The organism is Streptomyces sp. NPDC043726 (genome assembly GCF_056436565.1).
This window is the reverse complement of the sequence record NZ_JBWKCI010000010.1, coordinates 1-57,534: the sequence shown is the minus strand read 5'-3', so window position 1 is coordinate 57,534 and position 57,534 is coordinate 1. Positions and strand designations below refer to the sequence as shown.

Here is a 57,534-nt window from a genome sequence, read left to right as displayed (position 1 = left end):
GGGCGAGCCGCTTCTCCACCCCGACCTCGCACCGCTCCAGACAGCCCTCGGCCATGTGGATGCCGCCCTTGTGGTGGGCGGTCATCAGCTGGAGGAAGAAGACCTCCGCCGCCTTGCCGTTCAGCGTCCCGAGCTTCTTCATCTCGGTGTTCGTCGCCATCCCGGGCATCAGCGCGCCGTCCTCGCCGGAGGCCATTCCGCCCATGTCCATCCAGGTCATCGGCGCGTCCGAGGACACCTTCGGCAGCTTCCACAGATCGAGCCAGCCCAGCAGCATCCCGCGCTGGTTGGCCTGCGTCTGCGCGATGTCGTACGCCAGGCGCCGCACCTCGGTGTCGTCGGTGCGGTCGCGCACGATGTACGACATCTCCACGGCCTGCTGGTGGTGCACCGCCATGTCCCGCGCGAACCCGGCGTCCGCGGAGTCGGCGGTGGGGGTCGCTTCGGACCCCCCGTCCTGGGCCACGGCGTACGTGATCGCGCCGGCCGCGACGAGGACCGCCGCCGCGCTACCGGCGATCCAGCCGACGTGCTTCATCACTCCGCCTTACCGCCCGTGCACGCGGCACCCGGCTCGGGCGTCTGCTCGCCCTGGACGTACTTCTCGAAGAACTTGTCGAGGTTCGGGTCGGTCGCGCTCGTCACCGTGCGCTGCGCGCCCCAGGCCGACAGCATGATCGGCGACTTCTGGTCCTCGTAGGGGCTCATCAGCGTGTACGGCGTCTTCTTCACCTTCGCCGCGAGCGCGTCGACGTCGGCCTTCTTGGCCTTGCTGGTGTACGTCACCCAGACCGCGCCGTGCTCCAGGGAGTGCACCGCGTTCTCGTTCGCGACGGCCTCGGTGTAGACGTCGCCGTTGCAGTTCTGCCAGACCGGGTTGTGGTCGCCGCCGACCGGGGGCTGGACCGGGTAGGTCACCTTCTTCTCGACGTGCGTCTGGGACAGCTTGCCGCCCTGCCAGGTGCTCACGCCGTCGGCACCGGCCACCAGGGAGCCCGTGGTCTTGGAGTCGGACGCGGTGTCGTCGTCGCCCTGCGTCTGCACGAGGACGACGGCGCCGACGACCAGGGCCGCGACGACCGTCACGCTGGCGCCGATCGTGAGGATCCGGTTGCGGCGCTCGCGAGCCTGCTCGGCGCGCCGCATCTCTTCTATGCGGGCCTTGCGCGCCGCGTTGCTCTTCTTGGCGGATCCCATGGCGGATGTCCTTCTGCGGAAAGGGACGGTCGGGTCCGCTGATCGTAATGGGGAAGCAGTGGCGTCTCGAAGGGAGGGCACAGGAATGGGCCGGATCGCAACGGAATCGACAGCCACTCGACAGCTGTTCCGCGAATAATTTGAAGCGCAGATGCGCATTATCTACGCTTCCGGTATGCGGCTGCTTCGCTCGACCGACCTCGCCCTGCGGATCCTCATGCGACTCGCCGTGTCCGAAGGCTCCACGCCGACCACCCGCGAGGTGGCCGAGGACATGGACGTCCCGTACACGCACGCGGCGAAGGTCGTCGCGGAACTCCAGCACCAGAGCCTGGTCGACGCCCGCCGCGGCCGGGGCGGCGGCCTGACCCTCACGGAGAAGGGCCGCACCGCGTCGGTGGGCGCGGTGGTCCGCTCCTTCGAGGGCGACGGCGACGTCGTCGACTGCGAGGGCCCGACCCCCTGCCCCCTGGTGTCCGCCTGCCGCCTGCGCGGCGCCCTGCGCCGGGCCCAGGAGGCCTTCTTCGCCTCCCTGGACCCACTGACCGTCACCGACATGGTGGCCTCACCGACGGGCCCACTCCTGCTGGAGATCGGACGGGCGCCGCAGGTGTGAGCAGGGCCTTGTGAGCAGGGCCTAACCCTCCCGCGCCAGCCACAGGTCCGGGCCGAAGACCTCGTAGTGGATGTCCGCGGCTCGTACGCCCTTTTCCAGCAGCTGCGCGCGTACCGCGCGCATGAAGGGGAGCGGGCCGCACAGGTACGCGTGCGTGTTCGGCGCTACGGCGATGTCGGTGAGGTCGGTCCGGCCGGTCCTGGCGTTCTCGGGGGCGTTCTGCTCGTACCAGAAGTGGACACTCGCCTCGCGGAGCTTGGCCGCCCAGGTCTCCTGGTCGGTGCGCAGGGCGTGGGTGGCGGGGGAGCGGTCGGCGTGGACGACCGTGACCGGGGTGGCGTGGCCGTCCTGGGCGAGCTGGGCCAGCATCGCGGTCATGGGGGTGACGCCGATGCCCGCGGAGGCGAGCAGCAGGGGGCGGTCGTCGGCCGGGTCCAGGACCAGGTCGCCGTAAGGGGCGGAGAGTTCCAGGACGCTGCCCTCCTGCACGCACGCGTGCAGGTGGTCGGAGACCTCGCCCGCCACGACCTCGCCCGTCACAGGGTCACCCGCCCCAGCGTCACCCGTCACCCGCTTCACGCTGATCTGCCGCAGCGTCGAGCCGGGCGCCCCGGACAGGCTGTACTGCCGTATCTGCCGGGCGCCGTCGGGGAGCTCGACGCGGACCGAGACGTACTGGCCCGCGCGGAAGTCCGCCACCGGGCCGCCGTCCGAGGGGCGGAGGCGGAGAGTGATCACGTCGGGGGTCTCCGGGACCCGCTCCACGACCTCCCAGCGCCGCCAGCCCGGCTCGCGGGACTCCTCGTACAGCCGCTTCTCCAGTGCGATCAGCGCGTTCGCCAGCAGCCAGTAGACCTCGTCCCAGGCCGCCGCGACCTCGGGGGTGACGGCCTCGCCGAGGACGCCGGCGATGGCGGCGAAGAGGTGCTCCTGGACGAGCGCGTACTGCTCCGGCGTGACACCGAGGGACGCGTGCTTGTGGGCGATACGGGCGAGCATCGCGTCCGGCCGCCGCTCCGGGTGCTCGACCAGGTGCGTGGCGAAGGCGGCGACGGCACCGGCCAGGGCCTGGCGCTGGGTGCCTGCGGCCTGGTTGCCGCGGTTGAAGAGGTCCCGCAGCAGGTCGGGGCGGGCGGCGAACAGCCCGGAGTAGAAGCGATCGGTGATCTCGTCCAGGGAGGCGGCCACGGCGGGGAGGGTCGCTCGGACGGTGGCTGCGGACGGTTCGGACAGCATCGGGGCTCCTTCGGGCGCTCGACCGGACGGCGCCGGCCGGACGGCACGGGCACCGCGCTGGGCGGCACGCTATTAAAACTTGCATCTGAGATGCAAATTAAAGCTCCCTGTCGGCGGTCGCCCACGCGCCACAGCCTCCATGGCCGGGCATTGTCGACGGCCGGGCATTACGGATGTCAGTCCGAGCAGGCAAGATGGGCGGCAGAGCCGTACACCCTCGGCACGCCGGGCGTTCAGGCCGAGGTCGGCTTGCCGATCAAGGTCGGCAACGCGCTCGAAACGGTCTTGTGGTGTGATGCTCAGGTGCCCGACCGCCCGCCCGCGGTGCGCGGAACAGGCGGCCTGACCAGCAAGGATGGGGAAGCGGAAGATGGACAAGCAGCAGGAGTTCGTGCTCCGTACGTTGGAGGAGCGCGACATCCGGTTCGTACGCCTGTGGTTCACGGACGTGCTGGGCTTCCTCAAGTCCGTCGCCGTGGCCCCGGCCGAGCTGGAGCAGGCCTTCGACGAGGGCATCGGCTTCGACGGCTCCGCCATCGAGGGCTTCGCCCGGGTCTACGAGTCCGACATGATCGCCAAGCCGGACCCCTCCACCTTCCAGGTCCTGCCCTGGCGCGCGGAGACCCCCGGCACGGCCCGCATGTTCTGCGACATCCTGATGCCGGACGGCTCCCCGTCCTTCGCCGATCCGCGCTACGTCCTCAAGCGCGCCCTGGCCCGCACCTCCGACCTCGGCTTCACCTTCTACACCCACCCCGAGATCGAGTTCTTCCTGCTCAAGGACCGCCCGCTGGACGGCTCCCGCCCCACCCCGGCCGACAACTCCGGCTACTTCGACCACACCCCGACCAACGTCGGCATGGACTTCCGCCGCCAGGCCATCACCATGCTGGAGTCGATGGGCATCTCGGTCGAGTTCTCCCACCACGAGGGCGCCCCGGGCCAGCAGGAGATCGACCTGCGCTACGCCGACGCGCTGTCCACGGCCGACAACATCATGACCTTCCGGCTGGTCATGAAGCAGGTGGCGCTGGAGCAGGGCGTGCAGGCCACGTTCATGCCGAAGCCGTTCTCGGAGCACCCGGGCAGCGGTATGCACACCCACCTCTCGCTCTTCGAGGGCGACCGCAACGCGTTCTACGAGTCGGGCTCGGAGTACCAGCTCTCCAAGGTCGGCCGCTCCTTCATCGCCGGCCTGCTCAAGCACGCCGCCGAGATCTCCGCGATCACCAACCAGTGGGTGAACTCCTACAAGCGCATCTGGGGCGGCTCCGAGCGCACGGCCGGCGCGGGCGGCGAGGCGCCGTCGTACATCTGCTGGGGCCACAACAACCGCTCGGCGCTGGTCCGCGTGCCCATGTACAAGCCGGGCAAGACCGGCTCGGCCCGCGTCGAGGTCCGCTCCATCGACTCCGGCGCCAACCCCTACCTGGCCTACGCGGTACTGCTGGCCGCCGGCCTCAAGGGCATCGAGGAGGGCTACGAACTCCCGCCGGGCGCCGAGGACGACGTCTGGGCCCTGTCGAACGCCGAGCGCCGCGCGATGGGCATCGAGCCCCTCCCGCAGAACCTCGGCGAGGCCCTGACCCTCATGGAGAACAGCGACCTGGTCGCCGAAACCCTCGGCGAGCACGTCTTCGACTTCTTCCTCCGCAACAAGCGGCAGGAGTGGGAGGAGTACCGCTCGGAGGTCACGGCCTTCGAGCTGCGGAAGAACCTGCCGGTGCTGTAGGCGCCGGGCGCCGGGGGCTGACGTTCAGGGACGGTCGGCCCCCAGCGCGCGCCGGCTACTGGGCCATCGCCGGAATGGTCGGCAGACGTCGGCGGACCGACACGGTGACGTCGAACTCACCGTCGCCGTTCGTCATGTCGTCGTCGTTGAGCCGCAACCACAGTTCGCAGTCGTCCGACTCGGGGGGCACCTGCACCCGGGTGCCCGAACCGATGGGGAACCAGCTGCCGTTGTCGTAGCCGCCGATCAGCATGGAGCCCCGTACGCCCTCGCCGCCGGGGAGCGGGTACCACGACTTGGGCGGGCCGCTGATGCCCTCCGGTCCCGTCGCGCCGATGAACATCCATCCCGCCCAGACCCGTCCGGTCGCCGTGAACGTGACCTCGTCCCCGCTGTTCACCCGGATCCCGGTGGCCACCGGCCCCCTGCCGTCGCCCTCACCGACCTTGTAGGTGCCCGCGGCCTCCCGTCCGCCGTACACGTTCGCGTCGACGATGCGGACGACGTCGGTCGTGCGGGAGACCTGCACGAGGTTGTGCGGCGGTGCCAAGTAGCGGACCGTGTACTGGATCGGCGCCACCGGCACATCCCTGTTCACGGCCAGCTGCCCCTGGATCCAGGGCACGAGGCCCGCGACCGGGTTGGTGATGACCTCCCCGACGACACCGCTCGATCCGCCCAGCACCGCCGCCGTCACCGAGCTGCGCGACAGGGTGTTCCTGTGCTCCCCGCTCAGGGAGGCCGTGCCGGAGACGGCCGACTCCCAGCTCGCATTGAGCGCGGCTTTGACCTCGAAGCTGGTGGCCTCGCTGTCCACCAGGAATGTCAGCATCCTGCCGTAGGTCACCGTGGCGATATGACACGGCGGGTTGTCGGGGCCGCAATAGGCCTTTACCTGGTCCAGGGTGACATCGTCCGCGAAGAACCGGGGCGGTGATCCGTCGGGGTCAAAAGTGACCTGGTAGTACGACTGAGAGAAATAGCCGAAGGTCGTGCTCCGGCTCGCGCGGGTATTCAGCTGGGCTTTGGCGTCGACTCCCCAACCCGAACCCTTGAGATTGAGACCGAACCGGAGCATCCCCTCTTCCAGGGTGTCTATCTTCTCCAGCTGGAAGGAAATGGCCGCCGCGCTGTCCTGCGGATCCAGCTCGTGGATCAGCTCGGCCAGCGCGTCCTGGTAGGCGCGCAACGACGGCTCGCTCAACCGACGGGACCGGGACTTCGGAGCGGGGCTGGTGAGGCTTGTCGCGACCGTGATCCAGCCGGGGTGGCGCCGCAGCGGAATGGGGGCCAGCGCGCCGGGGCCCACCGAAGCCCCGGTGACGAGTGCACCCGCCCACATGACGTCCGGAATGGGGTTGATCTCCACGAAGTTGGTGACTCGCCGTGACATGCGGATCCGCTGCTCCGACACCTCGACCGCCACACCGTCCACCTCGGTGACACCCGGGCGCTTCACCACCGGACCGGCCTCGTCGGTGTCGTCCCGGTAGGGCAGCGGCGCCAGGGAGCGGATGTAGGTGTCGATGGCCAGCACCTCCGCGCTCACGTCGTGGACGCTGGGCAGTCTTTCGCCGAGGCGCGAGGGGAAGAGCTGCAAGTCCCCGGGCCGCAGCTGGGCGGCGCGGTGGCGCGGGTACAGCGCGAGCGTGGCCGCGTCGGGGACGGGATGGAGTTGCCCGCGCCGGGCCAGGAAGGCCTTTCCGTCGGCGCCGATGAGCAGACTGCCGTTCGCAAGCGACGGAATGGGCGGACCGATTTCGACGGCGAGCAGTTCGTCCGCCAGTACGTGTTTTACGGCGTCCCAGCCCCGGGAGTCCAGCGCCAGTAATGTCGTGTAATCAGGGACCAGGCGACGCCTGTCGTTCTCGATGTAATACACATCGGGTCCGTCGCCGATAATGAGGTCGCCCTTTTCGATCGGCATGATTCCCCCCTCTTTCGAGTGTTCCCCGCACTCGTGAGGAGGCTCAGTTTGGCACTGGCCGGGATTGATCGGAAGGTGGGGCAGCACGCCCATTCCGGCCCAAAACAATTCAAGGGCCCCTCCGGTGGGCTCAGGGCATACCGCTCCCCACGAACTCACCGGCACGAAACGCTGATGCGTCTTCCGGGGCGACTCACAACAGCGCACCGCGCCGGTACACGGCGTCCCTCAGGCACCGCGGGTTTCAGGTCCGCCCGTTCACCCGGAGCGGGCGGACCTGGAACTCAGCCGGCCTGTTCCGACAGGTGTTGGTGGAGGGGCTTGTCGCCGCGGACGCGGTACTCCTGGATCGCCCAGCCGTTGCCGTCGGGGTCCTTGAAGTACATGAACGTGGCGCCGTCGTCGGGCGTGTACTGGACCGGCTCCGACACCTCCACGCCCCGGTCCACCAGCTCCGCCCGCGCCGCCTTGATGTCGGCCACGCACAGCTGCAGCCCCTGGTACGAACCGGGTTGCGGCTTGGCCTGGCCCCGCGACTCGTCCCAGAGGTTGTCGCCGAGGGCGATCGAGCAGCCGGAGCCCGGCGGCGTCAGCTGGACGATGCGCATCCCCGGCATGACCTCCTGGTCGATGTCGACGTGGAAGCCGACCTTGTCCCGGTAGAAGTCCCTGGCTCGGTCGATGTCGCTCACGGGCAGTGGAATCACTTCGAGCGTGAAGTCCATTGCTGGTCCTCCCTGGAGAATCGCCAACGGGTCTGGCTGAACGGTTCACCCTTACCGAAGCCGAAAACGGTCCGCGGCGCCACCGAGAACACGAAAGCGTGTCCCGCTCCGTGGTGGAAGCACCCGTCCCGGACCTCGAAGGCCCAGAAGTCGCCGTACTTCGCCTCCCAGGCCGCCGCCAGCTTGCGCAGCCGGGCCTCGTCCGTCACCCGGACCGCCTCGCCCTCGACGACCAGGTCGTAGCCCTCGTCCCAGGTGTTCGTGCCCGTGGTCAGCACGACCCGCGGGTTCCCGGCCAGGTTGCGGGCCTTGCGCTCCTCCGGGCCCGTGCAGAAGTGCAGCGCGCCTTCGGACCACACCGCGGGCAGCGGGGTCACATGGGGCCGCCCGTCCGGCCGTACCGTCGAGATCCAGAACAGTTCCGCCGCCGACAGCATCGCCAGCGCCTCCGCCCAGGGCCTCGCCTCGGCGGTCCCGTCGCTGTAGCGGGCGTCGAGAGTGGTCCGCGGCTCCATCGCGTGGTCGCTCATACAAGGGAAGACCCTGTCCACCCCCTGAACTCATCGGCGCTTGTCGCAATCACTCCGGTTACGCTCGATCGCGTACGACCTTGATCCGACAGGAGGCCGAGGATGACGGCGCCGGGGCGCAGAAGCAGTACCTTCACACGGCTGCTGCGGCACGGCTTCACCGATCCGAGCGCCGCCGAGCGGCTGCTGGAGAGCCCGGAGCTCACCGCCGTACGCGACGACCCGGTGCTGCTGGAGGCGCTCGGGGCGACGGCCGATCCCGATCTCGCCCTGCACGGTCTCGTACGCCTGCTCGAAGCGCAGTCCGGCCGTGAGCTGCTGGACACCGTGATAGCGGCCAAGCCCCTGCGGGACCGGCTGCTCGGGGTGCTCGGCGCGTCCGCCGCGCTCGCCGACCACCTCGCCCGGCACGCGAGCGACTGGCAGGCGCTGGTCACCTACGAGCCGCGGGATCTGCACCCCGGAGTCGCCGAGTTCGAGCGGGGCCTCGCCGAGGCCGCCGACCCGGTCTCGCTGCGCGTCGCCTACCGGCGCTGTCTGCTGTCCATCGCCGCCCGGGACGTGTGCGGCACCACCGATGTCGCCCAGTCCGCGGCCGAGTTGGCCGACCTCGCCACCGCGACCCTGCGCGCCGCGCTCGCCATCGCCCGCGCCGCCGCCCCCGAGGACGCCTCCGCGTGCCGCCTGTCGGTGATCGCGATGGGCAAGTGCGGTGGCCACGAGCTCAATTACGTCTCCGACGTCGACGTCATCTTCGTCGGCGAGCCCGCGGAGGGTGCCGACGAGACCAAGGCCCTCAGAGCGGCCACCAAGCTCGCCTCGCACATGATGCGGATCTGCTCCGAGACGACCGTCGAGGGCTCGATCTGGCCCGTGGACGCCAACCTGCGGCCCGAGGGCAGGAACGGCCCGCTGGTGCGCACTCTCTCCAGCCACCTCGCCTACTACCAACGCTGGGCGAAGACCTGGGAGTTCCAGGCCCTGCTCAAGGCCCGCCCGGTGGCCGGCGACATCGAGCTGGGGGAGGAGTACGTCGCCGCACTCCAGCCCCTCGTGTGGAAGGCCGCCGAGCGGGAGAACTTCGTCGCCGACGTGCAGAAGATGCGGCGCCGGGTGGTGGAGACCATCCCCGTCGCCGAACTCGACCGCCAGCTCAAGCTCGGCCCCGGCGGACTCAGGGACGTCGAATTCGCCGTACAGCTCCTGCAGTTGGTGCACGGGCGGTCCGACGCCTCCCTGCGCAGCGGCACCACCCTGGACGCGCTGCGGGCGCTCGCCGCCGGGGGCTACGTCGGCCGCACCGACGCCGCCCAACTGGACGCCGCCTACCGCTTCCTGCGCTCCATGGAGCACCGCATCCAGCTGTACCGGCTGCGCCGCACCCACCTCGTCCCCGAGGACGACGCCGACCTGCGCCGCATCGCCCGCTCGCTGGGCCTGCGCAGCGATCCGGTGGCCGACCTGAACCGCGAGTGGAAGCGGCACGCCTCCGTCGTACGACGGCTGCACGAGAAGCTGTTCTACCGGCCGCTGCTCGACGCGGTCGCCCAACTCGCCACCGGCGAGGCCCGGTTGAGCAGCGAGGCGGCCCGCGAACGTATGGTCGCGCTCGGCTACGCCGACCCGGCCGCCGCCCTGCGCCACCTGGAGGCGCTCGCCTCCGGCGTCACCCGCAAGGCCGCCATCCAGCGCACCCTGCTGCCGGTGCTGCTCGGCTGGTTCGCCGACTCCGCCGACCCCGACGCGGGCCTGCTCAACTTCCGCAAGGTTTCGGACGCCTTGGGCAAGACCCCCTGGTATCTACGGCTGTTGCGCGACGAGGGCGCTGCGGCGGAGAACCTCGCGCGGGTGCTGTCCGCCGGGCGGCTCGCCCCCGACCTGCTGATGCGCGCCCCCGAGGCGGTGGCCCTGCTCGGCGACGGTGACGGCGGCGGCCTGGAGCCCCGCTCCCGCGCCCACCTGGAACAGGAGATCCTCGCCGCGGTCGGCCGCGCGGACGGCGGCGCCCAGGCGGTCACGGCGGCCCGGGGCGTGCGCCGCCGCGAACTCTTCCGTACGGCCGCCGCCGACATCGTCGGTTCCTACGGCACCGAGGCCCAGCCTGCGGAGGCCGACCAGGGCGCGCTGGTGGACCGGGTCGGGGCCGCCGTCTCCGATCTGACCGCGGCGACGCTGGCCGGCACCCTGCGCGCGGTCGTCCGCGAGGGCTGGGGCGACACCCTGCCCACCCGGTTCGCGATCATCGGCATGGGCCGCTTCGGCGGTCACGAGCTGGGCTACGGCTCGGACGCGGACGTGCTGTTCGTGCACGAGCCGCGCGACGGCGTCGACGAGCACGAGGCGGCCAAGGCGGCGAACCGCGTCGTCGCCGAGACCCGACGGCTGCTCCAGATCCCGAGCGCCGACCCGCCCCTGCTCATCGACGCCGATCTGCGCCCCGAGGGCAAGTCCGGCCCGCTGGTGCGGACGCTGAAGTCGTACGAGGCCTACTACCGGCGCTGGTCACTGGTGTGGGAGTCGCAGGCGCTGCTGCGGGCCGAGACGGTCGCGGGCGACGAGGACCTCGGCCGCCGCTTCCTGGAACTGATCGACCCGCTGCGCTACCCGGCGTCCGGCCTCGCCGACGACGCGGTCCGCGAGATCCGCCGCTTGAAGGCCCGGATGGAATCCGAACGGCTCCCGCGCGGCGCCGACCCCAAGCTCCACACCAAGCTCGGCCCCGGCGGCCTCTCGGACGTCGAGTGGACGGTCCAGCTCCTCCAGCTGCGCCACGGCGCCGCCGAGCCGTCCCTGCGCACCACCCGCACCCGGGCGGCCCTGGCGGCGGCAGCGGCGGCCGACCTGATCTCCGCGCCGGACGCGGCCACCCTGGACGAGGCCTGGGTCCTGGCCACCCGGGTCCGCAACGCGGTCATGCTGGTCCGGGGCCGGGCGGGCGACACCTTCCCCTCCGACCCCCGAGAACTGGCCGCCGTCGGCCGCTACCTCGGCTACGGCCCCGGCCGCGTCGGCGACATGCTCGACGACTACCGCCGCACGGCAAGGCGTGCCCGGAGCGTGGTGGACGAGTTGTTCTACGGGGCGTGAACGCCGGATGTGGACGAGCTGTTCTACCGGGCGTGACCCCCGGATACGGTAGGACCATGATCGAAAACGGGGGCGGGGCCGATCCCGACGGGCTCGGCTGGGAGCTCATCGGCTGGGAGACCGACGACCTGGCCGCACACGAGACGCCGCTCACCCGGGAGGAGATCCTGCGCGTGCGCGACCTGTTCCCGCGCGGTGACGACGAGCTGCTCCTGGCCGGCGTGTACGAGGTGCCCGTCGAGCTGTACGCAGACCTGCTGGCGGCCGTGCCGCGCCTGGAGTTCCGTGCCGGGCTCGACTACCAGCTCGGCGGATTCCGGTTCAGCGCCTGAGCTTGCCGGCCCACGGCGAGGGCCGCCGCGTGCCCTTCGGCGGGGCCGCCTGCGGCAGGGCGTGCGGCAACGCGCCGTACCACATCCGTGCCACCGCGTAGCCGAAGGCGAGGCACAGCAGGCCGCCGACCGCGTCCAGCCAGAAGTGGTTGGCGGTGGCGACGATGACCACCAGGGTGGCCACCGGGTAGAGCAGGCCCAGGACCTTCGCCCAGGGCACCGAGGCCAGGGCGAAGATGGTCAGGCCGCACCACAGGGACCAGCCGATGTGCATCGACGGCATCGCGGCGTACTGGTTCGACATGTTCTTCAGGTCGCCCGAGGCCATCGAGCCCCAGGTCTGGTGGACCAGCACGGTGTCGATGAAGTTGCCGCCGGTCATCAACCGGGGCGGAGCGAGCGGATACAGGTAGTAACCGAGCAGGGCCACACCGGTGGTCGCGAACAGCACCATGCGGGTCGCCGCGTAGCGCCCGGGATGACTGCGGTAGAGCCACACGAGGACACCCAGCGTCACCACGAAGTGCAGCGTCGCGTAGTAGTAGTTCATGCCCACGATCAACCAAGACACCGAGTTCACGGCGTGGTTGACCGACTGCTCCACGGCGAAACCGAGGGTCTGCTCCGCCTTCCAGATCCAGTCGGCGTTGCGCAGCGCCTCGGACTTCTGCTCCGGCACGGCATTGCGGATCAGTGAGTACGTCCAGTAACTCACCGCGATCAGCAGGATCTCGAACCACAGCCGGGGCCGGCGCGGGGCGCGCATCCGGTGCAGCAGGCCCGGCCTCTCCGACGCCGTGACGGGGTGCGGAACGGCCGCCTGTGTGCGGTCTTCCAGCTCGGTCACGGTCGTCTCACCCATAGGCACAGAGTCTGCCAGAAGAGCCTTCCCCCACCGATCATCCCCTGGTCTCGTTCCGGTCGCACGTTCTACCACGAACGGAGGCCGCGCTGTCCTACGGGTGCACGGTACCGGGCCGTTCAGCCTCCGCCCTAAGGACGATTTCGGTCCCCAGGGGCAGAAGCGGTCGAACCGCGCACCACCAGTTCCGGCATGAACACGAACTCACTGTGCGGTGCCGGAGTCCCCCCGATCTCCTCCAGCAACGTCCGCACCGCGGCCTGGCCCATCGCCGGCACCGGCTTGCGGACGGTCGTCAGCGGCGGGTCGGTGAAGGCGATCAGCGGGGAGTCGTCGAAACCGACGACCGAGATGTCCGTGGGGACCTGGAGCCCCCGCTGCCGGGCCGCCCGTATGGCGCCGAGCGCCATCATGTCGCTGGCGCAGACCACCGCGGTGCAGCTCCGGTCGATCAGTGCCGTGGCGGCCGCCTGACCGCCCTCCAGGGTGTACAGCGAGTGCTGGACCAGCTCGGTCTCTATGACCTCCGCCGCCAGGCCCACCTGGTCCTGCATCGCGCGGACGAAGCCATCGATCTTCCGCTGGACCGGGACGAACCGCTTCGGGCCGAGCGCCAGGCCGATCCGGGTGTGCCCCAGCGAGGCCAGGTGCGTCACCGCGAGCGTCATCGCGGCCCGGTCGTCGGGGGAGATGAACGGCGCCTGCACCTTGGGGGAGAAGCCGTCGACGAGGACGAAGGGGACACCCTGGGCGCGCAGCCGCTCGTAGCGCTGCATGTCGGCCGTGGTGTCCGCGTGCAGTCCGGAGACGTAGATGATGCCCGCGACCCCGCGGTCGACGAGCATCTCGGTCAGCTCGTCCTCGGTGGAGCCGCCGGGGGTCTGGGTGGCGAGCACCGGGGTGTAGCCCTGCCTGGTCAGCGCCTGCCCGATGACCTGGGCGAGGGCCGGGAATATCGGGTTCTCCAGCTCCGGGGTGATCAGGCCCACCAGGCCTTCGCTGCGCTGCCGCAGACGCACCGGGCGCTCGTAGCCCAGGACGTCGAGGGCAGCCAGCACGGACTGGCGGGTGGTGGCGGCGACGCCGGGCTTGCCGTTGAGAACGCGGCTGACGGTCGCTTCGCTCACCCCCGCCTGCGCAGCGATGTCCGCAAGCCGTGTGGTCACGGCACTGGACTGTACCGGCCGTATCTCGCCTTGCACACCAATCGGACGCCGGGTGCGGGCGGTTGACCGGCGCGACGCGCCTTGCTGCGACATGGCGTCCCCTCATGAAACGGATGGCAAGAGCTTGCAGAGTCTTGCACAACACGGTCCATGCCCGCTCAACCCCGCAGAACAACGGTCTCATGGCAGTCGCCGGGAGGTCACGCGCGGGTAACTTCGGTGATGCCTTGCACTTTTTTTCTGCAAGGTCTTTCGGAACGCTTACAACGCTGTTACGTTCACGACGCCCGGCGGCCGCAACGGCGCAGTCGGCAAGACAGCAGAGGTGGCAGGCGGGACTGCCCCCTGCAGGCAGGGACGGCAGACGGGGCCGCTCCTGCACCACACGGGCTTTCACCCTCAAGGAGAACTCATGCGGCGTGGCATAGCGGCCACCGCGCTGGTGGCGTCCCTCGCCCTCGCGGCGACGGCCTGCGGCGGAGACAGCGACAGCGGCGACAAGGCCGACGGTCCGGTCACCATCACCTGGTGGGACACCTCCAACGCCACCAATGAGGCGCCGACGTACCAGGCCTTGGTCAAGGAGTTCGAGGCCGCCAACAAGAACATCAAGGTCAAGTACGTCAACGTCCCCTTCGACCAGGCGCAGAACAAGTTCGACACCGCCGCCGGTTCCAAGGGCGCGCCGGACATCCTGCGCTCCGAGGTCGGCTGGACCCCCGCCTTCGCCAAGAAGGGCTTCTTCCTGCCGCTGGACGGCACCGAGGCGCTCGCTGACGAGAGCAAGTTCAAGTCCAACCTGATCGAGCAGGCCAAGTACGAGGGCAAGACCTACGGCGTCCCCTTCACCACGGACACCCTGGCGTTCGTCTACAACAAGGAGCTCTTCGAGAAGGCCGGCGTCGAGGCCCCCGAGACCTGGGACGACCTGAAGAAGGCCGCCGCCACGATCAAGGAGAAGACCGGCGTCGACGGCTACTGGGGCTCCACCCAGGCCTACTACGCCCAGTCCTTCCTGCACGGCGAGGGCACCGACACCGTCGACGCCGACGCCAAGAAGATCACTGTGAACTCCGCCGAGGCCAAGAAGGCCTACGGCACCTGGCTGGACCTCTTCGACGGCAAGGGCCTGCACAAGGCCGACACCACCGCCGACGCCTACGCCCACATCCAGGAGGCGTTCGTCAGCGGCAAGGTCGCCTCGATCATCCAGGGCCCGTGGGAGATCACCAACTTCTACAAGGGCTCGGCCTTCAAGGACAAGGACAACCTCGGGATCGCCAAGGTGCCGGCCGGCTCCGCCGGTCAGGGCGCCCCGACGGGCGGCCACAACCTCTCGGTCTACGCCGGTTCCGACTCCGCGCACCAGCAGGCGGCCCTGAAGTTCGTGAACTTCATGACCTCCGCGAAGGCCCAGGAGACCATCGCCCTGAAGAACTCGACGCTGCCCACGCGTGACGACGCCTACAGCGTCAAGGTCGTCGCCGACCCGGGCATCGCCGGCTACCAGGAAGTCCTGGCCGTCGCCCAGCCGCGCCCGGCGCTGCCCGAGTACAGCTCCCTGTGGGGCCCGGTGGACACCGAGCTGCTCGCCATCGCCGGTGGCAAGAAGTCCCTGGACGAGGGCCTGAGCAGCGCTGAGACCGCCATCGCCAAGCTGGTGCCGGACTTCAGCAAGTAGTCAGCCCGTGACCGCCGGGTCCCGCCTGCAAGGGGGGAGGGACCCGGCGGTCACAGCCCTGTGGCCTGGCCCATCCCCTGATCCTCCAGAAGGTGTCGAGAACCATGACAGTCGCCATCGACCGCGCCACCGGCAAGCGCCACGGTGACCGCGCGCCGCGGCCCGGGCTGGGCCAGCGTCTGAAGCGCGCCTACCAGAAGCACTGGTACGCCTACGCGATGATCACGCCGGTGGTCGTCGTCCTCGGCGTCCTCGTGCTCTACCCGCTGGCCTACGGCTTCTATCTGACGCTCACGGACGCCAACAGCCTCAACACGGCCCGCACGATCGGCGTCAACGAGATCGAGGCCACCTACAAGTTCATCGGCCTCGACAACTACGCCGACATCCTGTGGGGCGAGACCTCCTACGAGCGGTTCTGGTCGCACTTCATCTGGACGATCGTGTGGACGGCCGCCTGTGTCGGCCTGCACTACACCCTCGGCCTCGGCCTCGCGCTGCTGCTCAACCAGAAGCTGCGCGGCCGCACCCTGTACCGGCTGATCCTGATCCTGCCCTGGGCCGTGCCGACCTTCGTCACCGTCTTCGGCTGGCGCTTCATGCTCGCCGACGGCGGCGTCATCAACTCCGGCCTGGAGTTCCTGCACCTGCCGACCCCGGCCTGGCTGGAGGACACCTTCTGGCAGCGGTTCGCCGCGATCATGGTCAACACCTGGTGCGGTGTGCCGTTCATGATGCTCTCGCTGCTCGGCGGACTGCAGTCCATCGACACCACGCTGTACGAGGCCGCCGAGATGGACGGCGCCAGCAAGTGGCAGCAGTTCCGCTACGTCACCCTGCCCGGCCTGCGCTCGGTCAGCTCCACCGTGATCCTGCTCGGCATCATCTGGACGTTCAACCAGTTCGCCATCATCTTCCTGCTGTTCGGCGACACCGCCCCGGACGCGCAGATCCTCGTGACCTGGGCCTACTACCTCGGCTTCGGACAGCAGCCGCGCGACTTCGCGCAGTCGGCCGCCTACGGCATGCTGCTGCTCGCCATCCTGATCGTCTTCACCTCCTTCTACCGCCGCTGGCTGAACCGCAATGACGACCAGCAGCTCGCGATCTGAGGCAGGAGTTCCCATGAGTACTACCGTTGAGACTTCCGCCGAAGCGAAGAAGGAGATCCGCATGGCCCCCTCTCCGGGCCAGGTGCGCCGCCGTAGCGAGCGCAGCCTCGCGGCCTCGGTCGCCTCGCACGGCATCCTGATCGTCGCGAGCCTCATCGCGCTCTTCCCGATCGCCTGGCTGGTGTTCCTGTCCCTCGGCCCGGACAAGGACGACTACCTCCACCCCGGTGAGATCTGGGGGAAGATGACGCTGGACAACTACTCCCACGTCCTTCAGAACACCAACTTCTTCGACTGGCTGTGGAGCACGCTGATCGTCTCGCTCGGCACCACCGTCATCGGTGTGCTGATCGCCGCGACCACCGGGTACGCGGTCTCGCGGATGCGCTTCCCGGGCTACAAGAAGTTCATGTGGGTGCTCCTGGTCACCCAGATGTTCCCGATCGCCGTCCTCATCGTGCCCATGTACCAGATCATGTCCGAGCTGCAGCTGATCGACAGCTACCTCGGCCTGATCCTGGTCTACTGCTCGACCGCGGTGCCCTACTGCGCCTGGCTGCTCAAGGGCTACTTCGACACCATCCCGTTCGAGATCGACGAGGCCGGGCGCGTCGACGGACTGAGCCCCTTCGGCACGTTCGTACGGCTGATCCTGCCGCTCGCCAGGCCGGGACTCGCGGTGGCCGGCTTCTACAGCTTCATCACCGCCTTCGGCGAGGTCGCGTTCGCGTCGACGTTCATGCTGTCGGACACCAAGTACACGTTCGCCGTGGCGCTGCAGACCTTCGTCAGTGAGCACGACGCCCAGCGCCAGTTCATGGCGGCCACGGCCGTTCTGATCGCGATACCGGTCTCCGCGTTCTTCTACCTCGTGCAGAAGAACCTGGTGACCGGGCTCACCGCGGGCGGCACGAAGGGCTGAGCGCCGCCTCGGCGGGCGCTGCCCCCTCACCCCCAGAAACCCGAGGCGGTCGCGGTGGCCATCCGACCCCGCTGTCACCGCGACCGCCTCGTCACTCATCCGACCTGATGACTCCATTACGCACCAAGGACGCCATGAGCCAGCAGCACTCCGCCATTGCCCCGGCCCCGAACCCCGCCAATGCCAAGCGCAGCGACTGGTGGCGGGACGCGGTGATCTACCAGGTCTACCCGCGCAGCTTCGCCGACAGCAACGGCGACGGCATGGGTGACCTGGAAGGCGTACGCTCCCGACTCCCGTACCTGCGCGACCTCGGCGTGGACGCCGTGTGGCTGAGCCCCTTCTACGCCTCGCCGCAGGCCGACGCCGGCTACGACGTCGCCGACTACCGGGCCGTCGACCCCATGTTCGGCAACCTGCTCGACGCGGACGCGCTGATCCGGGACGCCCACGGGCTGGGCCTGAGGATCATCGTCGACCTGGTCCCGAACCACTCCTCCGACCAGCACGAGTGGTTCAAGCGGGCCATCGCGGACGGGGCGGGCTCCCCGCTGCGCGACCGCTACCACTTCCGCCCCGGCAAGGGCGAGAACGGCGAACTCCCGCCCAACGACTGGGAGTCGATCTTCGGCGGTCCCGCCTGGACCCGGGTCGCGGACGGCGAGTGGTACCTGCACCTCTTCGCCCCGGAGCAGCCCGACTTCAACTGGGAACACCCGGCCGTGGGCGACGAGTTCCGCTCAATCCTGCGGTTCTGGCTGGACATGGGCGTCGACGGCTTCCGCATCGACGTGGCCCACGGCCTGGTCAAGGCCGACGGACTGCCCGACCTCGGGGCCCACGATCAGCTCAAGCTGCTGGGCAACGATGTCATGCCGTTCTTCGACCAGGACGGTGTGCACGCGATCTACCGTCAGTGGCGGACGATCCTCGACGAGTACGCGGGCGAGCGCATCTTCGTGGCCGAGGCGTGGACCCCGACCGTCGAGCGCACGGCGAACTACGTCCGCCCCGACGAGCTGCACCAGGCCTTCAACTTCCAGTACCTGGGCACGGAGTGGGACGCGGCGGAGCTGCGCACGGTCATCGACCGCACGCTGGAGGCGATGCGCCCGGTGGGCGCCCCCGCGACCTGGGTGCTGTCCAACCACGACGTGACCCGGCATGCCACGCGCTTCGCGAACCCGCCCGGCCTGGGCACCCAGATCCGCACGGCGGGCGACCGCGAGCTGGGCCTGCGCCGGGCGCGGGCGGCCACCCTGCTGATGCTGGCGCTGCCGGGCTCGGCGTACGTCTACCAGGGCGAGGAACTGGGCCTCCCGGACGTGGTCGACCTGCCCGACGAGGTTCGCCAGGACCCGGCCTACTTCCGCGGCGAGGGCCAGGACGGCTTCCGCGACGGCTGCCGGGTCCCGATCCCGTGGACCCGCGAGGGCACGTCCTACGGCTTCGGCAGCGGCGGAAGCTGGCTCCCGCAGCCCGCGACCTGGGCGGACCTGAGCGTGGAGGCCCAGACGGGCGACCCGGAGTCGACCCTGGAGCTGTACCGCACCGCCCTCGCCGTCCGCCGCGCCGAGCGCGACCTGGGCGCCGGTGACACGGTGGAGTGGCTCAAGGCCCCCGAGGGCGTCCTGGCCTTCCGCCGCGGCGAGTTCGTCTGCGTCGCCAACACCACCGGCGAATCGGTGACGACCCCGGCCTACGGCCGCCTGCTCCTCGCGAGCGGTGAGGTGGCAGAGGTCGACGGCGACGCCAAGCTCCCGTCGGACACGACCGCCTGGTGGACGACGGCCTGACCCCGTCCCGCCGGCCCAGGGCCCGTTGCCTCAACAGGCAACGGGCCCTGTTCCGTTCACGTAGTCTCTCGGCTCGTGAAAATCGCACGGATGATCCGGAACCGCGCACGGGAGACCGCCGCCTTGGAGCGCCTCGACCGGCTCTGGGAGGAAGGCGCGTACGAGGAGCTCGAAGCCGAGGCGAGGGAGCTGGCGGCGGAGGCGGCGCGGGTGCGCGGGAGCGACCGGCGCCGCCTGCTGGAGTGGCAGGCCAGAGCCCTGGCGACGGCCGCGGCGTGCGAGCACGGGCGCGGGGCGCGGGTGCTCGCCGAACTGGAATCCCTCGCCGCGGAGCTGCGCGAGGAGACCGGGCCGCGGGAGCGGCAACTCCAGATGCTGGTGCGCAACAACCGCATGGTGGTCCTCTCGCAGGAGGAGCGCTTCACCGACGCCGAGGCGGAAGGGCTCGCCATCCTGCGCGACCTGAACCGGCTCAAGTATCTGGCGGAGGTGTGGAACATCGAGCTGTCCGTGCTCTCCAACCTGACCGGAGTGCTGTGCGGGCAGGGCCGGTACGAGGAGGCCGAGGCCATCGCCCGCGGCAACCTCCCGCGCGCCGACGCCAGCGCGATCGCCTCCCTGCACTGCGGCCTGGTGCGCAGCCTGAACGGCCAGGGACGGTACGAAGAGGCGCTCACCGAGGCGCGCCGCATCACCCCGCCCCGGAAACGGGGACAGAGCGGGAGCCTGGACCTCGTCACGGCCGAGGCGCTGCACGGCCTGGCACGCCGAGGCGAGGCGGAAGCGGCGGCGCGCCGGGCGCTGAGCGACTGCGAGCGGTCTCTGCACCCGGAGCACCCCCGCATCCGGGAAGTCCGCACCCTGCTGGCCGAGATCGAAGAGGCCGCCCGTTGAACGAGCGGCCTCTACGGGGCAGGTCAGGGCGGTGTCACTTCCAGGTGTCGGTCGTGCTGTAGCCCGAGGAGCTGCCCGTGGTGTACGAGCGGTTCGTGCCGGATTCCCAGGTGACGGTCCCTGAGCTGTCCTTCTTGATGAACTTGTACGCGAAGGTCGTACTCTTCGGGACGATCGCCAGTTTGCTCCAGGTCGGGTAGGAAGCAGATGACAAGGGGATCGCGTCGGCCGTGTTCCAGGAGCCGAGGGACGCGATGGAGCCGACCACGTAGACGTCGGTGCCCCAGTCGGTCGTGGCCGTGACGTTGAAGGTGACGTCGGTGGCGTTGGCGCTCGCCACGTTCCAGGAGTTGGTGAACCCGACCGCCGAAGTGGTCGTGGAGGCGGGTCTGTTGGCGTTCGACTCCCAGGTGACGTTGCCGGCGCTGTCCTTCTTGAGGTACTTGAACTCGAACGACGTGTTCACCGGCACGCTCACCGCACCCGACCACAGCGGGTAGCCGGAGGACGACAGCTTCACCGCCTTCGCGGTGTCCCAGCCGCCCAGCGCCGCGATCGAGCCGACCACGTACACGTCCTGTCCGGCCGTCGTCGCCGCGTACGCGTTGAAGGTCGCCGTCACCATGGAGGTGCCGTCGTCCGGCTCCTCGCAGGCGGTGTCGCAGGGGATGAACTCGCCGTCGTAGAAGGCGATAGCGCTCTTCGCCGGGATGGTGAGGCTCGCGTTGCCGTCCGACACCGTGACCGTCGTCGCGCCGTTGTCGACGACGTTCGCGTACGTGCCGTCCGCCATGCCGGTGGCGAAGGTGTACGTCGCCGCAGACGAGCCGTTGTTCAGGGCGATGAAGCCCGCCGTGCCCCGGCTGAAGCCGATGACGTTCGACGACTTGGTGGACCAGTTGGCCACCGACTCCGAGCCGACCGCGTTGTGCCACTTCACCATGCCGGTGATCGCGGTGTCCCGCTGGAGGCAGTACCAGCCGCCGGCGCAGTTCGTGTCCGTGACGAAGCCGTTCGAGTTCGGCGGCGCCTGGTCGGAGGAGGAGAACTCGAAGCCCGAGTACACCGTCGGCGTGGACCACTTGTAGGCGAGCTGGAAGATGTTCGCCAGCCGGTAGGTGTCCCCGTCCTTGTACGACATGTGCAGGCCGTTGCGCTCGGTGTCGTGGTTCGTCACGAAGGACACCGAGTTGGCGGGGGGCAGCACGCCGGACGACGGCAGCGACTCCAGGTCGCTCACATTGCCCTGGAACGACGACTTCAGCTTGCTCGCGTAGGCGAAGTCCAGGACGTCACCGGCCGCGTAGTAGTCCGACGCCGCCGGGGTCGAACCCGGGTACACCTCCTGGAAGACGTACGGCTCCGCGCCCGCCGTCGTGTGGGCCAGCTTCGCCCGGATCGCGTTCAGGTCGGCCACCGGCATGTGCTTGGCCGCGTCGATCCGGAAGCCGTCCACACCGAGCGCGAGCTGCTTGTTCAGGTAGGCGGCGATGCCGGAGCGGACGTCGTCGTCCTCCGTCTCCAGGTCCGGCAGGCCCAGCAGTTCGCAGTTCTGGATCTCCGTGAGGTTCGACCAGTCGTCGATGATCAGGTCGGAGTCGGCGCACTCGGCTGAGGTGTGGAAGTCGTCCGGGTCCCAGTCGGGGGTGTCGTACTTGTTGCTGATCGTCGTGCCGTTGTAGCCCGTGCCGGTCTGGGCCGCGGTGTGGTTGATCACCGCGTCCGTATACACCTTCACGCCCGCGTCATGGCAGGCGTCCACCATGGAGGCGAAGTCGGCCGCCGTCCCGAAGCGGCCGCTGAGTTCGTACGAGTAGGGCTGGTAGACGTCCCACCAGTAGTAGTCGGTCTGCTTCAGCGACTCGGCGGGCGGGGCCACCCACACCGCGCCGTACCCGTTGGGCCCGAGCACGTCCGCGCACTCGGAGGCCACCGAGTCCCAGTTGTAGGACCAGAGGTTGGCGATCACATCGCCGGAGGTCGTGGCGTCGGCCTGCGCGGGGGAGGCGGGCAGGCCGATCACACCCGCCAATGCGAGCGCACCCGCCGCCGCGGCTGTGGCGGCCCGGCGCAGGACACCCGGGGGGTGGTGTCTGTCGGTCATGTGCGGCTCCGGAAACTGAGGTAAGGGATTCAACAAGCCGTGAGCGTGCGGCAGTTGAGAAGGGCACGTCAAGACAACCGGTGAAAGTTCTTGCTGTGAGTTTCAAGCCCCTTGCTGTAAACCTTTCGTCAGCGGTACGTTCACGCCGGCGCCGGGCAAAGACGCCCGGCCGTCGAGCAAGGAGCCCCCACGTGATATCGAGATGGACAGCGACCGCCACCGCGGTCGCCGCCGCGGCGGCCGTCCTGGCCCCCGCCGGCACCGCCCAGGCCTCCCCACCGGGCACCAAGGACGTCACCGCCGTGATGTTCGAGTGGAAGTTCGCCTCCGTCGCCAAGGAGTGCACCAACACCCTCGGCCCCGCCGGTTACGGCTACGTCCAGGTCTCCCCGCCCGCCGAGCACATCCAGGGCGCGCAGTGGTGGACCTCGTACCAGCCGGTCAGCTACCGGATCGCCGGCCGGCTCGGCGACCGTACGGCCTTCCAGAACATGGTCAGCACCTGCCACGCGGCCGGGGTGAAGGTCGTCGTCGACACCGTCATCAACCACATGTCCGCGGGCAGCGGCACCGGGACGGGCGGATCGTCGTACACGAAGTACAACTACCCCGGCCTGTACTCCTCCTTCGACTTCGACAACTGCACCGCGCAGATCACCAACTACGCGGACCGCGCCAACGTCCAGAACTGCGAACTCGTCGGTCTCGCCGACCTCGACACCGGTGAGTCCTACGTCCGCGGCGCCATCGCCGGGTACATGAACGACCTGCTCTCCCTCGGCGTCGACGGCTTCCGCATCGACGCGGCCAAGCACATCCCGGCCGCCGACCTCGCCAACATCAAGTCCCGGCTGACCAACCCGGGCGTGTACTGGAAGCAGGAGGCCATCTACGGCAGCGGCGAGGCCGTCCAGCCCACCGAGTACACGGGCAACGGCGACGTCCAGGAGTTCCGCTACGCCTACGACCTCAAGCGCGTCTTCAACAACGAGAACCTCGCCTACCTGAAGAACTACGGCGAGGGCTGGGGCTACATGAGCAGTTCCGTCTCCGGTGTCTTCGTCGACAACCACGACACCGAGCGCAACGGCTCCACGCTCAACTACAAGGACGGCGCCAACTACACGCTGGCCAACGTCTTCATGCTCGCCTACCCCTACGGCGCCCCGGACATCAACTCCGCCTACGAGTGGTCCGACATCGACGCCGGGCCGCCCAACGGCGGTACCGTCAACGCCTGTTGGCAGGACGGCTGGAAGTGCCAGCACAAGTGGCCCGAGATCATGCGCATGGTCGCCTTCCGCAACGCCACCCGCGGGCAGGCCGTCACCAACTGGTGGGACAACGGCGCCGACGCCATCGCCTTCGGCCGCGGCTCCAAGGGCTACGTCGCCATCAACCACGAGTCGGGCAGTCTGACCCGCACCTACCAGACCTCGCTCCCGGCCGGCACGTACTGCAACGTGCAGAACAACACCACGGTGACCGTGAACTCCAGTGGTCAGTTCTCGGCCACGCTCGGCTCCAACACCGCGCTGGCGATCTACGCGGGCAAGTCGAGCTGCTGAGGCGGACCGGCCTCAGCGGCTGAAAGTTCTTACCGATCATTTCAGGACTCTTGCTGTAACGCTTACGGCGGCGATACGGTCGCGCGGGGTCGGACCCAACAGAGCCGTATCGCAAGGAGTTCACGTCAGTGATACCTAGATGGCCGGCGCCGCCCAGGCGCCGCACCGCGCAGGCCGGACGGGTCGCCGCGGTCACCGTGACCGCGTTGGCCGCGGCGCTCGTCCAGCCGCTCGCGGCGCGGGCCGAGACCCCGCCCGCGCCCCCGTCCGACGCCCGGCTCGCGGCCGAACCCGCCCGCCACGAGGCCACCCGCGAGCAGTTCTACTTCGTGCTCCCGGACCGCTTCGCCAACGGCGACCGGGGCAACGACGAGGGCGGACTGACCGGCTCGCGCCTGAGCACCGGTTACGACCCCACCGACAAGGGCTTCTACCAGGGCGGCGACCTCAAGGGCCTGACCCGGAAGCTCGACTACATCAAGGGCCTCGGCACCACCTCCATCTGGATGGCCCCGATCTTCAAGAACCGGCCCGTCCAGGGCACGGGGAACAACGCCTCGGCCGGCTACCACGGTTACTGGATCACCGACTTCACCCAGGTCGACCCGCACTTCGGGACCAACCAGGACCTGGAGAACCTCATCTCCAAGGCGCACGCCAAGGGCATGAAGGTCTACTTCGACGTCATCACCAACCACACCGCGGACGTCGTCGACTACGAGGAGAAGTCCTACGACTACCTCTCCAAGGGCGCCTTCCCGTACCTGACCAAGGACGGCGAGCCCTTCGACGACGCCGACTACGCGGACGGCACGCGCGACTTCCCCGAGGTCGACGCCGACTCCTTCCCGCGCACGCCGAGGACGACCACGACCGACAAGGTCCCGTCGTGGCTCAACGACCCGACGATGTACCACAACCGGGGCGACTCCACCTTCGCCGGTGAGAGCTCGGAACAGGGCGACTTCTCCGGCCTGGACGACCTGTGGACCGAGCGTCCCGAGGTCGTGCGCGGGATGGAGAAGATCTACCAGCGCTGGGTCAGGGACTTCGACATCGACGGCTTCCGCGTCGACACCGTCAAGCACGTGAACCTGGAGTTCTGGACCCAGTGGGCGACCGCCCTCGACGAGTACGCGGCCCGGCAGGGCCGGGACGACTTCTTCATGTTCGGCGAGGTGTACTCCGCCGACACGAGCATCACGTCCCCGTACGTCACCCAGGGCCGCCTCGACGCCACGCTCGACTTCCCCTTCCAGGAGGCGGCCCGGCAGTACGCCTCCCAGGGCGGCAGCGCGCAGCGGCTCGCGTCCCTGTTCGCCGATGACTACAAGTACACGACCGACAAGGCCAACGCGTACGAGCAGGTCACCTTCCTCGGCAACCACGACATGGGCCGGATCGGGTACTTCCTGAAGCAGGACAACCCCAAGGCCACGGACGCGGAACTGCTCGCCAAGGACCGGCTCGCCAACGAGCTGATGTTCCTCAGCCGCGGCAACCCGGTCGTCTACTACGGCGACGAGCAGGGCTACACCGGCGCCGGCGGCGACAAGGACGCCCGCCAGACCCTGTTCGCCTCCAAGACCGCCGACTACCTGGACGACGACCAGATCGGCACCGACCGCACCCACGCGAGCGACGCCTACGACCCGAGCGCACCGCTCTACCGGCAGATCAGCGCGCTCTCCAAGCTCCGCAAGGCCCACCCGGCCCTGGCGGACGGCGTCCAGACCGAGCGCTACGCGGCCGACGGCGCCGGCGTCTACGCCTTCTCCCGCACCGACGCCCGGACGAAGACCGAGTACGTCGTCGCCTTCAACAACGCCTCCGAGGCGAAGTCGGCCACCTTCGCGACCGGTTCCGCGGGCATGCGCTTCAAGGGCGTCTACGGCACCGGCACCGCCGTGACCTCCGACGCCGACAAGAAGATCACCGTCACCGTCCCGGCCGGTTCCGCGATCGTCCTCAAGGCCGACGGCAAGCTCCCCGCCCCCGCCGCCAAGCCCACGATCACCCTGAAGGCCCCGGCCGCCGGGGCCACCGGGACGGTCGAGATCGCCGCCGACGTCGACGGCGGCCGGCTCAACCGCGTCGTCTTCGCCGCCCAGGTCGGCAACGGCAAGTGGCGCACCCTCGGCTCCGCCGACCACGCCCCGTACAAGGTCACGCAGGTCGTCGGCGCGGACGTACCGGCCGGAACCGCCCTGCGCTACAAGGCGGTCGTGGTTGACTCCGCGGGCCGCACCGCGAGCGCCCTCGCGCAGAGCACCACCGGCACCCCGCCCGCCGAGGAGACGCCCACCGCCTCCTCCCGGGACTACGCGATCGTCCACTACAAGCGCACGGACGGCGACTACGCGAACTGGGGCCTGTACGCCTGGGGCGACCTCGCCGACGGCGAGTCCACCAATTGGCCCGACAGCCACCCGTTCGTCGGCCGGGACGCCTACGGCGCCTTCGCCTACGTCAAGCTCAAGCCCGGCGCCTCGAACGTGGGCTTCCTGGTCATCGACAAGGACGGCAACAAGGACGTCTCCATCGACCGCACGATCGATGTCACCAAGTCCGGTGAGATCTGGATCGAGCAGGGCAAGGAGGAGGTGAGGACCGAGCGGCCCGAGTACCCGGCGCAGGACAAGTCCAAGGCCGTACTGCACTACCACCGCGCGGACGGCACCTACGACGGCTGGGGTCTGCACGTCTGGACGGGTGCCGCGAACCCCACCGAGTGGTCGAACCCCCTGAAGCCGGTGAAGACTGACAGCTATGGTGCGGTCTTCGAGGTACCGCTCACCGACGGTGCCACCAGCCTCAGCTACATCCTGCACAAGGGCGACGAGAAGGATCTCCCCGCCGACCAGTCGCTGGACCTCACGGCCAACGGGCATGAGGTGTGGCTGTTGAACGGCCAGGAGAAGTACCTGCTGCCGCAGCCCGCGGGCAGTGCCGCCGCGCTCGACCTGACCACCTCCAAGGCGGTCTGGATCGACCGGAACACGGTCGCCTGGAACGGCTCGGACGCGGCCGCCTCCACCCAGCTGCTCTCCTCGCGCACCGGATCGATCGCCGTCGAGAACGGCACCCTGACCGGCGCCGACCAGCGGTGGCTCCGGCTGTCGAAGACGTCGCTCACCGACGCCCAGAAGGCGCGGTTCCCGCACCTGAAGTCGTACACCGCCTGGACCGTAGACCCGCGCGACCGCGAGCGGGTCCGTGAGGCCCTGCGCGGCCAGGTCGTCGCCTCCCAGCGCGCGGCCAACGGCGCGGTGCTCGCCGCGACCGGCGTGCAGATCGGCGGCGTGCTCGACGACCTCTACGACGCGACGAAGGCCGACCTCGGGCCGACGTTCGCCAAGGGCCGTCCGACGCTGTCCGTCTGGGCGCCGACCGCGCAGTCGGTGAAGCTGGAGCTCGGCGACTCCACCGTCGCCATGAAGCGCGACGCCCGCACCGGCGTCTGGTCCGTCACCGGCCCGGCCTCCTGGAAGGGCAAGCCCTACCGGTACGTCGTGAAGGTGTGGGCGCCCAGCGTCCGCCAGGTCGTCACCAACAAGGTCACCGACCCCTACTCCCTCGCCCTGACCGCCGACTCCGAGCGCAGCCTCGTCGTCGACCTCGCCGACAAGTCCCTGGCCCCGGCGGGCTGGTCGACGTACACCAAGCCGAAGGCGGTGCCGCTGAAGGACGCGCAGATCCAGGAGCTGCACGTCCGGGACTTCTCGGTCGAGGACGGGACGGCCGCCCACAAGGGCACCTACCTCGCCTTCACCGACAAGCTCAGCGACGGCTCCAGGCACCTGCGCAAGCTGGCCGAGGCGGGGACGTCGTACGTCCATCTGCTGCCCGCGTTCGACATCGCCACGATCCCCGAGAAGAAGGCCGACCAGGCGACGACGGACTGCGACCTGGCCTCCTTCGCGGCCGACTCCGACAAGCAGCAGGAGTGCGTCCAGAAGATCGCCGCGAAGGACGCCTACAACTGGGGCTACGACCCGTACCACTACACGGTCCCCGAGGGCTCGTACTCCACCGACCCGGACGACACCACCCGTAACGTCGAGTTCCGCAAGATGGTCAAGGCGCTCAACGAGGACGGCCTGCGGGTCGTCATGGACGTCGTCTACAACCACACCGCCGCCAGCGGCCAGGCCGCGACGAGCGTCCTGGACCGGATCGTGCCCGGCTACTACCAGCGGCTCCTCGCCGACGGCTCGGTCGCCAACAGCACCTGCTGCGCCAACACGGCCACCGAGAACGCCATGATGGGCAAGCTGGTCGTCGACTCGATCGTCACCTGGGCCAAGGAGTACAAGGTCGACGGCTTCCGCTTCGACCTCATGGGCCACCACCCGAAGGCCAACATCCTCGCCGTCCGCGAGGCCCTCGACGCGCTGACCCTGGAGAAGGACGGCGTCGACGGCAAGAAGATCATCCTGTACGGCGAGGGCTGGAACTTCGGCGAGGTCGCCGACGACGCCCGCTTCACCCAGGCCACGCAGAAGAACATGGCGGGGACGGGCATCGCGACCTTCTCCGACCGGGCCCGGGACGCGGTCCGCGGCGGCGGGCCCTTCGACGAGGACCCGGGTGTCCAGGGCTTCGCGTCCGGCCTCTACAACGAGCCCAACTCCTCCGAGAACAACGGCACCGAGGCGGAGCAGAAGGCCCGTCTGCTGCACTACCAGGACCTGATCAAGGTCGGTCTGTCCGGCAACCTCGCGAACTACCGGTTCACCGACACCAGCGGCAAGCAGGTCAAGGGCGCCGAGGTCGACTACAACGGCCAGCCCGCCGGATACGCGGAGGCGCCCGGCGACGCCCTCGCCTACGCCGACGCGCACGACAACGAGTCCCTGTTCGACGCCCTCGCCTTAAAGCTGCCCGCCACGGCGAGCGCGGACGACCGGGCCCGGATGCAGGTCCTCGCCATGGCCACCGCCACCCTCTCGCAGGGCCCGGCGCTCTCCCAGGCGGGCACCGACCTGCTGCGCTCCAAGTCGCTGGACCGCAACTCCTACGACAGCGGCGACTGGTTCAACGCCATCCACTGGAACTGCGCCGACGGCAACGGCTTCGGGCGCGGGCTGCCCATGGCCGCCGACAACCAGTCCAAGTGGCCGTACGCCACACCGCTGTTGAGCACGGTGAAGGTCGGTTGCGAGCAGATCGACGGGGCCTCGGCCGCCTACCGGGACCTGCTGCGGATCCGGTCGACGGAGGGTGTGTTCTCGCTCGACTCGGCCGAGCAGGTGCAGTCGAAGCTCGCCTTCCCGCTGTCCGGCACGGACGAGACGCCCGGCGTGATCACCATGACGCTCGGCGACCTCGTGATCGTGTTCAACGCGACGCCCGAGCGGCAGGAGCAGCGGGTGACGCAACTGGCCGGGAAGGGTTACGCGTTGCACCAGGTGCAGGAGAAGGGCGCGGATCCTATCGTCAGGACGTCGTCGTACGAGAAGGAAACCGGGACCTTCGCCGTTCCGGGGCGCACTGTCGCGGTCTTCTCCCGAATCGGCTGACATCGCACTAAGTTGGGTGGAGCGGGCCCCCTGCGGGGTCCGCTCCACCCCGTTTTCCACGCCATGAGAGCGGCCGGAGATGAACGGTTACGACGACGGGCCCGGCCCGACGACCGTCATGGTCGTGGACGACGTGGCGGCCAACCGGTACGCCATGGGCGCCGTGCTGCGGCGCGCCGGGCATCGCGTGGTGCCCGTGGCGAGCGGCGGGGAGGCGCTCGTCGAGCTGGACGCGCGGCTGCAGGAGGGCGCGCTGCCCGACGTGGCCCTCGTGGACGTCGGGCTGCCCGACATGAGCGGCTTCGAGCTGTGCCGCCAGGTCCGGGCCCGTCCCTCCACGGCCACCCTGCCCGTCGTCCACTTCTCCGCCGCGGCCGTCGGCCCGCACGACCGGTGCATGGGCCTGGACGCGGGCGGCGACGCCTATCTGACCGTGCCGGCCGAACCCCAGGAGATCCAGGCCGTCGTCCGGGCCGCCGTGCGCGGGGCGCGTCGGCGCGGTGACTTCGAACTGCTCGCGCACCGGCTGACCCTGCTGTCCGAGGCGATCGTCACCGTGCAGGCGGCCCGTTGTCCGCGGGAGCTGGCCGACGCGGCTGCCGAGGGCGCGGCCCGGCTCACCGGCACCGACGCCGTCGTCTTCGTGCTCGGCCCGGACGGCGACACGGCAACCGGCACCTCCCGCAGCCGGCTCATGATGCCGGACGCGAGCGCGCACGAGGCGGTCGTACGGCTCGTCTCCCGGATCGCCAAGGGGCGCACCCGGGTGCACAGCACGGTCGTGCCCGCCCCGCTGTGGCCCGCCGGGTTCTTCCGTCCCGGGCGGCAGGACGACGCCCGGCTGGTGCTGGCGTTCACCAAGGAGGGGCACACCCCGGTGTGCGTCGCCACCCCGGCGCGCCGCACCCCGCGGGACACCGCGTCGCTGCTCCGGCTCGCCCAGGCCACCGCCTTCGCCGCCGAGCCGCTGCTCATGTACCAGGCGGAGCGGCACATCGCGCTCACCCTCCAGCGCAGCTTCCTGCCCGAGCCGCACCGGCTGCCCCGGCTGCCGGGCGTGGACCTGGTCGTGCGGTACGTGCCCGCGTCCCGGGAGACCGAGATCGGCGGGGACTTCTACGCCGCGCTGCGCACCCCGAGCGGTGTGCTCACCGCGGTCGGGGACGTCGTCGGGCACTCGCTGGAGGCGGCCACCGTGATGGTCGAGATCCGGCACGCGCTGCGCGCCTACTGCGTGGAGGACGGCGACCCGCGGGAGCTGGCCGAGCGGCTCGACCGGATGCTCACGCACTACCACCCCGAGGTCACGGCGACGGTCTGCCTGGTCCTCGCCGACCCCGCCACCGGGCGCGCCCGGATCGCCAACGCGGGGCACATCCCGCCGCTCATCGTGCGCGAGGGCGGCGAGGCCGAGTACGTGAAGGTGCGCGGCCCGCTGCTGGGCCTCGGCCTGAACCGGCCGGAGCCCACCGAGATCTCCCTGGCCCCCACCGATCGCCTGCTGATGGTAACCGACGGCCTGATCGAGACCCGCGGCATCGACCTCGCCGTATCGATGGAACAACTGCGCACGGCCGCCGCCGCGGCCCCACCGGCGCCGGCCGCCCTGTGCGACACCCTGCTCGGCTGCTTCGGCCAGGACCGGGAGGACGACATCGCGATGCTGGCACTGCGACTAGGGTGAGACCTGTTGCCGCCGTAGAACAGGAGTGCCCATGCCGCAGATCCTCGTCACCCGTACCGGGCGCGACGACGTCGACTGGGAGGGGTTCGCCGCCGCGCTGAACCAGCTGGTCGTCGAGAAGGCCGCCGCCCGTATCGAGGCGTGCAAGACGCAGGTCGTGCGCGGTGAGGACGTGGCGGTCGGTGACGACATCGAGGGCCACGGCCTCGTGCACGTCTCGATCGGCCTGCTCGCCGGGCGCACCGACGAGACGAAGGCGGAGCTGACCGAGGCGGCGGTGGAACTGCTGCGCAAGTTCGTCCAGCCGGAGGACGGCTACCGCATGCACGTCTCCGCCGAGGTCCGCGACCTCGACCCGTCCTATCGCAAGGCCGAGTACTAGGCCGGTTGTCGCAGGGCCGAGTACCAGTCCGGGACCGCTAGGACGCCAGCGCGATCAGCCGGGCGGCCAGGTCGCTGAACAGGCCGTCGGCCGGCTCGTCCTGGAGCATGCGGCGCAGCAGCGCCGCCATCTCCTCGTCGTGGGCGGCGCTGACGGCGGCCAGCGCGGCGAAGTCGTGCACGAGCTGGACCTCCAGCTCCTCGCGCGGGATGCGCCGGCCGTCCAGCCAGATCAGCGCCGTCGACTCGGCGAGCGAGATCCAGGAGCGGACGACCAGTTCCAGCCGCGCGGGCGGGTCCTCGATGCCCAGCTGCGCAAGGATCTGGTCGTACGCGGCCTGCCGTACGGAGTTGATGAGCGCGTTCGTGGTGGACGAGCCGACCGCCGGGCCGCCCCGCATCAGCGCCGCGAAGCCGGGTCCGTGCTCGTCGACGAAGTCGAAGAAGCGGCGCATCACCCGCAGCAGCCGGGCCCCCCGCGGCCCCTCGTGCGGCTCCACGAACCGGGACGCGAGATCGTCCGAGGCCCGCTTCAACGCGGCCTCGTACAGGCTGAGTTTGCCGGGGAAGTAGTGGTAGACCAGCGGACGGGAGATGCCCGCGGCCGACGCTATCTCGTCGATGGAGACCTCGTCGGGCGAGCGTCGGCTGAAGAGGTCGAGGGCGACGCCGATCAGCTGCTGCCGTCGCTCCTCGACGCCCATTCTGCGGCGTACCCCGGTAGTCATACGAACACCTTACCGATCGGATTCGGCCCGAGAACGGGCCGCACCGGCCAAGGGTGTTCACATGTCCAGCACCAGACGCTCACCGCGCGCCCGCGAGACACAGATGAGCATCGAGTCGTCACGCTCCGCGTCCGTCAGCAGCTCGTCCCGGTGGTCCACCTCGCCCTCCAGCACCCGCTGTTGGCAGGTCCCGCAGAACCCCTGCTCGCAGGAGTACAGCGTGTCCGGCAGTTCCTCGCGCACGGCGGCCAGCACGGACGAGCCCGCCGGCACGGTCACCGTCCGTCCACTGCGCCGCAGTTCGACCTCGAAGGCGGCCCCCGGCGCGGTGGCACGTGGTGTGAACCGCTCCAAGTGCACCCGCGGGAACCGCGCCTCGACCGCCGCCATCAGCCCTTCCGGCCCGCAGCAGTAGACGGCGGCGCCCTCCGGCACCTCCAGCGCGTCCAGATCCGGCACCCCGGTGACGACCGTCACCCGGTCCAGCTTCTCCAGCTCGTCCACGAACGGCATCGACTCCCGTGACCGCCCGCAGTACAGCAGCCGCCACCCGGCCCCCTCCGGCAGGGCCCGCAGCATCGGCAGGATCGGCGTGATCCCGATGCCGCCCGCCACGAAGACGTACGACTCCGCCTCGACCAGCGGGAACCGGTTCCGCGGCCCGCGCACCTCCAGCTCCATGCCCTCGGCCAGCTGCTCGTGCACCTCGCGCGAACCGCCCCGCCCGTCCTGGACCAGCCGGGTGGCGACGGTGTACGACGAGGTGTCCGCCGGGTCCCCGCACAACGAGTACTGCCGGACCAGCCCCGAGGGCAGCACCAGGTCCAGATGCGCGCCGGGTTCCCAGCGCGGCAGGTCGTGGCCCTCCAGCCGCAGCCGTACGACACCGTCGGCGACCTTCTCGTGCGCGGTCACCAGCAGCCGCAGCGCCCGGGACCGGGGCCGCCCGGAGGTGGGTTCCTCCAGCGCGGGCATCGGCCACAGCGGCGAGCCCTGGATGCGGCGGCGCAGGGCGCGCCGAGTGAGGAGCGCGGCCCCGGTGACGACGAGGACCGTTCCGAGTCGCGGCATCACTTGGCGCCCTCCTGCGCGGCCTCGGCGGCGAGCGCGGCGGGGGAGGAGGCCAGGTACGCGACCGCCTGCTCGGTGGAGCCCTCCTGGGAGGGGTGGTACGTCCGGCTCAGGTAGGTGGGGATCGAGCGGAGCATGTCCCCGGTGGTGGGCAGCACCCCGCGCCGGCCGCGCAGGTAGAAGGCCTTGAAGCTCGCCTTGCCGGCCGGCAGGGTCGGGTCGTTCGCCATGAAGAAGCGGGTCCCGCGCTGCCACAGGAACACCAGCGCGGCGAAGGACAGGGCCCAGGTCCGCACGCGCCGCCGATAGCCGCCGTCGACATGCATGAACAGGTCGAAGGCCACCGAGCGGTGCTCGACCTCCTCGGCGCCGTGCCAGCGCAGCAGGTCCAGCATGGTCGGATCGGCACCGCGCCGGTCCAGCTCCTCGGCGTTGAGCACCCAGTCGCCCAGGAAGGCGGTGTAGTGCTCGATGGCCGCGATCAGCGCGACCCGCTCCATCAGCCACCAGCGGCGGGCCGGTCCCGGCGGCAGGGTCCGGTCCCCGAGCAGCTTCTCGAAGAACCAGTCCACCTGCGCGATGTACGGCGTCGGGTCGAGCCCCAGCTCCCGCAGGTGCGGCAGGACCTCGTCATGGGCCTGGGAGTGCATCGCCTCCTGGCCGATGAACCCGATTACGTCCTCGCGCAGCCGCTCGTCCCGGATGTACGGCAGGACCTGCTTGTACACGTGCACGAACCACCGCTCACCGGCGGGCAGCAGCAGATGCAGCACGTTGATGGTGTGCGTGGTGAACGGGTCCCCCGGCACCCAGTGCAACGGGGTGTCCTCCCACGAGAAGGACACCTTGCGCGCCTTGAGCGGTATGCGCTCGTCCTCGACGGGTAGGGGCACCCGGGCCTGCTTGTTAGACATGGCGTCAATGTACTGACGGGTAAGTCCGAGGGGAACCCTCGTGCACCGACTTCCGGAACAGGACTCAGCGCAGTCCGCTGATCGCCCGTCCGCTCTCCAGCGTCCCCTTCAGCTCGGCCTGCGCGCCCTGTTCGGTCTCCGCCGTCAGCAAAGAGCCCTGCGCCGAGGCCTCCACCCCGCCCGTCGTGCGGACCGACGCCGTGTCCCGGCTGCCGGCCGCCAGCAGGTACCAGGACCCGCCCTGCGCCTTCCACAGCACTCCGGCCAGCACATGCGGATCCCGCGGACCGCACGCCGGGACGTTCTCCGCCTTCGCCGCCACCGCGCCGTACGCACCGCCCGGCGTGCGGAACTGCGCCAGCACACGCGTGCCGCCGCCCCGCCAGGTCTCCGCGCGGGTGCACACCCAGTCCGCGGTGCCGCTCGCGTCCGGCAGCGGCTGGTGGGCGTACTCCCAGGCGTTCACCGTCCGCACCCCCTGCACCCGCACGGCGGCCAGCGAGCAGGCGTACGGCGCCCAGGTGCGCAGTTCCTCCGCGCCGGAGGCGTCCTTGGCGGAGCCCGGCCGCCCGGTGGTCAGCCGCGCCGGGACCAGTTCGCCGAGGTCCGACAGCACGCGGGTACCGCTGTCGTCGGTCACCTGGAGGACGTTCCACGACGTGCAGTTCGACTCCTGCGCGGCCGGACTGGCCAGCGGCGAGGTCACGCCCTCGGTCAGCGTGAGCGCCATCGCCCCGGAGGACGGCTTCAGCAGATCCCGCTCGGCCGCCTTCTTCACCCACGGCGCCATCAGATAGCGGACGTTGCCGTCGGACCGGCCCAGCACCACGGCGCTCGCCTCGGCGCCGGTCGCGCCGTCGACCCGCGCGAAGTCCATGGCGGCACCGGCCGTGCCGTCCTTCGGCTCGGCGTAGCGGGCGATGCGCAGTCCGTCGTAGAGGATCACCACGCGCGCGTTGTCGACCACGCCCGCGTACAGCAGTTGCGGCGGGCCCGAGGGGCCGCCGGAGGGGGTGCCGGGGGTGACCGAGACGCGGACGCGCTCACTGGGGCGCGCCCAGACGGCCAGGGCGCGGCGCAACAGCGCCCGGTCGGCGGTGAGTTCGCCGCGCGCGGGCCAGACCGAGAAGTCGGTGCGCGAGGCGGTCTGCCAGGCGGCCGGCGCCACCTTCGTCAGCCGGCTCGGGTCGAGCGCGGCCTCGGCGGCCGGGTTCTTCGCGTACGACGGAGCCGCCGCGCCGTCCGGACCCCACCCCTCGCCGGGCAGCCCGAGCAGCGCCCCGCACACCACCAGGGCGGCCCCCGCGACCAGCGCGGCCTTCATGTGCTGACGCCGGCGCATCAGATCGGTGGGCCGGGCCTGGAGCGAACAGGGGTCGAACTCGGGGGAGTCGAGCAGCGCGTACTGGGCCTCGACGGTGTCCGCCTGCTCCAGTGCCGCGTCCACGTCCGGCACCCCGGCCGCCGTCAGCACCTCGCGTACGTCGCCGTCGGGGAGCTTCTCCAGGCCGCGCAGGACGTACACCGCGCGCGCCGCGCCGGACAGGGCCGACAGCCGCTGGTCCAGGGCGAGTTCGTCGGCGCCGCCCGAGCGCGGGAACAGCCGCAGGCCCCGCACCTGGGGCAGCAGCGGCGGAAGCTGGGACCGCTTGGGCCACGCCCTGAACGTCAGCGGCAGGCCCGCCTCCAGCGCGGTGCGCACCACCTGGAGCCGCACGAAGGCGTACCCGGGGTCTCCCTCACGGCCCGTCGACTGCGCCGGGATCACGGGCGTGGACGTCCGGCCCCGGGGCAGGGCCCGCTGGGTGAGGGCGTGGGCGGTCAGGACGCGCCGGTTGCGGCCGAGGCCCGGGGGCAGGACCAGGTAGGCGAGCCGGACCAGACGGGGGTAGTGCTCGACGAGCGCCGCCTCGGCCTGTTCGACGTCGACGACGGGGTCGGAGGCGGGTGTGGGGCGCGGGGCGACATCCTGTGACTGCACGTCCAGCCAAACGAGCGAACCGTTGGTTGGTCACCGCCACCCGGGTGACCCACACCCGGACTCGACTCACGTCCCGGGCTCGACTCACGTCCCGGGCTCGATAAGGTCCCGCGCGTAGTTCGCCATCGACCGCTGATAGCGCGGCAGATGGGGCGCCAGCGCGCCCAGCACCAGGGAGAGGCCCTCCCGGTCCCGGCCGAGGCTGGACAGACACAGCGCCAGGGTGGCCCGTACCGCGTCGTCCAACTCGTCCGAGGGCGCGTCCAGTTCCGGCGTCAGCAGCTTGACGCCCTCCTCCGCCCGCCCGGTGTTCCGCAGCGAGCTGGACATCTGGATCTTCGCCCGGCGGCCCTTGTACCCGGACAGACCCCGCTCCAGGGCCTCCCGGTACAGCGGCACCGCCTTGTCGGAGTGGCCCGTGGAGTCCCAGGCGCAGGCCTGTTCGAAGGGGCCGAGCGGGCTGCCGTCCGGGAGTTCGGCGACGAGGGCGTCGATCACGGCCCGGAAGTCGGCGGCCTCCTCCTCGGCGTAGTCGTCGAAGCTCGCCCAGGCGGCGCTCACGCGGTCTTCCCAGTCTTGGTCCACGGGCGTCACTCTCGCACGCGCGCGTGCACGGGAGCATCGGTATTTTGAGCGCTCAGCGCGCGGGAGCCGTATCCATCGGGAGGCCCCTGTAGGAGGAACAGATGAAGGTGACCCGACCGGTGCTCGCGGTGATCGCGGCGCTCGTGCTCGCGGGGTGTGGTTCCGGAGGCTCCGACGAGGGGCAGGACGTGCCCGAGACGGCGTCCGGCAGCCTGGAGCAGCTCGCCGCCGAGGTCAGTTGCGCGCCGGACATCCAGATCGACGCCGACGACATCCGCCAGGCCATCTGCAAGGACAGCGGAGCGAAGGCCGGCGACGGCAAGTTCATCCTCGCCACCTTCGCCACCGACCGCGGCCAGCGCGAGTGGATCAACGGCGCGAAGGACTACGGCGGTCACTACCTGGTCGGCCGCAAGTGGGTGGCCGTCGGCGACGAGACCAGCACCCTGACCGCGCTGCGCGAGACCCTCGGCGGGGACCTCGAGGAGGGCACGGACCACACGGCCCACACCGGCGGGCATTCCGAGGAGCACTCCTCGGACCACTGAGCACGTGAGCACGCGCGAAGGCCGGCGGTGAGAGGTTCTCACCGCCGGCCTTCCTCATGGCGTCACTGGCAGCGCTGGCCGTTGTTGATGCAGTTGACCATCTTGTTCATCAGCCTCGTGGAGAAGAAGTTGATGAAGTCGTTGTGGTCGGTGATCGGCTTGTGCAGGTTCTCCGGGAAACTGTCCACCGCGTACGGGTTCACGACCTGACCGTTCTCGATGGTCGGGGCGGGAACGTCGTAGACCAGCCGGACCTGGAGCTGCGGGATCGCCTTGAAGCCGTTGGCGCAGGTGCCGTCGGCCTGGACGAACGCCACGTGGGTACGGTGGTTGGCGCTGTCGATGTTCTGGCCGTCCCAGCAGCTCTGGAAGTTGGTCGTGCGGACCACGTCACTGCCCTGGGGGCAGATCGGGTACTTGTCCTCGAGCTGGACCTTGTTCTCGAAGCCGGTGCAGCTCCAGTTGACGTTCGCGTTGGCGTTGCCGTTGACGAAGGCCTTGGCGTCACCGGTGATGATCCGCAGCGCCTGCGGCATCGCGACGACCTTGCCCCGCTTGTTGCCGACGAACTTCAGCTGGGCCTGGACGGGTTCGAGGATCTTGCCCACGTTGCCCTCGGTGCCACCGCCGGCGTTGTTCTGGTCGAAGTCCTGCGTACCGTCCTGCAGACGCAGCACCGGCCAGAAGTACGACGACCGGTCGCCCTGGTTCTGGCAGGTGGTCTGCGCCCCGGCCAGCTCCTGGTCGCTCGCGAACGCGTCGTTGTTCTGGTTGCCGACGTAGTCGTGCAGGTGGTGGGCGCCGTTGCTGACACCCGGGGCCACGATCACGTTGTCGGTGTTGTGGTTGTCGTTGCTGTTGGTGCCGCACTTCGTGGTGAAGGTGCCCCGCGAGCCGGACCGGCCGTTGGCCCGCAGACCGTTGGCGCCGACGCCGGGCTGGGCGTTCGCCTGGACCTGCGTGATGTCGACGAAGTCGTCCGCGGTCGGGCCGTTGCCGCCCTGGCCGTTGCCCTGGTCCTGACCGTCACCCTGGTCCTGGCCGTCACCCTGGTCCTGACCATCGCCTTGGTCCTGGCCGGCACCCTGGTCCTGGCCGTCGCCGTTCTGGTCCTGGCCCTGGCCGGCCTCGCCGTCGTTGGTCTGCGGCTGCTCGGCGGGTGTGCCGGTGCACCCGGACAGGTTGTCCAGGTCCTCGGAAGCACTGCCACCGACGCGGTTGATCTCCAGCTGGATCCGGTCGATGATCGCCTTCCGCCGGTCCTTGAGCGGCTGGAGGATGGCGTTCTGGACGTAGCTCGCGTCTCCCGCCTGGGCGGCGCGTGTGGTCGCGAGCCGCTGGTAGGCCTCGGTGATCTGCTGGTCCAGGGTGGCCAGTTCCCCGTCGACCTCACCACGGGCCTGGTCCGGCACGCTGGTCAGCTGCTGGCCGACGTCGGGACAGTCGATCGTGGCGATCTGCGCCGCGGCCGACCTCGTCCGGTTCTGATCCGTGCCCGATTCATGCGCGGATGCGTAGAAGTTCGCCCAGATCAGCCCGCCCCCACCGAGCGCTAGGGCCGCCGATGCGGCTATGGCCTTGGTGGCCAGCGGCGTACGGCGTTTTCGTGTGTTGCGTCCCATGGAACTCCTCTGACTTCCTTGCGGGGCAGCGAGGCGCCCGACAGGAGTGAAGCGGCTCCGTTCCATACGGACGAAGTCCCAGAGGTGTTCAGCAGTCTCAGAAATTTCACGGCAACTACCCTTCGGGGCTTGCCATTTCAGCGCCCTTGGTCCAGATAGGCGAGAACCGCCAGGACGCGGCGATTGTCGTCGTCCGAGACCTCCAGGTCCAGTTTGGCGAAGATGTTGGAGGTGTGCTTGGCGATGGCCCGTTCTGTGACGACGAGCTGGGCGGCGATGGCCGCGTTGGACCGGCCCTGCGCCATCAGCTCCAGCACCTCCCGCTCCCGCGGGGTCAGCCGGTCCAGCGGTTGCCGGTCCTCGGCCGCCCGCCGGGTCAGTAGCTGCTGGATCACCTGCGGGTCCATCGCGGTGCCGCCGGCCGCCACCCGCCGTACGGCGTCCACGAACTGCTCCGCGTCGAACACCCGGTCCTTGAGCAGATACCCCACTCCGCCGACCCCGTCGGCGAGCAGCTCCCGCGCGTACAGCTGCTCCACGTGCTGCGAGAGCACCAGCACCGGAAGGCCGGGTCTCGCCCGGCGGGCCCGCAGCGCGCACTGCAGACCCTCGTCGGTGTGCGTGGGCGGCAGCCGTACGTCCACCACGGCGACGTCCGGCTCCAGTTCGGCCAGCGCGCTGTCGAGCTCGGGGCCGCTCTCGACGGCGGCGGCGATCTCGAAGTCGTAGGCCTGAAGGAGCCGGACGAGTCCGTCCCGCAGCAGGAACAGGTCTTCGGCTAGGACAACGCGCAAGGGATCTCCATGGTGACCATGGTGGGACCGCCCGCGGGGCTGCTGACGGCCAGGACGCCGTCGAATGTACCCAGTCGGCGTTCCACCCCGGCCAGCCCGGACCCGGCGCCGATCACCGCGCCGCCCTGGCCGTTGTCGGTGACCGTGACGCGCAGCATGCCGTCCCGGTGGTGCAGGTCGACCCAGATCCGGTCGGCGCCGGAGTGCTTCACGGCGTTGGTGAGGACCTCGCTGACGGCGAAGTACGCGGCCGACTCCACCGGTGCCTCGGCCCGCCCGGACAGCTCCACGGTCACCTCGGTGGCCGTCGGCAGCCGCAGCGCGAGCGCCCGTACGCCGTCACCGAGTCCGCGTTCGGCGAGGACCGGCGGATGGATCCCGCGCACCAGGTCGCGCAGTTCGGCGAGGGCGTCGACGGAGGACTTGCGGGCCTGCGCAATGAGCTGCTTCGCCTGCTCGGGGTCCTTCTCGATCAGCAGCTCGATCGTGCTGAGGTCCATGCCCATCGCGACCAGCCGGGCCTGCGCCCCGTCGTGCAGATCCCGCTCGATGCGCCTCAGTTCGGCCGCCGAGGTGTCCACGGCGTCCCGCCGGGTCTCGGTCAGCACCCTTACACGCTCGGCGAGTTCGGCCGCGCTGGGGGTGAGGATCGCCCTGGTGAGCCGGAAGTGGAGCTGGAAGGCGCTCACGGCGTAACGGTGGGCGAGGACGAGCAGGACGGCGCCGAGCGCGGCGGCGCCGAACGCGGAGGTCTGGTCGCTGACCGGCACGAAGCCGTACCAGTACGGCCCGTACTCGCCGTACGGCCCGCCCGTCATGACCCGCCACAGCCCGGCCGCCAGCGCGAACCCCTCCAGCGGGTACAGCACCAGCACCGCGGGCAGCAGCGCGGTGACGAACCCGGCCGTCATGTCCACCGGCAGCCACCGCAGGTCCCGCCAGGTCGCCGGGTCGCGGAGCAGCGCGAAGGTACGGGTCCAGGGGTTCGCGCCCTTCGGTATCGGCCGGTACGCCGACGGGATCCTCACCCCGCCCCACTGGGCCGCCAGCACCCGCCGCCAGTCCGCGAACGCCCGAACCGTACTGATCATCAAGGGCGTTGTGAGGAGCCCGATTCCGATCGGGATCAGCGCGATCGACACCAGGGTGAGCGTGAAACAGAGCACCGCCCCCGGCAGCAGCACCAGTGAGAGTCCCAGTCCGCGCACTGCCGCGGTCACCATGCCCCGGGCCCGGCTGCCGCTCTTCGTCTCTGTCGTCGTCATGCCGTAAGTCTGGACGAGCCGGGTGACCGGGTCACGGGGCCGAGGACCCCGCTCAGGGGGTGGTGCCAGGTACACCCCCCGCCGAGGCCAGCACCTTCGCCTCCACCTCGGGGTCCAGTCCCTTCGCGGTCCGGTCCACGCGCTGCGGCGCGGTGCCGCCGAGGTCCTGGAGCCAGGCCCAGGTGTCGGCGACCGTCTCCTCGACGGGCCGGCAGCGCAGGCCCGTCCCGACCGCCTTCGACACATCGGCGCTGTGCAGCGCGTCGTGCATGTCGCTGCCCGGCGGAACCCAGACCGGCAGCTGCACCCAGGGTTCGATGCCGGCGTCGAGGATCACCTGCGGTTCGGTCCAGCGCAGTTCGGCCGTACCGCCGGTGACCGCCGCGCAGGCGTCCAGCAGCGTGCCCATGGTGGCGTGCCCGGAGGGCGAGATGAGGTTGTACGGCCCGCTGAGCCCTTGTTCGGCGGCGCCGAGTATCCAGTCGGCGAGGTCGCGGCCGTCGACGTACTGGAGGGGCATGTCCCGCGGTCCGGGGGCCAGTACCGGGCCGCCGCGGGCCATCCGGTTCAGCCACCAGGGCAGCCGGCCCACGTTCTCGTACGGCCCGATGATCAGCCCCGCCCGCACCAGCGCCGAACGCTCCGCGCCGAAGGCGTCGAGGACGGCCAGTTCGGCGCCGCGCTTGTCCTGCGGGTACTCGGTGTGCTCGGCGTCGGGCGACGCTCCGGGCACCACGGTGGCGTCCTCGGCGTATCCGGCGGGCGGGGCCCACTCGTACACCGAGCAGCTCGACACGTAGACGTACCGCCCGACCCTGTCCCGCAGCAGCCGCGCCGCGTCGCGCACCGCGCGAGGTGCCCCGGACCAGGTGTCGACGACGACGTCCCACTCGCCCTCGGCCAGCGCCGCGAGCCCGTCCTCGGCCAGGCGGTCACCGTGCAACACCCGCGCCCCGTCCGGTGCTTCGTGCCGCCCCCGGTGGAAGACGGTCACCTCCCACCCGCGCCCGACGGCCGCCTCCACGACGGCCCGCCCCACGAACTCCGTACCGCCCAGCATCAGAAGTCTCATACCGGTGACTCTGCCCGGCCGGGACGGGTGAGGGAACAGCACTCTGCCGTCAGCAGATCAAACGGGGGGTCGCGACATTCCTCAGTCGGTCACGTCCGCCGTGGCCAGCAGCGCCCGTACGGCGTCCCGGACCGTGCAGTCGAGGTGGCGGCCCTCGCCGACCCCGAGGCCGGAGGCGACCCGGCACGGCGACTCGGCCGCCCGCCGCAGCGCAGGCACGGCGAACCGGGGGACGAGACCGATCTCCGTGAGCGCCTTCACGGCGTCGAGCTCCCGCGGGTGGAACCGCTCGGCCGAGGCGAGGACGAGGGCGATGAGCTCGACGGTGTCCTCGGTCCGGCCGGTGATGCGCCACACGGCCAGCGCGGCCTCGGCCCGGTAGGACGCCACCCGACCGGGGGCGAGGAACGGCTCGATGAGCGGCAGCAGGGGCGCGGCCGCGGGGCCGAGCTTCCCGGCGCGGCCCGCGGGCCACGACGACTCGCCCCGCTCCAGCTCCCGTCGCAGCACGGTCAGGGCCAACTCCGTTTCCCCGCTCACCCGGTGATGGGCCACGGCGGCACGCAGCCGCAGGTCGGGGTGGTCGACCCCGGTCGCCTCCCGCAGCGCCCGCTCGGCCGTCTCCCCACCGGCCGGACCGAGCCGCCCGAGCACGGACACGGCGTTCCAGGCGTACCCGCCCTCAAGTCGCGGCACCAGGGCGGCCAGTTCGTCGACGATCTCCGCCGCCACCTCCGGGTACCTCTTCAACAGCCCTATGAGGTACGGCGAGATGTGCTCGGGCCGCCGCGCCACACTCCGCGCGACCGCCCGGGCCACGGGCAGCGCGTCGGCCCCGAAGGAATCGGCCGCGGCCACGGCCGCCCGGAACACGTTGTACGGCCCGGGCGCCGCTCCGGAGTCCTCCTCGATCAGGCGTACGGCCTCCTCGACGGCCTCCGGTGCCCGCGCGTGGGCCAGCGCGGTGACCGCCGCCGCCCGCATGAGCGGGTCGCCGCTGAGGTAGGGCCGTGCGAGCTCCCGTACGCGCGCGTGCAGCTCCGGTGGCAGCTCGCGGACCAGTTGGGCCAGATCCTGCAGCTCCCAGGAATCCAACTCGGGCGGCAGCCACGGCAGGACGTCCGCCTCGCGGTCCCGCCAGCGCCCGACGATCTCGAAGGCCAGCGGTACGCCCTGACGCAGGGCCCGGACGGCGGCGTCGGGGTCGTCGAGGAGCCGGTCGGTGAAGGGGGCGTAGGGGACGGGCCAGTAGCCGCCGTACCGCTCGTGCGGGTCCTCGGCGTACGCCCGCGCGCCGGCGTCCACCAGGTCAGCGGGGAGCGGCAGTTCGGCCGTACGGAGAAGGTCCTCGGCCGCCGCGATCCGCACCCGGGGCTCGAGGTCGGCGAGCAGGGCGTGCCGCCAGCCGCCGTCGCCGGCGTCCAGCAGCGCCAGCGCTGTCACGACCTTGCCGCGCACCTCCGGGTCGGGTTCCTCGGCGAGCCGGGCCCGCAGCAGGGGGAGCAGCGGGAGCGCGTACTCCTGGCCGCACGCGGCGATGAGGAGCAGGACGGCGTCCCGTACCCGCGCGTCGGTGTCGTGCGCGAGGTGCGACAGGGGCGGCAGCTCGACGGCCACGGCCCGTCGCGCGGCAGCGCGCAGTTCGGCCCGTCCGTCGCCGTCCGCGATGCCGCCGAGCAGCCACAGCAGGTCGGTGCGGTGGCCGGGGCCCTCCAGGGCGAGGTGGGCCAGTTCCGGTACGGCGTGGACCGAGGCCGGGTAGACGGTCCCCTGGTGGCACAGCGAGGAGACCAGCTCCTGCATCGCCTGCTCGCGCACCTCCGCGTCCTCGGACGCCATGGCCCGCAGCAGCCCGGGCACGTCTTCGGCGGAGCCGTAGGCGTGCTCCAGATTCCCCCAGTCGATCTCCATGGCAGCGCACGATACGCAGAAGGGGCGCCCGCCTGGTCGGCGGGCGCCCCTTACCGGGAGGCTGCGGATCAGACCTGGCCGGCCTTCTCCAGGGCGGAGCAGCAGGTGTCCACCAGCAGGCGGGTCACCACGTACGGGTCGACGTTGGCGTTCGGACGGCGGTCCTCGATGTAGCCCTTGCCGTCCTTCTCGACCTGCCACGGGATACGCACCGAGGCGCCGCGGTTCGAGACGCCGTAGGAGTACTTGTCCCACGGGGCGGTCTCGTGCAGACCGGTCAGGCGGTCGTCGATGCCGGCGCCGTAGTGCTTGACGTGGTCCAGCGGCTTGGAGCCCTCGCCGAGGGACTCGCAGGCGGTGATGATCGCGTCGTAGCCCTCGCGCATCGCCTTGGTGGAGAAGTTGGTGTGCGCGCCGGCGCCGTTCCAGTCGCCCTTGACCGGCTTGGGGTCGAGGGTGGCGGCGATGCCGAAGTCCTCGGCGGTGCGGTAGAGCAGCCAGCGGGCCACCCACAGCTGGTCGGAGACCTCCAGCGGGGCCAGCGGGCCGACCTGGAACTCCCACTGTCCGGGCATGACCTCGGCGTTGATGCCGGAGATGCCGAGACCGGCCTTCAGGCAGTTGTCGAGGTGGGCCTCGACGACGTCACGGCCGAAGATCTCGTCGGCGCCGACACCGCAGTAGTAGCCGCCCTGCGGGGCCGGGAAGCCGCCCTTGGGGAAGCCGAGCGGGTAGCCGTCCTTGAAGAACGTGTACTCCTGCTCGATGCCGAAGATCGGCTCCTGGGCGGCGAAGGTCGCCTCGACCTCGGCCAGCGCGGCACGCGTGTTCGTGGCGTGCGGGGTGAGGTCGATGTTCAGGACCTCGCAGAGCACGAGGATGTCGTCGCCGCCGCGGATCGGGTCCGGGCAGGTGTAGACCGGCTTGAGCACGCAGTCCGAGGCGTGGCCCTCGGCCTGGTTGGTGGAGGATCCGTCGAAGCCCCAGATCGGCAGCGCGTCGCGACCGGCGGGGGAGCCCGCGATGATCTTGGTCTTGGAGCGGAGCTTGGCCGTCGGCTCGGTGCCGTCGATCCAGATGTACTCAGCCTTGAAGGTCACGGGACACATCCTTCGGGGTGGGTCTCTAGGCGCACTGCGGGTGCTGCGGCGCTGCGGCACTGGGGCGCCGCGCTTGATGCCCGCGAGCCTGTCAACAGGCGATTTCCCGGTCATTGCTCGAATGTGAACCCCGTGTTACCTGGGGGTGGTGTGGCGCGACTCACGGTGTGAGGGGGCGGGTCCGCATATACGCGGGCCCTGCCGCTCCTGGTCGGGAGCGGCAGGGCCGGACACGTGATGCGGCTCGGCGGTCCGAGACTCACCCCACCTTCTCGATCACTGCCCGGCGGATCAGGAACTTGCCGGGCTCACGGACCTGTTCGAAGGCCGCGTTGTTCAGCAGGACACAGGAGCCGGACACCGAGGTGACCTCCACCGTCGTGGACTTGTTGTTGTCCAGGTTGGTGACCTTCAGCTTGGTGCCGGCCGGGAACTGGTTGCTGGACGCGGCCGGGGCGCCGCCCTCACCCGAGAGGGTGACGGTGGAGCCGTTGCAGACCTGCTCCCCGGCGCCGGCCTGGTCCGCCGGCTGCGAGGGCTGAGCGGGCTGGGCCGGCTGCGAGGGCTGCGCCGACTGCTGGCCCTGGGCGGGCGGCGCGGCGGGCTGTGCCGCCTGGGAGCCCTGAGCCGACTCCCCGACGACGCACCCGGACGCCTCCTGCTGGACCTTGATCTGCGCGATGACCGCCTCGCGGTTGGCGATGCGGGCCTGCGACTGGGCGTCCGGGTTCGCCTTCTGGCCCTCGATGAACCGCTCGTTGTTGCCGAGCGCGGTGGCGAGGCCCTGGCAGACACTCGACTCCGCGGCCGACTTCGGCGACTGCGCGGCGTTCGAGGTGGCCGCCATGGCGAAGGCACCACCGCCCGCGACGGTCGCCGCGCTGACGAGCAGCGCGACCTTCTTCTTCGTACTGAGTGTTCTCCTGCGTGACATACGCGCCTCCTGGGAGGTGGGGAGCTGTACGCCGCTATGTACGAGATACCGAACGAAGTTACTCAGCGGTTACAGGAGTCACCGAAGTGACGTGCATCACAAGGGAGTTGGGGTGGAGCCGGGGCTCGGCAGCCTTCCGGAGCCGGGGGCCGTTCACCTCTCGGAGCCGTCGCCCCACTGCCCGTTGGCGAACACGACGGACCGCACGGTCATCAACCGCTCGAAGACTCCGGACGACCCCGGCGGCACGGTCGGCAGTCCCGCCGGGGTGGGGGCGGCTCCGGGGTGGTGCTCGCGGACGACTCCGAGGCCGCCGCGGTGTCCTCTCCGCCACGGCCCAGGAGCAGCAGGGAACCGGCGAAGACGGCTACGGCCAGGACGCTGCCCGTCACGGCGGCCGCCCAAGCGGCCTGCGGGTCCGGCGGGGCGGGTGGGCCGTACGGCGTTCGATGATCTTGGAAGGTCATGGCGGCGGAGGGTAATAGCGCGCGGAGGTTGTGCTCACCCCGAGCGACGAAGTCTCAACAACCGTAGGGGTACGTCACTTTCGGGACAGCGCGTCCCGTACGGCGTCCTCGGTGCGGGCCACGACCGCGGTGCCGTCCTCCGCGGTGATGATCGGGCGCTGGATGAGCTTGGGGTGCTCGGCGAGGGCCGTGATCCACCGCTCCCGGGAGTCCTCGTCCCGCGCCCAGTCCTTCAGCCCCAGTCCCTTGGCCGCGGCCTCCTGGGTGCGGGTGATGTCCCACGGTTCGAGGCCGAGCCGCTCGAGTACGGCGCGGATCTCGTCCTCGGTCGGTACGTCCTCCAGGTAGCGGCGGACGGTGTAGTCGGCGCCCTCGGCGTCGAGCAGGGTCAGGGCGCTGCGGCACTTGGAACAGGCGGGGTTGATCCAGATCTCCATGCGCACCACGGTAATCGGTGGGTCCGGGGATCGGCTCTGTTCGATTTCTTCCGTCCTCAGGAACCCCACCCGAAGCTGCCGTGACAGACCGACAATTACCCTGCTCACCAGGGAGTTTGATGGATTTGGCGGACTGCTGAATGTCAGTGGTGGGCAGTACACTGGTAGCAGTGTTCGAGGGTGTCGCCGGAGTGTCCGGACGACGGCGCCCCGACCGCGACAGGAGGATGCCCGTGCCCGCTGCCGCACTGAAGCCGAAGCCGTTGCCGACCCAGTCCACCGCGAAGCGCCCTGTCCTGCTGGACCTGCCGTACGCGCCGCTGGAGAAGCGCCCGCTGCCCCCGGGCCGCCCGCGTGACTGGTACATCACCCACAACCGCCGCCTCAAGGCCCTGCGCCTCGCCATAGCCCTGCTCGACTCGGGCGTCTACATGCCCAACCAGGCCCGCAACGAGACGATCCGCGACACGGCGGAACAGATCGGCGTACACCCGCCGTCGGACACGACGTGCCACATGGTCCGAGCGCTGATGCGCTACTCGAGGTGACGTGTAGCTGCGGCTCGGTAGTACCCGCCTAGCTGCGGGCCGTCGTGCCGCGGGGCGGCACGGGTGGGCGCGGCGGCACCCGGCAAGCGCCGGACCGCGTGTCCCACCCCCCGCCTCACCCCGCCAGCTCCCGCTCCAGCGGCGTCCGGAATCGCGGTGTCACCCGCGTCGCGCCCACCCACGCTCGCAACCGCTCGGCCTCCGCCGAGATCGCCGCCATCCCTTCCCGCCCCACCCCGGAGGACTCCAGCACCCGGAACACCACCTCCCCGTCCGCCCGCCGGGCCCACCCCCCGACCACCCGTCCGTCCCACCACACCGTCGGCCCCACGTTGCCGCTCCGGTCGAACAGCGCTCCCCGCAGCTCCGGCGCCAGATACCAGTCCCGCCCCTGCCACCCCATCGCCGTAGGATCCAGCGCCGGCAGCAGCGCCGCCCACGGAGGCCCAGGCTCAGGCCCCGGTCCCGAGTCGCCCGCGACGACGTATCCCGTCGTGCCCTCGTCCAGCGAGACCGCCTCCGCCCCGATCGAGGCCAGCGCCCGCCGTACCTCCGTCACCCGCCACCCCGTCCACCACTTCAGGTCCGCCTCCGTCGCCGGCCCGCACACCGCCAGCCACCGGCGCAGCAACTCGGCCTGCGCCTCGCCGGGATCCAGCTCGGGATGCTCGGGAGCCGGCGCCCACCGGAACTGACTCGACGTCCAGGAGCCGAGCGGCCGCCCCCGCACCACCTTCCCCTCGACCCCCAGCACCCGCAGCAGCCGGGACGAGACGGAGTGCACCCCCTCGTAGCTCTTCCCGGCCGCGTACACGAACTGCTCCCGCAACCGCGGTTCGTCGAAGGCGAGTTCGGCCGCCGTCGCCTGCCCGCGACGCGCGAGGGCCGCGAGCGTCGAGGCCTCCACCTCCCGCAGCCACTTCGCGTCCGGCGCCCCCGCCTTCGCCATGTCGTTGACCAGCGCGGCGCGTTCCCGGGCGGCGACCGTGAGTCCCGTCGAGGCGTGCACCACCGCCGTGAGGTTCGTCGGGAACACGAACACGGTGTGCCGCATGCCGTGCATCCGCACCAGCGATCGGTCCTCGTACAGGGCCCGCTCCGTGTCCCCGACCGTCTTCGTCGCTTCCGCCAGCCGCGCCCCCACGGCGAGGAACACCGACGCCGGATCGGTGCCGTGCAGCGCCACCAGCGCACGGGCGACCTCCTCGGGACTCCCGGCCCGAGCCTCCCCGGCCAGCCGATGCCGCACCGCGAGCCGGGCCCGCCGCTCGGCCGCCCCGATGTACCGCCCGCCGCCGTCACCCACGCCTGACCTCCATGCCCGCTCCGCAGCCTGACCTCGTGCCTGCCCTCATACCTGATCCCAGCCCGATCCGCCGCGCGACCCTCACGCCCGCCCCCCAGCCGGAGGCCAAGCCCGTCCCGCTGCGCGACCTCACGTCTGACCCCATGCCAGACCCGCTGCCTGCCCTCTTGCAGCCCCGCTGCCCGCCCTCAACCCGGAGGCCAGGCCCGTCCCGCTGCCTGACCTCGTGCCTGATCCCAAGCCCGTCCCCGCTGCCCGGCCTCATGCCTGATCCCAAGCCCGTCCCGCTGCGCGACCTCACGTCTGACCCCATGCCAGACCCGCTGCCTGCCCTCTTGCAGCCCCGCTGCCCGCCCCCAAGCCGGAGGCCAGGCCGTCCCGCGGCCCGCCCCCCAGCCGGAGGCCAATCCCGTCCCCCTGCCCGACCTCAAGCCCGACCCGCTCCCTGACCCCACGTCCGCCCCCCGCCACCCGACCTCCGCCCATCACCGCCGTATCCACATCTTCGCGGACACCACTGACAATCCGGTCCGTCACCCGTTCGCCGTACCGCAACATGCGGCCGCCCCACCTCCGTCCTTCACTGCGATCAGGAGGTGGCCGACAGCGTGGTCCGGGAGGCCCGATGGAGTCGTTCCGCACAGGCCGGGTCGCGGCCCGGCGCCGCCCATGAGCACCCCCGAGGACCGCGCCCGCCGCGGCAAGGACGCCCGCAAGCGCGTACCGCGCTCCGCCCACGCCCGCTGGCTGCCCTCCGTCGACCGGCCCGACCCCGTCGCCGTGCTGGAGCGCCAGGGCCGCGACCGGCTCTCCGAGTTGCTGCCGATCCGCTACGGGCGGATGGCCGCCTCGCCGTTCGCCTTCCTGCGCGGGGCCGCCGCCGTGCTCGCCGCCGATCTCGCCGCGGTCCCGCACACCGGCCTGACCGTGCAGCTGTGCGGCGACGCGCACCTGCTCAACTTCGGTCTGTACGCGTCCCCGGAGCGCGCCCTACTCTTCGACCTCAACGACTTCGACGAGACCTTCCCCGGCCCCTTCGAGTGGGACGTCAAACGGCTGGCGGCCAGCCTCGCCGTCGCCGCCCGCGAGAACGGCCACGGCGAGTCCGACGTCCGCCGCTGCGCACTCGCCGCCACGCGCGCGTACCGCACGCAGATGCGCCGCCTGGCGGGACTCGGCGAACTCGCCGTCTGGTACGAGCGCATCGACGCCGACAGCCTGCTGCCCTTCGCCCGTACCGGCCGCGGCAGGCGCAAGGTCGAGTCCACCCTCACCCGCGCCCGCCGCCGCACCAGCCTGCACGCCCTCGGCAAGCTCACCGAGGTCGTCGACGGCCGGCGCCGCATCATCCACGACCCACCACTCCTCGAACCGGCCGGCGCCCCCGACACGGCCGCCTTGCGCAAGATCTTCAGCGACTACCGGTCCACCCTCTCCGAGGAGCGCCGACTGCTGCTCGACCGCTACCGCTTCGTCGACGCGGCCCGCAAGGTCGTCGGCGTCGGCAGTGTCGGCACCCGCTGCTTCATCGTGCTGCTCACCGGCCGCGACGCCGACGACCCGCTGTTCCTCCAGATCAAGGAGGCACGCAGATCCGTACTGGAGGAGCACCTGCCGACCGGGCCGTACGTCCATCCCGGACGCCGTATCGTCACCGGGCAGCGGCTGATGCAGGCGGCCGGGGACATCTTCCTCGGCTGGATGACCGGGCCGCAGGGCCGCGCCTACTACTGGCGCCAACTGCGCGACATGAAGGGCTCCGCCGACGTCGCCGGCATGAGCCCGGCCGAACTGCGCCGGTACGCCGAACTCTGCGGCACCGCGCTGGCCCGCGCGCACGCCCGCTCCGGCGACCGGATCGCCGTGGCCGCCTACCTCGGCGGCTCCGACACCTTCGACCGCTCCGTCGCCGACTTCGCCCTCGCCTACGCCGACCAGACCGCCACCGACCACGCGGCTCTGTGCGCGGCGGTGGCGGCCGGTGTGCTCAGGGCCGATCCGGACACGTAGGCGCCCAAAGCAGGGCCGGACGCGGCGCCGGAAGCGGGATGCTCACTCCGACGGCGTCTTCGTGGCCGCCGCGATCGCCTCCCGCAGGTGGTCCTCGTCCGCCTTGCTGAGCGAGGTCTGCACCAGCTCGCCGCCGTACGGCGTCAGTTGCGGGATCACCTTGTCGTTCGCGGCCTTCTTCACCAGCACGAACAGCGCCCCCGCGCCCGGGCGCAGATTCTGGCTGAGGTTCTTCATGAAGTCGTCGTTGATGCCCGTGTCCGTCAGCGCGCCCCCGGCCGCGCCGGCCGCCGCGCCCACCGCCGCGCCGAGCAGCGGGGCCAGGAAGAGCAGCCCGATCACCCCGCCCCACAGGGCGCCGCCCGCCGCGCCGGTCGTCGTGTGGTTCACGGCCTGGTGCAGCTTGACCTTCCCGTCCTGGTGGCGCTCGACGACCACCGCGTCCTCCAGCTCCACCAGGTGCTGCTTGGACAGTTCGAACAGCTTCTCGCGCACCTGGTTCGCCGTGGCGACGTCGTTGTAGGCGATGACGAAGAGATCGCTCATCCTGGGGCACCCCTTAAGTCCCGTATTGCGCCGTTTGCGCACTGGATCCGACTCTAGGTCGATGGAAAAGGGGATGCACGCCGAGTGACGGGCTTCCTAGGCTGGACCTACTCTCGACGCACCGACGGTCGGACGCCCCGCCCCCAGCGCCCCGTCGGCCGGCACCTTCGCCCACATCGACATCACCCACGCCCACGGAGGCCCGTCATGGGCACCATCGTCCTTTCCGGGACCGTCGTCCTGGTCGTCATGGGGTTCGGAAACCCCCTCTACTGGCTCGCCGCCGTCGCCGTGCTCTTCCTGTACGTCCAGTACGGGCGGAACGCGTCGACGACCCCTCGGTCGGGCGGCTCCGGCGCGATGCCGTCGGACTACCGCTCCTACCGCGACCGCCGAGACACGCAGGCCAAGTGGGAGCGCCGCTACCGCCGCGAACGCCCCATGGAGGCCCGCCGTCAGGAGCGCGGCCGTAACGGCAGGTAAGGCCAACAGGTAGGGGCCAACATGCGGGGCCGGGTCACAGCCCGGGGGCACCCCATACCGGGAACCAGCGGCCGAGGTCCTCCTCCAGCCGCAGATCGTCACCCAGCGCTGCCTTCACCCTGAGTTCGAGCGCGTTGTCGCGCCGCTGCGCCTCTCCGGGCAGCGGCGCGAAGGGGTAGAAGGTGCCGCGCTTGTAGAGGTAGACGAGGGCCAGGGTCCGGTCCGCCTTCCCGAACCCCGCGAGGGAGCAGAGCAACTGCGGTCCGAAGCCGTTCGCCTCCAGCGCGCTGTTGACCGCGTGCAGGTCGTTGACCAGCTGCGGGAGCTGGTCGGGGGTGCGCTCGGAGACCAGCCAGGAGTAACCGTAGGTGTCCCGCGTCAGCCCCACCGGCGGTCCGTCGCGCTCGGCGTCCGCGTCCAGCAGGGCCTGCACCTCTCGGTGCGTCTGCTCGAAGGCGGCGCCCTCCACGGTCGCGAAGCACACCGCCCCGCTCCCGGTCGGCACGAACCCGGTGGCGGCCTCCAGGGTCACGGCCGCCGAGGGCAGCCCGAAGAGCCGGTCCAGATCGGGCGCGACGGCTCTCGTACGGCCGAGCAGAATGTCCAGCAGTCCCATGCTCACGCCCCTCCGGGAGCCGCAGCCTCACCCAACTCGGTGGAGATCCGACCGAGTTGGTCGAGCCGCTGCTCCAGGCTCGGGTGGGTCGAGAAGAGCCGCGCGAAGCCCGGCTCGCGGCCCAGTGCCGGGGTGAAGTAGAACGCGTTGAAGGCCTGTGCCGTGCGCAGGTCCTTGCTCGGGATCCGGGCGATGTCGCCGGTGACCTTGGTCAGCGCGGACGCCAGCGCCGAGGGCCGCCCGGTGAGCAGCGCCGCCGCCCGGTCCGCCGCCAGCTCCCGGTACCGGGACAGGGCCCGGATCAGCAGGAAGCTGATCGCGTACACGGCCGCCGACACCCCCATCACAGCGGCGAAGACGACCGCGGTGTTCTGATCCCGCCGCCCCCCGCCGAACAGCTGGCTGTAGAACGCGAACCGCACGATCAGCCCCGCGATCACCCCGAGGAACGAGGCGACCGTGATCACGGCGACGTCCCGGTGCGCCACGTGCGACAGCTCGTGCGCCAGCACACCCTCCAGTTCGTCCGGCTCCAGCCGACGCAACAGTCCCGTAGTCACACACACCACGGCATGATCGGGATTGCGCCCGGTGGCGAACGCGTTGGGCATGTCCATCTCGGACACGGCGACGACAGGCTTCGGCATGTCGGCCAGCGCGCTCAGCCGGTCGACCACCCCGTGGAGCTCGGGATACTCCTCCCGCTCCACGACCCGCCCGCGCATCGCGAACAGCGCGACCCGGTCGGAGAACCAGTACTGCGCCCCGAGGAACCCCGCGGCGACCACCACGACCAGCAACCAGGACTTCAGCAGCACGATCAGCGCGCCCACGAAGACCACGTACAGCAGCCCCAGCAGGAACAGCGTGACGCCCATCCGGGCGGTCAGCCCCCGATCGCTCACAAAGCGACTCCGCATCTGCATCACCCCGCGCAGTCAGGCACTCGTCCCACTGCCAGTGTGCACCTGCCCGAAGGCGCTCAGAAGTTGGAGATCACGCTGGTGATCACCTGCTCGATCGTCTCGGCCTGCCGGGCGTCGTACATCTGCCCGCTCCCGGCGTCCGCGATCTCCTGGAGGACGGTCCGGCCCTTCTGGTCCAGATCGTCGGCCTCGCTGCCGTAGGCGATGGTGAAGATCCGCACCTGAGGCCTGGAGGTGTCCCGGATGTGCTCCAGCAGCGTCTCCTTCGACAGGCTGCGGTGGTCCTCGTTGCGCCCGTCGGTGAGCAGGACGATCGCGTTGATCGCCTTCGGGTCGTACTCCTCGCGCATCGCGGCCGTGGCGGCGTCGAGGGTGTCGTAGAGACCGGTCGCGCCCTCCGCCTCCAGGGCCCTGAAGTTCTCGGCCAGCATCTTCTGCCGCGTGCCGCCGGTCAGCCTCCCCTGGTAGGGACCGATCGGCACGAGTTCCCGGTAGTCCTTATCGCCGCCCAGGTCCTCGGCGTCGGAGAACTTCCACAGCCCGACCCGGTCCGACGCGGTGAACTCGCTGAACAACTCGGCCTCCGCCTGCTTCAGCCGCGCCAGCTTGGACTCCCCCGTGCCGGATATCTTGTCGTTCATCGACCCCGAGGTGTCGATCACAAGGAGCACGTTGGTGGGCCGGCGCAGCGCGGGCCAGATGTCCAGGAGGTGCTTGAGGACGTCCTCCCGGGGCGTGGACAGGGGATCGAGCCTGGTCTCGGGCAGGGTTCCGCTCTTCTCGTCGAGCAGGGGGGACTTGTCGCGGACCTTTCCGTCGTGGGTGCGGAAACCGTAGGGAGCGAACACCTCGTCGAAGATTCCGGGGCTCTGCACATAGGCGAGGAAGTCCTCGGCCACCTGCCGCTTCGCCGGGCTCATGCTGTTCAGCTCGATGTAGGGGTGATCGGAGTAGAGGATCCCGTCCGTCGGATAGAAGGAGACCAGGGGCGTGTCCGGCGGGGAGGTCTGCTCGCAGCCCTTGTCCTTGCTGAGCGCACCGCACGGATGCCCGGCGTTGTAGGCCGCCACGGTGCTCTCCTCCAGCGTGACGGCGGAGATGTACGACATGGCCTTCTGCTTGCTGGTCTCGTCCGCCCGGCGGAGATTGGCGAGGAAGGTCAGTGTGGTCTCGCCGTAGTGGACCGCGGACTGCTCGATGCTCTCGACGAACGCGCGGTTCCCGGGGTCGTCCAGACGCGCCTCGGTCAGCTCGCCGCTGGTGCCGGTGGCGGCGTAGAAGGCGCCGATCGTCGCGTTGAGCCCGGAGGTGGAGTAGCCGGGATTGGTCTTGCCGAGCTTGAAGTCGCCCCACTTCGGCTGGTCGCGCTCGCTCCAGAAGCCCTTGGCGTTCCTCGACCAGTCGGCCAGCTCGCCCCAGGTGAACTCGTTCTCCGGCCACTCCAGCACCTCGGCCATCGGCTTCGGCATCGCGACGGTGAGCGGGCTCTTCACGATCGAACTCGCCTGCTCGGGAAACAGGTCCCGGGCCTCGCCCTTGGCGTCGGCCCGGGCCATCGCGAGCCAGGAGGACCCGGCCGGAGCCCAGACGTCGGGCCGGTTGCCGTCGTCCTCGTCCCAGCCCCGGGTGAGGGCGCGCATGGCCTCGCCCGAGTTCTTGTCCTCGACCCGGACCTCCACGCATCTTCCGTCGGCGGTCCGGCGGCCGTATTTCTCCGCCGCGTTGCGCATCGGCTCCGACTTGTCGACCGAGGCGGCTATGTACAGCACGGTGTTCGCCTGCGTGCACGACGGCAGTGTGGCGGAGGCGGAGAGCGGTGTGGCGTCCCCGGTGCCCGGGCGGCCGTTCCCGCACGACTGGAGGGCGATGACGGCGAGCGCGGTGCCGGCGGCGACCGAGGAAACCGTCCAGACCACCCGCCGCCGACCTGCCTTCGAGGCGCCTGACCGACCCGCCTTCGGGACACCCGACCGACCCGCCCACGCGGCGCCGACTGGCCTCCTCCGCGGCGGTGGAGCCGGCCGCGACGCCCCCTCGGCCACGGACCCGGGCCCGGACCCCCCGGACCCGGACCCGGACCCGGGCTCGAACCCCGCCCCAGTCCCGGCCCCAGCCCCGGCCACGGCCCCCGCCCCGGCAGGCGGCCTCCCCTCCCTCGCCGGCAGGCGCAGGGACAGGGTGGGCAGCGTGCGGGGGGACCGGGCGAGCGGCTCGACGTCGAGGGCGCGGAGAACGCCGACCGCGACCTCGGCCGCGTTGAGCGCGGCGTGCTCCTGGGTGTTCGCGGCCTCCAAGGCCTTCTTCTCGCCGTCCGCCAGATCGCTGATGCCCCGGACGAGGAGCCACTGGAGCCCTTTGGAGGCATGGCTCTGGGTGGCCTTCGCGAAGCCGGCGCCCTCCGTCTCGATGGCCGCGGTGTCCTCGTAGAAGGTCCGGATGATCCGGTGCTCGGGGGCGGCCGGCGAGTCGATCACCGTGTCGCCGGAGGCGATCGGCTTGAAGTGGATCGTGTAGGTGCTCAGCGGGCCGAGCCCGCGGGCCACCCGCTCGGCGGTGCCGATGATCTCGGCCGGAGGCTCCCAGCTTCGGGGGCGGGCCTGGAACCCCTCCGCGGACTGCTTGCCCCGCTGGTACTCGTAGACGGTCTCGGCGACGACGACATCCCGGGGGGCGGCGTCCTTCCGGCCCGCGGCGATACCGACGAACAACGCGACCTCGGGCCTCACCTCGGTGAGCAGGCGGCTCACCGAGGTGGCGGTGGCGGTGTTGCCGGTGCCGGTCCTGACGAGGTGGACCCGCCAGGGCACCAGGCCGATCAGCTCGTGAACGACGTGATCGGCCTGGTCGGCCACCCGTTTCGCGCCGGCGTGCGTGAGATGCGCTTCGACCTTGTCGTACTCCACGGGAATCGCCGTGAAGATGATCGCTGTGCGCGGACGGGCTGCTGCCACACCTGACCAACCGATCTTGACGCGGACTCCGATGACGGATCACCCAAAGGGCTCAACGACATCATGCAGCCCAACACCCCTGGCAGGCACGGGTATTGACAAGAGCGCTCTCCGGTCCGGCGGCGTTTTCTAGTACGGTCCCCGGAGGTTCACGTACCCGAGCAGCACGATGATCGCGGCAACGCTGCCGAGCACCACGGCGGTGGACATCCACGACCGGCGCCTGCTGTGCCGCACCGGGTCGGGATCGCCCCGGAAGGGCACGGGCCCGGGCGGGTTCTCCTTCCAGCGCGCGGCCAGCATCCGGGCCCGCGCGGACGGCTCCTTGTGGTCGGCGGCATCCGCCCACTTGATGTCGAACTCCCGCTCACCGTCGCCCTGTTCGGACATCCCCGTAACCCTTCTCGAACAGCAGTACCCCCACGATACGACGACGCCCCCGCCCTGAGAAACAGGAACGGGGGCGCCGGCGAACGGCTCAGGCGTCGATCACACGTCGAAGAAGTGACGTTCTGGCTCGACTACCTCGGTGGACTACAGGCACTGCCTTCCTGACCAGCAAAGGCGCTCTTGTTGTCTGTCGTCGTTGGTCGTTGTGGGTCACCTTGGGACGGCCCATAGACGGCCCCGGCTTCGATGCCTTGACGAACCCTGCGCGTGCGCCAGCTCGAGGACGCCAAGGGCAAAGCCGGCAGATTCACAGTTGACCCTGCATCGCCTCCGCGACCTGGTGAATCGATGGGACCTGCCCTCCGCGGGGGAACAGCTGGGGGACCGTGACGTTCCACCAGCACTCGCGGGTGGCCCGCGCTACTGCACGTACTGTCCAACCGTGCCAATGACCGCCACCAACAGACCTGCCGCGGCCAGTGCAACTTGCCACCTCTCAGGCCAACTCCACCGTTTACGCCGTTTCTGCTCGTTTAGATCTCCCACCGAGCGCCCTTCCTGTACTCCGTCATTACTCGCGAGCCCCGCCAAGGACAGCCACCTCCCCTGCGCATCGACGTATTCGGTAAATATCTACTCAGTGGGCTCTAAATCTCCGACATCATCGGCCACCCGGCATGGAGAAATCTCGCTAAGTACAGCCTTCGTAAGTCCGTTCAATAGGTCCCCATTTACAGCTCCACCGAAGGTCTCCACCAACACCCCCCATATAGCTCTTTCGATTTTTCCCGACACATCCCCGGAAGGCCGAGATACGGACTGCTTCCAAGACTCGGGGGCCTCGCCCCAGAATCTACGAACCCCTGTTTTGCGCGACATCTCTGCGCATTGACGCATATACATCTCTATCTCGGCATTTGAAACCCCGTGGCGCTCACACACGCTGTAAATCTCACCTATGCCGAGCTCAACATACTGCCTCACCTCGGCTGGCAAAGCGCGGAACTCGCCCAGATGCCCTTTTCGACCGCGCCTATCCCGTTCAGCTCGCTGCCATGCCTCATCCCAGGCGTTGACCAGATCTTCTTTCTCCCCACACGATCGGGTGAGTTCCACAACCGATAGGCGACTGAAGTTTTGACGGCCACTCAACGCGTCACTGGTTGCGTCCAGGGAAGTGGTGTACGGGTTCGACCTGATCCGGGGGTTTGCTCCGGCATCGGGATGGTGCCCGCATAGATGAACGGCCACCGGC

At 70.4% G+C, this 57,534-nt stretch carries 45 protein-coding genes (1 of these 45 only partly in view); 17 read left to right on the top strand and 28 right to left on the bottom strand.

Features of this window, described 5'->3' with window-relative positions; genetic code table 11:
• Positions 1 to 538, bottom strand: the 5' portion of a protein-coding gene (locus tag AC068Z_RS27755) for a DUF305 domain-containing protein (protein WP_478561161.1). The gene continues 83 nt to the left of window position 1, outside the view; only the first 538 of its 621 coding nucleotides appear in the window; its start codon is at positions 536 to 538; its stop codon lies off the left edge, out of view.
• The gene (locus tag AC068Z_RS27750) at positions 538 to 1,197 is read right to left on the bottom strand and encodes a DUF3105 domain-containing protein (protein WP_478561158.1); all 660 of its coding nucleotides are present in this window, start codon (positions 1,195 to 1,197) and stop codon (positions 538 to 540) included. The genes AC068Z_RS27755 and AC068Z_RS27750 overlap by 1 nt, the downstream gene beginning before the upstream one ends.
• Before the next feature lie 175 nt (positions 1,198 to 1,372).
• On the opposite strand from AC068Z_RS27750, the gene AC068Z_RS27745 reads away from it, so the two are divergent.
• Positions 1,373 to 1,813 carry an RrF2 family transcriptional regulator gene (locus tag AC068Z_RS27745; RefSeq protein WP_478561156.1) on the top strand — a complete coding sequence of 147 codons (441 nt, stop codon included), beginning with the start codon at positions 1,373 to 1,375 and terminating at the stop codon, positions 1,811 to 1,813.
• Positions 1,814 to 1,834: 21 nt separating this feature from the next.
• Here AC068Z_RS27745 and AC068Z_RS27740 read toward each other — a convergent pair whose 3' ends face one another.
• Positions 1,835 to 3,049 (bottom strand): globin domain-containing protein, encoded by a 1,215-nt coding sequence (locus AC068Z_RS27740; protein ID WP_478561153.1) that lies wholly within the window; start codon positions 3,047 to 3,049, stop codon positions 1,835 to 1,837.
• Positions 3,050 to 3,419: 370 nt separating this feature from the next.
• Between AC068Z_RS27740 and glnA the strand changes: the two genes are divergently transcribed.
• Positions 3,420 to 4,781 (top strand): type I glutamate--ammonia ligase, encoded by a 1,362-nt coding sequence (glnA, locus tag AC068Z_RS27735; RefSeq protein WP_478561150.1) that lies wholly within the window; start codon positions 3,420 to 3,422, stop codon positions 4,779 to 4,781.
• A 55-nt stretch (positions 4,782 to 4,836) separates the two neighbouring features.
• Here glnA and AC068Z_RS27730 read toward each other — a convergent pair whose 3' ends face one another.
• From AC068Z_RS27730 to AC068Z_RS27720, 3 genes are all read right to left on the bottom strand, one after another.
• Entirely contained in the window at positions 4,837 to 6,708 is a 1,872-nt protein-coding gene (locus tag AC068Z_RS27730) for a thiol-activated cytolysin family protein (protein WP_478561147.1), read from the bottom strand.
• A gap of 284 nt (positions 6,709 to 6,992) precedes the next feature.
• Positions 6,993 to 7,433, bottom strand: coding sequence for a VOC family protein (locus tag AC068Z_RS27725; protein WP_478561144.1), 441 nt, complete (start codon positions 7,431 to 7,433; stop codon positions 6,993 to 6,995).
• Complete coding sequence (locus AC068Z_RS27720) at positions 7,412 to 7,963, bottom strand: pyridoxamine 5'-phosphate oxidase family protein (protein WP_478561141.1); 552 nt, start codon at positions 7,961 to 7,963, stop codon at positions 7,412 to 7,414. The genes AC068Z_RS27725 and AC068Z_RS27720 overlap by 22 nt, the downstream gene beginning before the upstream one ends.
• Before the next feature lie 102 nt (positions 7,964 to 8,065).
• On the opposite strand from AC068Z_RS27720, the gene AC068Z_RS27715 reads away from it, so the two are divergent.
• Complete coding sequence (locus AC068Z_RS27715) at positions 8,066 to 11,050, top strand: bifunctional [glutamine synthetase] adenylyltransferase/[glutamine synthetase]-adenylyl-L-tyrosine phosphorylase (RefSeq protein WP_478561138.1); 2,985 nt, start codon at positions 8,066 to 8,068, stop codon at positions 11,048 to 11,050.
• 56 nt (positions 11,051 to 11,106) lie between these two features.
• Positions 11,107 to 11,382, top strand: a complete 276-nt coding sequence (locus AC068Z_RS27710; protein ID WP_478561135.1) for a hypothetical protein — start codon at positions 11,107 to 11,109, stop codon at positions 11,380 to 11,382.
• On the opposite strand, the gene AC068Z_RS27705 is transcribed toward AC068Z_RS27710, so the two are convergent.
• Together AC068Z_RS27705 and AC068Z_RS27700 are read right to left on the bottom strand one after the other, a co-directional pair.
• Positions 11,372 to 12,244 (bottom strand): phosphatase PAP2 family protein, encoded by an 873-nt coding sequence (locus AC068Z_RS27705; RefSeq protein ID WP_478561132.1) that lies wholly within the window; start codon positions 12,242 to 12,244, stop codon positions 11,372 to 11,374. The genes AC068Z_RS27710 and AC068Z_RS27705 overlap by 11 nt on opposite strands.
• 131 nt (positions 12,245 to 12,375) lie before the next feature.
• A complete protein-coding gene (locus AC068Z_RS27700) occupies positions 12,376 to 13,410 on the bottom strand; it encodes a LacI family DNA-binding transcriptional regulator (RefSeq protein WP_478561129.1) in 1,035 nt (344 codons plus the stop codon).
• A gap of 412 nt (positions 13,411 to 13,822) precedes the next feature.
• Here AC068Z_RS27700 and AC068Z_RS27695 point away from each other — a divergent pair, with 412 nt between their 5' ends.
• From AC068Z_RS27695 to AC068Z_RS27675, 5 genes are all read left to right on the top strand, one after another.
• Positions 13,823 to 15,091, top strand: coding sequence for an extracellular solute-binding protein (locus tag AC068Z_RS27695; RefSeq protein ID WP_478561126.1), 1,269 nt, complete (start codon positions 13,823 to 13,825; stop codon positions 15,089 to 15,091).
• 104 nt (positions 15,092 to 15,195) lie between these two features.
• Positions 15,196 to 16,203 (top strand): carbohydrate ABC transporter permease, encoded by a 1,008-nt coding sequence (locus tag AC068Z_RS27690; RefSeq protein ID WP_478561123.1) that lies wholly within the window; start codon positions 15,196 to 15,198, stop codon positions 16,201 to 16,203.
• Positions 16,204 to 16,216: 13 nt separating this feature from the next.
• Positions 16,217 to 17,125: a sugar ABC transporter permease gene (locus tag AC068Z_RS27685; protein WP_478561120.1), complete on the top strand. Its 909-nt coding sequence runs from the start codon at positions 16,217 to 16,219 to the stop codon at positions 17,123 to 17,125.
• Between the two features lie 134 nt (positions 17,126 to 17,259).
• Positions 17,260 to 18,921, top strand: a complete 1,662-nt coding sequence (locus AC068Z_RS27680; protein ID WP_478561117.1) for a glycoside hydrolase family 13 protein — start codon at positions 17,260 to 17,262, stop codon at positions 18,919 to 18,921.
• A gap of 90 nt (positions 18,922 to 19,011) precedes the next feature.
• Positions 19,012 to 19,815 carry a tetratricopeptide repeat protein gene (locus AC068Z_RS27675; RefSeq protein WP_478561114.1) on the top strand — a complete coding sequence of 268 codons (804 nt, stop codon included), beginning with the start codon at positions 19,012 to 19,014 and terminating at the stop codon, positions 19,813 to 19,815.
• 34 nt (positions 19,816 to 19,849) lie between these two features.
• Here AC068Z_RS27675 and AC068Z_RS27670 read toward each other — a convergent pair whose 3' ends face one another.
• Positions 19,850 to 21,919, bottom strand: a complete 2,070-nt coding sequence (locus AC068Z_RS27670) for a carbohydrate-binding module family 20 domain-containing protein (RefSeq protein WP_478561111.1) — start codon at positions 21,917 to 21,919, stop codon at positions 19,850 to 19,852.
• A 191-nt stretch (positions 21,920 to 22,110) separates the two neighbouring features.
• Here AC068Z_RS27670 and AC068Z_RS27665 point away from each other — a divergent pair, with 191 nt between their 5' ends.
• From AC068Z_RS27665 to AC068Z_RS27650, 4 genes are all read left to right on the top strand, one after another.
• Positions 22,111 to 23,487 carry an alpha-amylase gene (locus tag AC068Z_RS27665; protein WP_478561108.1) on the top strand — a complete coding sequence of 459 codons (1,377 nt, stop codon included), beginning with the start codon at positions 22,111 to 22,113 and terminating at the stop codon, positions 23,485 to 23,487.
• A gap of 128 nt (positions 23,488 to 23,615) precedes the next feature.
• On the top strand, positions 23,616 to 29,009 hold the full coding sequence (gene pulA / locus AC068Z_RS27660; protein WP_478561105.1) for a pullulanase-type alpha-1,6-glucosidase: 5,394 nt from the start codon (positions 23,616 to 23,618) through the stop codon (positions 29,007 to 29,009).
• 79 nt (positions 29,010 to 29,088) lie between these two features.
• Positions 29,089 to 30,693 (top strand): SpoIIE family protein phosphatase, encoded by a 1,605-nt coding sequence (locus tag AC068Z_RS27655; protein WP_478561102.1) that lies wholly within the window; start codon positions 29,089 to 29,091, stop codon positions 30,691 to 30,693.
• A gap of 31 nt (positions 30,694 to 30,724) precedes the next feature.
• Complete coding sequence (locus tag AC068Z_RS27650) at positions 30,725 to 31,075, top strand: 5-carboxymethyl-2-hydroxymuconate Delta-isomerase (RefSeq protein WP_478561099.1); 351 nt, start codon at positions 30,725 to 30,727, stop codon at positions 31,073 to 31,075.
• A 37-nt stretch (positions 31,076 to 31,112) separates the two neighbouring features.
• Here AC068Z_RS27650 and AC068Z_RS27645 read toward each other — a convergent pair whose 3' ends face one another.
• The 5 genes from AC068Z_RS27645 to AC068Z_RS27625 form a co-directional block, all read right to left on the bottom strand.
• Positions 31,113 to 31,802: a TetR/AcrR family transcriptional regulator gene (locus AC068Z_RS27645; protein ID WP_478561096.1), complete on the bottom strand. Its 690-nt coding sequence runs from the start codon at positions 31,800 to 31,802 to the stop codon at positions 31,113 to 31,115.
• Positions 31,803 to 31,859: 57 nt separating this feature from the next.
• The gene (locus AC068Z_RS27640) at positions 31,860 to 32,873 is read right to left on the bottom strand and encodes a PDR/VanB family oxidoreductase (RefSeq protein WP_478561094.1); all 1,014 of its coding nucleotides are present in this window, start codon (positions 32,871 to 32,873) and stop codon (positions 31,860 to 31,862) included.
• A complete protein-coding gene (locus AC068Z_RS27635) occupies positions 32,873 to 33,787 on the bottom strand; it encodes a metal-dependent hydrolase (protein ID WP_478561091.1) in 915 nt (304 codons plus the stop codon). The genes AC068Z_RS27640 and AC068Z_RS27635 overlap by 1 nt, the downstream gene beginning before the upstream one ends.
• Before the next feature lie 64 nt (positions 33,788 to 33,851).
• Positions 33,852 to 35,768 (bottom strand): hypothetical protein, encoded by a 1,917-nt coding sequence (locus AC068Z_RS27630; RefSeq protein WP_478561088.1) that lies wholly within the window; start codon positions 35,766 to 35,768, stop codon positions 33,852 to 33,854.
• An 84-nt stretch (positions 35,769 to 35,852) separates the two neighbouring features.
• Positions 35,853 to 36,353: a tetratricopeptide repeat protein gene (locus tag AC068Z_RS27625; RefSeq protein ID WP_478561085.1), complete on the bottom strand. Its 501-nt coding sequence runs from the start codon at positions 36,351 to 36,353 to the stop codon at positions 35,853 to 35,855.
• Between the two features lie 101 nt (positions 36,354 to 36,454).
• Between AC068Z_RS27625 and AC068Z_RS27620 the strand changes: the two genes are divergently transcribed.
• On the top strand, positions 36,455 to 36,901 hold the full coding sequence (locus tag AC068Z_RS27620) for a hypothetical protein (protein ID WP_478561082.1): 447 nt from the start codon (positions 36,455 to 36,457) through the stop codon (positions 36,899 to 36,901).
• 62 nt (positions 36,902 to 36,963) lie between these two features.
• Here AC068Z_RS27620 and AC068Z_RS27615 read toward each other — a convergent pair whose 3' ends face one another.
• The 8 genes from AC068Z_RS27615 to AC068Z_RS27580 form a co-directional block, all read right to left on the bottom strand.
• Positions 36,964 to 38,523: a DUF1996 domain-containing protein gene (locus AC068Z_RS27615; protein WP_478561079.1), complete on the bottom strand. Its 1,560-nt coding sequence runs from the start codon at positions 38,521 to 38,523 to the stop codon at positions 36,964 to 36,966.
• 137 nt (positions 38,524 to 38,660) lie between these two features.
• Entirely contained in the window at positions 38,661 to 39,317 is a 657-nt protein-coding gene (locus AC068Z_RS27610) for a LuxR C-terminal-related transcriptional regulator (RefSeq protein WP_478561076.1), read from the bottom strand.
• Positions 39,302 to 40,582 carry a sensor histidine kinase gene (locus tag AC068Z_RS27605; protein ID WP_478561073.1) on the bottom strand — a complete coding sequence of 427 codons (1,281 nt, stop codon included), beginning with the start codon at positions 40,580 to 40,582 and terminating at the stop codon, positions 39,302 to 39,304. The genes AC068Z_RS27610 and AC068Z_RS27605 overlap by 16 nt, the downstream gene beginning before the upstream one ends.
• A gap of 52 nt (positions 40,583 to 40,634) precedes the next feature.
• Entirely contained in the window at positions 40,635 to 41,654 is a 1,020-nt protein-coding gene (locus AC068Z_RS27600) for an SDR family oxidoreductase (RefSeq protein ID WP_478561070.1), read from the bottom strand.
• A gap of 81 nt (positions 41,655 to 41,735) precedes the next feature.
• Positions 41,736 to 43,565, bottom strand: a complete 1,830-nt coding sequence (locus AC068Z_RS27595) for a DEAD/DEAH box helicase (protein ID WP_478561067.1) — start codon at positions 43,563 to 43,565, stop codon at positions 41,736 to 41,738.
• A 68-nt stretch (positions 43,566 to 43,633) separates the two neighbouring features.
• Entirely contained in the window at positions 43,634 to 44,665 is a 1,032-nt protein-coding gene (gene glnII / locus AC068Z_RS27590; protein WP_478561064.1) for a glutamine synthetase, read from the bottom strand.
• A gap of 259 nt (positions 44,666 to 44,924) precedes the next feature.
• On the bottom strand, positions 44,925 to 45,599 hold the full coding sequence (locus AC068Z_RS27585; protein ID WP_478561061.1) for an RlpA-like double-psi beta-barrel domain-containing protein: 675 nt from the start codon (positions 45,597 to 45,599) through the stop codon (positions 44,925 to 44,927).
• A 541-nt stretch (positions 45,600 to 46,140) separates the two neighbouring features.
• Positions 46,141 to 46,503, bottom strand: coding sequence for an arsenate reductase family protein (locus AC068Z_RS27580; RefSeq protein WP_478561058.1), 363 nt, complete (start codon positions 46,501 to 46,503; stop codon positions 46,141 to 46,143).
• Positions 46,504 to 46,736: 233 nt separating this feature from the next.
• On the opposite strand from AC068Z_RS27580, the gene AC068Z_RS27575 reads away from it, so the two are divergent.
• Complete coding sequence (locus tag AC068Z_RS27575) at positions 46,737 to 47,051, top strand: hypothetical protein (RefSeq protein WP_478561055.1); 315 nt, start codon at positions 46,737 to 46,739, stop codon at positions 47,049 to 47,051.
• Positions 47,052 to 47,166: 115 nt separating this feature from the next.
• Here the strand turns inward: AC068Z_RS27575 and AC068Z_RS27570 are convergent, their stop codons facing one another.
• Positions 47,167 to 48,357, bottom strand: a complete 1,191-nt coding sequence (locus tag AC068Z_RS27570) for a winged helix DNA-binding domain-containing protein (RefSeq protein ID WP_478561052.1) — start codon at positions 48,355 to 48,357, stop codon at positions 47,167 to 47,169.
• Between the two features lie 669 nt (positions 48,358 to 49,026).
• Between AC068Z_RS27570 and AC068Z_RS27565 the strand changes: the two genes are divergently transcribed.
• Positions 49,027 to 50,367, top strand: a complete 1,341-nt coding sequence (locus AC068Z_RS27565) for a DUF2252 domain-containing protein (RefSeq protein ID WP_478561049.1) — start codon at positions 49,027 to 49,029, stop codon at positions 50,365 to 50,367.
• Positions 50,368 to 50,409: 42 nt separating this feature from the next.
• On the opposite strand, the gene AC068Z_RS27560 is transcribed toward AC068Z_RS27565, so the two are convergent.
• Positions 50,410 to 50,913: a DUF1269 domain-containing protein gene (locus tag AC068Z_RS27560; RefSeq protein ID WP_478561046.1), complete on the bottom strand. Its 504-nt coding sequence runs from the start codon at positions 50,911 to 50,913 to the stop codon at positions 50,410 to 50,412.
• Between the two features lie 207 nt (positions 50,914 to 51,120).
• On the opposite strand from AC068Z_RS27560, the gene AC068Z_RS27555 reads away from it, so the two are divergent.
• Positions 51,121 to 51,396 (top strand): hypothetical protein, encoded by a 276-nt coding sequence (locus tag AC068Z_RS27555; RefSeq protein WP_478561043.1) that lies wholly within the window; start codon positions 51,121 to 51,123, stop codon positions 51,394 to 51,396.
• A gap of 34 nt (positions 51,397 to 51,430) precedes the next feature.
• Here the strand turns inward: AC068Z_RS27555 and pspAB are convergent, their stop codons facing one another.
• The 4 genes from pspAB to AC068Z_RS27535 all read right to left on the bottom strand — a co-directional run bounded on the left by pspAB (position 51,431) and on the right by AC068Z_RS27535 (position 56,279).
• Complete coding sequence (pspAB, locus tag AC068Z_RS27550; RefSeq protein ID WP_478561040.1) at positions 51,431 to 52,012, bottom strand: PspA-associated protein PspAB; 582 nt, start codon at positions 52,010 to 52,012, stop codon at positions 51,431 to 51,433.
• A 2-nt stretch (positions 52,013 to 52,014) separates the two neighbouring features.
• Complete coding sequence (gene htpX / locus AC068Z_RS27545) at positions 52,015 to 52,932, bottom strand: zinc metalloprotease HtpX (protein WP_478561037.1); 918 nt, start codon at positions 52,930 to 52,932, stop codon at positions 52,015 to 52,017.
• 62 nt (positions 52,933 to 52,994) lie between these two features.
• Positions 52,995 to 55,889 (bottom strand): substrate-binding domain-containing protein, encoded by a 2,895-nt coding sequence (locus AC068Z_RS27540; protein WP_478561034.1) that lies wholly within the window; start codon positions 55,887 to 55,889, stop codon positions 52,995 to 52,997.
• Positions 55,890 to 56,018: 129 nt separating this feature from the next.
• The gene (locus AC068Z_RS27535; RefSeq protein ID WP_478561031.1) at positions 56,019 to 56,279 is read right to left on the bottom strand and encodes an SCO2583/SCO2584 N-terminal domain-containing protein; all 261 of its coding nucleotides are present in this window, start codon (positions 56,277 to 56,279) and stop codon (positions 56,019 to 56,021) included.
• Positions 56,280 to 57,534 lie beyond the last annotated feature (1,255 nt).

What these genes read in the sequence shown, in the direction of transcription:
- AC068Z_RS27750 (WP_478561158.1), bottom strand. Translation starts at nt 1,197, where the DNA reads ATGGGATCCGCCAAGAAGAGCAACGCGGCGCGCAAGGCCCGCATAGAA.
- AC068Z_RS27745 (WP_478561156.1), top strand. Translation starts at nt 1,373, where the DNA reads ATGCGGCTGCTTCGCTCGACCGACCTCGCCCTGCGGATCCTCATGCGA.
- AC068Z_RS27740 (WP_478561153.1), bottom strand. Translation starts at nt 3,049, where the DNA reads ATGCTGTCCGAACCGTCCGCAGCCACCGTCCGAGCGACCCTCCCCGCC.
- glnA (WP_478561150.1), top strand. Translation starts at nt 3,420, where the DNA reads ATGGACAAGCAGCAGGAGTTCGTGCTCCGTACGTTGGAGGAGCGCGAC.
- AC068Z_RS27730 (WP_478561147.1), bottom strand. Translation starts at nt 6,708, where the DNA reads ATGCCGATCGAAAAGGGCGACCTCATTATCGGCGACGGACCCGATGTG.
- AC068Z_RS27725 (WP_478561144.1), bottom strand. Translation starts at nt 7,433, where the DNA reads ATGGACTTCACGCTCGAAGTGATTCCACTGCCCGTGAGCGACATCGAC.
- AC068Z_RS27720 (WP_478561141.1), bottom strand. Translation starts at nt 7,963, where the DNA reads ATGAGCGACCACGCGATGGAGCCGCGGACCACTCTCGACGCCCGCTAC.
- AC068Z_RS27715 (WP_478561138.1), top strand. Translation starts at nt 8,066, where the DNA reads ATGACGGCGCCGGGGCGCAGAAGCAGTACCTTCACACGGCTGCTGCGG.
- AC068Z_RS27710 (WP_478561135.1), top strand. Translation starts at nt 11,107, where the DNA reads ATGATCGAAAACGGGGGCGGGGCCGATCCCGACGGGCTCGGCTGGGAG.
- AC068Z_RS27705 (WP_478561132.1), bottom strand. Translation starts at nt 12,244, where the DNA reads ATGGGTGAGACGACCGTGACCGAGCTGGAAGACCGCACACAGGCGGCC.
- AC068Z_RS27695 (WP_478561126.1), top strand. Translation starts at nt 13,823, where the DNA reads ATGCGGCGTGGCATAGCGGCCACCGCGCTGGTGGCGTCCCTCGCCCTC.
- AC068Z_RS27690 (WP_478561123.1), top strand. Translation starts at nt 15,196, where the DNA reads ATGACAGTCGCCATCGACCGCGCCACCGGCAAGCGCCACGGTGACCGC.
- AC068Z_RS27685 (WP_478561120.1), top strand. Translation starts at nt 16,217, where the DNA reads ATGAGTACTACCGTTGAGACTTCCGCCGAAGCGAAGAAGGAGATCCGC.
- AC068Z_RS27680 (WP_478561117.1), top strand. Translation starts at nt 17,260, where the DNA reads ATGAGCCAGCAGCACTCCGCCATTGCCCCGGCCCCGAACCCCGCCAAT.
- AC068Z_RS27675 (WP_478561114.1), top strand. Translation starts at nt 19,012, where the DNA reads ATGATCCGGAACCGCGCACGGGAGACCGCCGCCTTGGAGCGCCTCGAC.
- AC068Z_RS27670 (WP_478561111.1), bottom strand. Translation starts at nt 21,919, where the DNA reads ATGACCGACAGACACCACCCCCCGGGTGTCCTGCGCCGGGCCGCCACA.
- AC068Z_RS27655 (WP_478561102.1), top strand. Translation starts at nt 29,089, where the DNA reads ATGAACGGTTACGACGACGGGCCCGGCCCGACGACCGTCATGGTCGTG.
- AC068Z_RS27650 (WP_478561099.1), top strand. Translation starts at nt 30,725, where the DNA reads ATGCCGCAGATCCTCGTCACCCGTACCGGGCGCGACGACGTCGACTGG.
- AC068Z_RS27645 (WP_478561096.1), bottom strand. Translation starts at nt 31,802, where the DNA reads ATGACTACCGGGGTACGCCGCAGAATGGGCGTCGAGGAGCGACGGCAG.
- AC068Z_RS27640 (WP_478561094.1), bottom strand. Translation starts at nt 32,873, where the DNA reads ATGCCGCGACTCGGAACGGTCCTCGTCGTCACCGGGGCCGCGCTCCTC.
- AC068Z_RS27635 (WP_478561091.1), bottom strand. Translation starts at nt 33,787, where the DNA reads ATGTCTAACAAGCAGGCCCGGGTGCCCCTACCCGTCGAGGACGAGCGC.
- AC068Z_RS27620 (WP_478561082.1), top strand. Translation starts at nt 36,455, where the DNA reads ATGAAGGTGACCCGACCGGTGCTCGCGGTGATCGCGGCGCTCGTGCTC.
- AC068Z_RS27615 (WP_478561079.1), bottom strand. Translation starts at nt 38,523, where the DNA reads ATGGGACGCAACACACGAAAACGCCGTACGCCGCTGGCCACCAAGGCC.
- AC068Z_RS27605 (WP_478561073.1), bottom strand. Translation starts at nt 40,582, where the DNA reads ATGACGACGACAGAGACGAAGAGCGGCAGCCGGGCCCGGGGCATGGTG.
- AC068Z_RS27600 (WP_478561070.1), bottom strand. Translation starts at nt 41,654, where the DNA reads ATGAGACTTCTGATGCTGGGCGGTACGGAGTTCGTGGGGCGGGCCGTC.
- AC068Z_RS27595 (WP_478561067.1), bottom strand. Translation starts at nt 43,565, where the DNA reads ATGGAGATCGACTGGGGGAATCTGGAGCACGCCTACGGCTCCGCCGAA.
- AC068Z_RS27585 (WP_478561061.1), bottom strand. Translation starts at nt 45,599, where the DNA reads ATGTCACGCAGGAGAACACTCAGTACGAAGAAGAAGGTCGCGCTGCTC.
- AC068Z_RS27580 (WP_478561058.1), bottom strand. Translation starts at nt 46,503, where the DNA reads ATGGAGATCTGGATCAACCCCGCCTGTTCCAAGTGCCGCAGCGCCCTG.
- AC068Z_RS27565 (WP_478561049.1), top strand. Translation starts at nt 49,027, where the DNA reads ATGAGCACCCCCGAGGACCGCGCCCGCCGCGGCAAGGACGCCCGCAAG.
- AC068Z_RS27560 (WP_478561046.1), bottom strand. Translation starts at nt 50,913, where the DNA reads ATGAGCGATCTCTTCGTCATCGCCTACAACGACGTCGCCACGGCGAAC.
- AC068Z_RS27555 (WP_478561043.1), top strand. Translation starts at nt 51,121, where the DNA reads ATGGGCACCATCGTCCTTTCCGGGACCGTCGTCCTGGTCGTCATGGGG.
- pspAB (WP_478561040.1), bottom strand. Translation starts at nt 52,012, where the DNA reads ATGGGACTGCTGGACATTCTGCTCGGCCGTACGAGAGCCGTCGCGCCC.
- htpX (WP_478561037.1), bottom strand. Translation starts at nt 52,932, where the DNA reads ATGCGGAGTCGCTTTGTGAGCGATCGGGGGCTGACCGCCCGGATGGGC.
- AC068Z_RS27535 (WP_478561031.1), bottom strand. Translation starts at nt 56,279, where the DNA reads ATGTCCGAACAGGGCGACGGTGAGCGGGAGTTCGACATCAAGTGGGCG.